This window comes from Caproicibacter fermentans (genome assembly GCF_014303955.1).
Lineage (GTDB): Bacteria > Bacillota > Clostridia > Oscillospirales > Acutalibacteraceae > Caproicibacter > Caproicibacter fermentans.
Map to the genome: position 1 here is coordinate 3,439,981 of NZ_CP060286.1, position 56,445 is coordinate 3,496,425.

At 53.5% G+C, this 56,445-nt stretch carries 57 protein-coding genes and 2 pseudogenes (2 of these 59 cut by a window edge); 30 read left to right on the forward strand and 29 right to left on the reverse strand.

Annotated features, from left to right (window positions below; all coding sequences use genetic code 11):
- Positions 1-230 carry the 3' portion of a response regulator gene (locus HCR03_RS17055; protein ID WP_228725004.1) on the forward strand. The gene continues 238 nt to the left of window position 1, outside the view, so only the last 230 of its 468 coding nucleotides appear in the window; the start codon falls outside the window, past its left edge; it ends in the stop codon at positions 228-230.
- A 46-nt stretch (positions 231-276) separates the two neighbouring features.
- Entirely contained in the window at positions 277-477 is a 201-nt protein-coding gene (locus HCR03_RS19900) for a helix-turn-helix transcriptional regulator (RefSeq protein ID WP_267459249.1), read from the forward strand.
- Between the two features lie 29 nt (positions 478-506).
- Here the strand turns inward: HCR03_RS19900 and HCR03_RS17060 are convergent, their stop codons facing one another.
- On the reverse strand, positions 507-1,547 hold the full coding sequence (locus HCR03_RS17060) for a LacI family DNA-binding transcriptional regulator (RefSeq protein WP_187035577.1): 1,041 nt from the start codon (positions 1,545-1,547) through the stop codon (positions 507-509).
- A gap of 171 nt (positions 1,548-1,718) precedes the next feature.
- On the opposite strand from HCR03_RS17060, the pseudogene HCR03_RS17065 reads away from it, so the two are divergent.
- From HCR03_RS17065 to HCR03_RS17080, 4 genes and pseudogenes are all read left to right on the forward strand, one after another.
- Positions 1,719-2,852 (forward strand): annotated as a pseudogene (locus tag HCR03_RS17065) (class II fructose-bisphosphate aldolase).
- A gap of 16 nt (positions 2,853-2,868) precedes the next feature.
- Positions 2,869-4,029, forward strand: a complete 1,161-nt coding sequence (locus tag HCR03_RS17070) for a diphosphate--fructose-6-phosphate 1-phosphotransferase (RefSeq protein ID WP_187035579.1) — start codon at positions 2,869-2,871, stop codon at positions 4,027-4,029.
- 61 nt (positions 4,030-4,090) lie between these two features.
- Positions 4,091-5,044, forward strand: coding sequence for a triose-phosphate isomerase family protein (locus HCR03_RS17075; protein WP_187035581.1), 954 nt, complete (start codon positions 4,091-4,093; stop codon positions 5,042-5,044).
- Positions 5,041-6,525: a lactate racemase domain-containing protein gene (locus tag HCR03_RS17080; RefSeq protein WP_066645339.1), complete on the forward strand. Its 1,485-nt coding sequence runs from the start codon at positions 5,041-5,043 to the stop codon at positions 6,523-6,525. Before HCR03_RS17075 ends, HCR03_RS17080 begins: the two co-directional genes overlap by 4 nt.
- A gap of 113 nt (positions 6,526-6,638) precedes the next feature.
- On the opposite strand, the gene HCR03_RS17085 is transcribed toward HCR03_RS17080, so the two are convergent.
- The 7 genes and pseudogenes from HCR03_RS17085 to HCR03_RS20675 all read right to left on the reverse strand — a co-directional run bounded on the left by HCR03_RS17085 (position 6,639) and on the right by HCR03_RS20675 (position 12,719).
- Positions 6,639-7,769: an anaerobic sulfatase maturase gene (locus tag HCR03_RS17085; protein ID WP_187035583.1), complete on the reverse strand. Its 1,131-nt coding sequence runs from the start codon at positions 7,767-7,769 to the stop codon at positions 6,639-6,641.
- 6 nt (positions 7,770-7,775) lie between these two features.
- Positions 7,776-8,414: a hypothetical protein gene (locus HCR03_RS17090; protein WP_187035586.1), complete on the reverse strand. Its 639-nt coding sequence runs from the start codon at positions 8,412-8,414 to the stop codon at positions 7,776-7,778.
- An 18-nt stretch (positions 8,415-8,432) separates the two neighbouring features.
- On the reverse strand, positions 8,433-8,855 hold the full coding sequence (locus HCR03_RS17095) for a hypothetical protein (protein WP_187035588.1): 423 nt from the start codon (positions 8,853-8,855) through the stop codon (positions 8,433-8,435).
- 130 nt (positions 8,856-8,985) lie between these two features.
- A complete protein-coding gene (locus HCR03_RS17100; RefSeq protein ID WP_187038157.1) occupies positions 8,986-9,777 on the reverse strand; it encodes an aldose epimerase family protein in 792 nt (263 codons plus the stop codon).
- A 185-nt stretch (positions 9,778-9,962) separates the two neighbouring features.
- A protein-coding gene (locus HCR03_RS17105; protein ID WP_187035590.1) for an IS5 family transposase occupies positions 9,963-10,948 on the reverse strand; the annotation gives its coding sequence in 2 pieces (ribosomal slippage) (positions 9,963-10,066 and positions 10,066-10,948; 987 coding nt in all).
- A gap of 150 nt (positions 10,949-11,098) precedes the next feature.
- Positions 11,099-12,338: pseudogene (locus HCR03_RS17110) on the reverse strand (IS110 family RNA-guided transposase).
- A gap of 195 nt (positions 12,339-12,533) precedes the next feature.
- Positions 12,534-12,719 (reverse strand): hypothetical protein, encoded by a 186-nt coding sequence (locus tag HCR03_RS20675; protein ID WP_066645205.1) that lies wholly within the window; start codon positions 12,717-12,719, stop codon positions 12,534-12,536.
- A gap of 286 nt (positions 12,720-13,005) precedes the next feature.
- Here HCR03_RS20675 and HCR03_RS20680 point away from each other — a divergent pair, with 286 nt between their 5' ends.
- Positions 13,006-13,200, forward strand: coding sequence for a hypothetical protein (locus tag HCR03_RS20680; protein ID WP_407926818.1), 195 nt, complete (start codon positions 13,006-13,008; stop codon positions 13,198-13,200).
- A 130-nt stretch (positions 13,201-13,330) separates the two neighbouring features.
- Here the strand turns inward: HCR03_RS20680 and HCR03_RS20200 are convergent, their stop codons facing one another.
- A complete protein-coding gene (locus HCR03_RS20200) occupies positions 13,331-13,465 on the reverse strand; it encodes a hypothetical protein (protein WP_267459194.1) in 135 nt (44 codons plus the stop codon).
- Between the two features lie 258 nt (positions 13,466-13,723).
- Here HCR03_RS20200 and HCR03_RS17120 point away from each other — a divergent pair, with 258 nt between their 5' ends.
- The 8 genes from HCR03_RS17120 (at position 13,724) to HCR03_RS17155 (ending at position 22,527) form a co-directional block, all read left to right on the forward strand.
- A complete protein-coding gene (locus HCR03_RS17120; protein ID WP_228725005.1) occupies positions 13,724-14,512 on the forward strand; it encodes an IclR family transcriptional regulator in 789 nt (262 codons plus the stop codon).
- A 40-nt stretch (positions 14,513-14,552) separates the two neighbouring features.
- Positions 14,553-16,232: a dihydroxy-acid dehydratase gene (ilvD, locus tag HCR03_RS17125; RefSeq protein ID WP_187035593.1), complete on the forward strand. Its 1,680-nt coding sequence runs from the start codon at positions 14,553-14,555 to the stop codon at positions 16,230-16,232.
- Positions 16,233-16,262: 30 nt separating this feature from the next.
- Positions 16,263-17,162, forward strand: a complete 900-nt coding sequence (locus HCR03_RS17130; protein WP_066645211.1) for a dihydrodipicolinate synthase family protein — start codon at positions 16,263-16,265, stop codon at positions 17,160-17,162.
- 20 nt (positions 17,163-17,182) lie between these two features.
- Entirely contained in the window at positions 17,183-18,223 is a 1,041-nt protein-coding gene (locus HCR03_RS17135) for a mannonate dehydratase (RefSeq protein WP_066645213.1), read from the forward strand.
- 54 nt (positions 18,224-18,277) lie between these two features.
- Complete coding sequence (locus tag HCR03_RS17140; RefSeq protein ID WP_066645214.1) at positions 18,278-19,297, forward strand: tripartite tricarboxylate transporter substrate binding protein; 1,020 nt, start codon at positions 18,278-18,280, stop codon at positions 19,295-19,297.
- Between the two features lie 142 nt (positions 19,298-19,439).
- Positions 19,440-19,904: a tripartite tricarboxylate transporter TctB family protein gene (locus tag HCR03_RS17145; RefSeq protein WP_066645299.1), complete on the forward strand. Its 465-nt coding sequence runs from the start codon at positions 19,440-19,442 to the stop codon at positions 19,902-19,904.
- Positions 19,905-19,987: 83 nt separating this feature from the next.
- A complete protein-coding gene (locus tag HCR03_RS17150) occupies positions 19,988-21,421 on the forward strand; it encodes a tripartite tricarboxylate transporter permease (protein ID WP_267459195.1) in 1,434 nt (477 codons plus the stop codon).
- Positions 21,418-22,527 carry an iron-containing alcohol dehydrogenase gene (locus tag HCR03_RS17155; protein ID WP_066645216.1) on the forward strand — a complete coding sequence of 370 codons (1,110 nt, stop codon included), beginning with the start codon at positions 21,418-21,420 and terminating at the stop codon, positions 22,525-22,527. Before HCR03_RS17150 ends, HCR03_RS17155 begins: the two co-directional genes overlap by 4 nt.
- 207 nt (positions 22,528-22,734) lie before the next feature.
- Here HCR03_RS17155 and gatB read toward each other — a convergent pair whose 3' ends face one another.
- The 7 genes from gatB to pdxR all read right to left on the reverse strand — a co-directional run bounded on the left by gatB (position 22,735) and on the right by pdxR (position 31,097).
- Positions 22,735-24,150, reverse strand: coding sequence for an Asp-tRNA(Asn)/Glu-tRNA(Gln) amidotransferase subunit GatB (gene gatB / locus HCR03_RS17160; protein WP_187035595.1), 1,416 nt, complete (start codon positions 24,148-24,150; stop codon positions 22,735-22,737).
- Positions 24,147-25,613 carry an Asp-tRNA(Asn)/Glu-tRNA(Gln) amidotransferase subunit GatA gene (gatA, locus tag HCR03_RS17165; RefSeq protein WP_187035596.1) on the reverse strand — a complete coding sequence of 489 codons (1,467 nt, stop codon included), beginning with the start codon at positions 25,611-25,613 and terminating at the stop codon, positions 24,147-24,149. The genes gatB and gatA overlap by 4 nt, the downstream gene beginning before the upstream one ends.
- Before the next feature lie 10 nt (positions 25,614-25,623).
- The gene (gene gatC, locus HCR03_RS17170; protein WP_066645221.1) at positions 25,624-25,902 is read right to left on the reverse strand and encodes an Asp-tRNA(Asn)/Glu-tRNA(Gln) amidotransferase subunit GatC; all 279 of its coding nucleotides are present in this window, start codon (positions 25,900-25,902) and stop codon (positions 25,624-25,626) included.
- Between the two features lie 18 nt (positions 25,903-25,920).
- Positions 25,921-27,672, reverse strand: coding sequence for an aspartate--tRNA ligase (aspS, locus tag HCR03_RS17175; protein ID WP_187035597.1), 1,752 nt, complete (start codon positions 27,670-27,672; stop codon positions 25,921-25,923).
- Positions 27,673-27,737: 65 nt separating this feature from the next.
- Positions 27,738-28,256 (reverse strand): peptide deformylase, encoded by a 519-nt coding sequence (locus tag HCR03_RS17180; RefSeq protein WP_187035598.1) that lies wholly within the window; start codon positions 28,254-28,256, stop codon positions 27,738-27,740.
- A 231-nt stretch (positions 28,257-28,487) separates the two neighbouring features.
- The gene (gene pepT / locus HCR03_RS17185; protein WP_187035599.1) at positions 28,488-29,702 is read right to left on the reverse strand and encodes a peptidase T; all 1,215 of its coding nucleotides are present in this window, start codon (positions 29,700-29,702) and stop codon (positions 28,488-28,490) included.
- A gap of 18 nt (positions 29,703-29,720) precedes the next feature.
- The gene (pdxR, locus tag HCR03_RS17190) at positions 29,721-31,097 is read right to left on the reverse strand and encodes a MocR-like pyridoxine biosynthesis transcription factor PdxR (RefSeq protein WP_187035600.1); all 1,377 of its coding nucleotides are present in this window, start codon (positions 31,095-31,097) and stop codon (positions 29,721-29,723) included.
- A 118-nt stretch (positions 31,098-31,215) separates the two neighbouring features.
- Here pdxR and HCR03_RS17195 point away from each other — a divergent pair, with 118 nt between their 5' ends.
- The 3 genes from HCR03_RS17195 (at position 31,216) to HCR03_RS17205 (ending at position 33,740) form a co-directional block, all read left to right on the forward strand.
- Complete coding sequence (locus HCR03_RS17195) at positions 31,216-31,743, forward strand: TIGR04002 family protein (RefSeq protein WP_187035601.1); 528 nt, start codon at positions 31,216-31,218, stop codon at positions 31,741-31,743.
- Between the two features lie 27 nt (positions 31,744-31,770).
- Positions 31,771-32,337: an ECF transporter S component gene (locus HCR03_RS17200; protein WP_187035602.1), complete on the forward strand. Its 567-nt coding sequence runs from the start codon at positions 31,771-31,773 to the stop codon at positions 32,335-32,337.
- 80 nt (positions 32,338-32,417) lie between these two features.
- Positions 32,418-33,740 carry a lipopolysaccharide biosynthesis protein gene (locus tag HCR03_RS17205; protein WP_187035604.1) on the forward strand — a complete coding sequence of 441 codons (1,323 nt, stop codon included), beginning with the start codon at positions 32,418-32,420 and terminating at the stop codon, positions 33,738-33,740.
- A gap of 179 nt (positions 33,741-33,919) precedes the next feature.
- On the opposite strand, the gene HCR03_RS17210 is transcribed toward HCR03_RS17205, so the two are convergent.
- Complete coding sequence (locus HCR03_RS17210) at positions 33,920-34,765, reverse strand: YitT family protein (RefSeq protein ID WP_187035606.1); 846 nt, start codon at positions 34,763-34,765, stop codon at positions 33,920-33,922.
- Positions 34,766-34,932: 167 nt separating this feature from the next.
- Here HCR03_RS17210 and HCR03_RS17215 point away from each other — a divergent pair, with 167 nt between their 5' ends.
- The 3 genes from HCR03_RS17215 to dcd all read left to right on the forward strand — a co-directional run bounded on the left by HCR03_RS17215 (position 34,933) and on the right by dcd (position 36,805).
- Positions 34,933-35,331 carry a Fur family transcriptional regulator gene (locus HCR03_RS17215; protein ID WP_066645243.1) on the forward strand — a complete coding sequence of 133 codons (399 nt, stop codon included), beginning with the start codon at positions 34,933-34,935 and terminating at the stop codon, positions 35,329-35,331.
- A 502-nt stretch (positions 35,332-35,833) separates the two neighbouring features.
- A complete protein-coding gene (locus HCR03_RS17220) occupies positions 35,834-36,112 on the forward strand; it encodes a zinc-ribbon domain containing protein (RefSeq protein WP_066645245.1) in 279 nt (92 codons plus the stop codon).
- A 165-nt stretch (positions 36,113-36,277) separates the two neighbouring features.
- Positions 36,278-36,805, forward strand: a complete 528-nt coding sequence (dcd, locus tag HCR03_RS17225; RefSeq protein ID WP_066645247.1) for a dCTP deaminase — start codon at positions 36,278-36,280, stop codon at positions 36,803-36,805.
- Positions 36,806-36,842: 37 nt separating this feature from the next.
- Here dcd and HCR03_RS17230 read toward each other — a convergent pair whose 3' ends face one another.
- The 6 genes from HCR03_RS17230 to HCR03_RS17255 all read right to left on the reverse strand — a co-directional run bounded on the left by HCR03_RS17230 (position 36,843) and on the right by HCR03_RS17255 (position 42,696).
- Positions 36,843-37,535 carry an anaerobic ribonucleoside-triphosphate reductase activating protein gene (locus tag HCR03_RS17230; RefSeq protein WP_187035608.1) on the reverse strand — a complete coding sequence of 231 codons (693 nt, stop codon included), beginning with the start codon at positions 37,533-37,535 and terminating at the stop codon, positions 36,843-36,845.
- Positions 37,532-39,628, reverse strand: a complete 2,097-nt coding sequence (locus HCR03_RS17235) for a ribonucleoside triphosphate reductase (RefSeq protein WP_187035610.1) — start codon at positions 39,626-39,628, stop codon at positions 37,532-37,534. Before HCR03_RS17235 ends, HCR03_RS17230 begins: the two co-directional genes overlap by 4 nt.
- Before the next feature lie 121 nt (positions 39,629-39,749).
- A complete protein-coding gene (locus HCR03_RS17240) occupies positions 39,750-40,175 on the reverse strand; it encodes a Fur family transcriptional regulator (protein WP_156990028.1) in 426 nt (141 codons plus the stop codon).
- Between the two features lie 29 nt (positions 40,176-40,204).
- Entirely contained in the window at positions 40,205-41,023 is an 819-nt protein-coding gene (locus tag HCR03_RS17245; RefSeq protein WP_187035612.1) for a metal ABC transporter permease, read from the reverse strand.
- Entirely contained in the window at positions 41,024-41,803 is a 780-nt protein-coding gene (locus HCR03_RS17250; RefSeq protein WP_066645259.1) for a metal ABC transporter ATP-binding protein, read from the reverse strand.
- Positions 41,800-42,696 (reverse strand): metal ABC transporter solute-binding protein, Zn/Mn family, encoded by an 897-nt coding sequence (locus tag HCR03_RS17255; protein WP_187035614.1) that lies wholly within the window; start codon positions 42,694-42,696, stop codon positions 41,800-41,802. The genes HCR03_RS17250 and HCR03_RS17255 overlap by 4 nt, the downstream gene beginning before the upstream one ends.
- A gap of 270 nt (positions 42,697-42,966) precedes the next feature.
- Here HCR03_RS17255 and HCR03_RS17260 point away from each other — a divergent pair, with 270 nt between their 5' ends.
- Positions 42,967-43,176, forward strand: a complete 210-nt coding sequence (locus HCR03_RS17260; protein ID WP_066645265.1) for a DUF378 domain-containing protein — start codon at positions 42,967-42,969, stop codon at positions 43,174-43,176.
- A gap of 78 nt (positions 43,177-43,254) precedes the next feature.
- On the opposite strand, the gene HCR03_RS17265 is transcribed toward HCR03_RS17260, so the two are convergent.
- Positions 43,255-44,022 carry a type III pantothenate kinase gene (locus HCR03_RS17265; protein ID WP_066645271.1) on the reverse strand — a complete coding sequence of 256 codons (768 nt, stop codon included), beginning with the start codon at positions 44,020-44,022 and terminating at the stop codon, positions 43,255-43,257.
- Between the two features lie 173 nt (positions 44,023-44,195).
- On the opposite strand from HCR03_RS17265, the gene HCR03_RS17270 reads away from it, so the two are divergent.
- Positions 44,196-45,095 (forward strand): hypothetical protein, encoded by a 900-nt coding sequence (locus HCR03_RS17270; RefSeq protein ID WP_187035616.1) that lies wholly within the window; start codon positions 44,196-44,198, stop codon positions 45,093-45,095.
- Between the two features lie 6 nt (positions 45,096-45,101).
- Here the strand turns inward: HCR03_RS17270 and feoB are convergent, their stop codons facing one another.
- From feoB to HCR03_RS17285, 3 genes are read right to left on the reverse strand one after another with little or no spacing between them, the layout of a single operon-like run.
- Complete coding sequence (gene feoB / locus HCR03_RS17275) at positions 45,102-46,943, reverse strand: ferrous iron transport protein B (RefSeq protein ID WP_187035618.1); 1,842 nt, start codon at positions 46,941-46,943, stop codon at positions 45,102-45,104.
- 1 nt (position 46,944) lies between these two features.
- Entirely contained in the window at positions 46,945-47,466 is a 522-nt protein-coding gene (locus tag HCR03_RS17280; RefSeq protein WP_139104062.1) for a spore maturation protein, read from the reverse strand.
- A complete protein-coding gene (locus HCR03_RS17285; protein ID WP_321173051.1) occupies positions 47,459-48,046 on the reverse strand; it encodes a nucleoside recognition domain-containing protein in 588 nt (195 codons plus the stop codon). The genes HCR03_RS17280 and HCR03_RS17285 overlap by 8 nt, the downstream gene beginning before the upstream one ends.
- Before the next feature lie 173 nt (positions 48,047-48,219).
- On the opposite strand from HCR03_RS17285, the gene HCR03_RS17290 reads away from it, so the two are divergent.
- Together HCR03_RS17290 and HCR03_RS17295 are read left to right on the forward strand one after the other, a co-directional pair.
- A complete protein-coding gene (locus HCR03_RS17290; protein WP_066645282.1) occupies positions 48,220-48,495 on the forward strand; it encodes an AbrB/MazE/SpoVT family DNA-binding domain-containing protein in 276 nt (91 codons plus the stop codon).
- On the forward strand, positions 48,473-49,048 hold the full coding sequence (locus HCR03_RS17295; RefSeq protein WP_228725006.1) for an HD domain-containing protein: 576 nt from the start codon (positions 48,473-48,475) through the stop codon (positions 49,046-49,048). The genes HCR03_RS17290 and HCR03_RS17295 overlap by 23 nt, the downstream gene beginning before the upstream one ends.
- A 78-nt stretch (positions 49,049-49,126) precedes the next feature.
- Here the strand turns inward: HCR03_RS17295 and HCR03_RS17300 are convergent, their stop codons facing one another.
- Positions 49,127-49,660, reverse strand: coding sequence for a cysteine hydrolase family protein (locus HCR03_RS17300; protein WP_187035620.1), 534 nt, complete (start codon positions 49,658-49,660; stop codon positions 49,127-49,129).
- Between the two features lie 47 nt (positions 49,661-49,707).
- Complete coding sequence (locus HCR03_RS17305) at positions 49,708-50,886, reverse strand: DegT/DnrJ/EryC1/StrS family aminotransferase (RefSeq protein WP_066645286.1); 1,179 nt, start codon at positions 50,884-50,886, stop codon at positions 49,708-49,710.
- A 295-nt stretch (positions 50,887-51,181) separates the two neighbouring features.
- Here HCR03_RS17305 and HCR03_RS17310 point away from each other — a divergent pair, with 295 nt between their 5' ends.
- The 5 genes from HCR03_RS17310 to wecB all read left to right on the forward strand — a co-directional run.
- Entirely contained in the window at positions 51,182-51,763 is a 582-nt protein-coding gene (locus tag HCR03_RS17310; RefSeq protein ID WP_228725007.1) for an acyltransferase, read from the forward strand.
- The gene (locus HCR03_RS17315) at positions 51,763-52,890 is read left to right on the forward strand and encodes a DegT/DnrJ/EryC1/StrS family aminotransferase (RefSeq protein ID WP_187035624.1); all 1,128 of its coding nucleotides are present in this window, start codon (positions 51,763-51,765) and stop codon (positions 52,888-52,890) included. Before HCR03_RS17310 ends, HCR03_RS17315 begins: the two co-directional genes overlap by 1 nt.
- A 22-nt stretch (positions 52,891-52,912) precedes the next feature.
- Complete coding sequence (locus tag HCR03_RS17320; RefSeq protein WP_156990021.1) at positions 52,913-54,232, forward strand: nucleotide sugar dehydrogenase; 1,320 nt, start codon at positions 52,913-52,915, stop codon at positions 54,230-54,232.
- Between the two features lie 200 nt (positions 54,233-54,432).
- Entirely contained in the window at positions 54,433-55,533 is a 1,101-nt protein-coding gene (locus tag HCR03_RS17325; RefSeq protein ID WP_187035626.1) for a Gfo/Idh/MocA family protein, read from the forward strand.
- Between the two features lie 12 nt (positions 55,534-55,545).
- A protein-coding gene (wecB, locus tag HCR03_RS17330; protein WP_066645295.1) for a non-hydrolyzing UDP-N-acetylglucosamine 2-epimerase crosses the window boundary here: on the forward strand, positions 55,546-56,445 show its 5' portion. Its footprint extends 192 nt past the window's final position; the window shows 900 of its 1,092 coding nt (coding positions 1-900); it begins with the start codon at positions 55,546-55,548; its stop codon lies off the right edge, out of view.

Sequence of the window (56,445 nt, forward strand, 5' to 3'; positions counted from 1 at the left end):
AGAAAATCATTTACCTGACCGCGCACGACACGGACGACATGATACTGACCGCCATGGGTACCGGAGCCGTCGATTACGTTGTCAAGGGACAGGATTACGAAGAGCTTTTGAGACACGTCCGGGCGGCTTACCGCGGAGAGCCGATCATGGAAGTGAATATCCAGCAAAAAATTATAGGGGGAGTATTCCAGGCTCCGCCGCTCCGAGCGCAGCCTGCTGTTTTTTATTAATAATATCGCACAGCTGACTCCGGCAGAGCGGCAGCTCATTCAACTGCTGCTCAAAGAAAAATCGGTCAGGGAAATCGCGGAGATTCACTGTGTCGAACTGGTTACGGTGAAGACCCAGATCAAAAGTTTGCTGAGAAAGTTCCAATGCAGAAGAACGAAAGAAATCGTCAAGCTCATCAATGAACTGAATATCGGGTATCTTTTCGATTCAGAGCCGGTTCAGGAAAATGGCGGAAAAATTAAGTAAAGACTTGAATGGAGCCTATACGTGGCCCGTCAGTGCAGTGGACTCGCACAGCTTTCGCGGGTAACCAGAGTAAATGGTATTTCAATTTTCATGGGAAGGGAATGTCCGCCCTCCATGCGGTCAATCAGTATTTTTGCTGCGATTTTCCCCAGCTCGTCCTTCGGAATGTGAATGGCAGTGAGCATGGGGGAGGTGAACTGGCAGATCTCGGTGTTATCTATGCTGATAATGGAGATTTCTTTTGGAACCCGGACTCCTTCCTCGTGAAATGCCTTCATAACTCCCATGGCGGTACTGTCGTTTGCGCAGAAGATTGCGGTCGGTCTTGTGGCAACGAATTCGGATGAGCTATGCACGGCTGTCAGAATTCTTTTTCCGCCCAGATATCCGCCCTGCATGGTTTGCTCCGCCTCAACAATGTGCTCCCGCCGCAGCGGAAGACGAAGCTCCTGAATCGCGTCGTAGTATCCGCGGTAGCGGATTTCATCCGACTTTTCCCCCAGATAACCGATGCAGGTATGCCCCAGCGTGTGAAGGTAACGCACGGCGGCCTTTGCCGTTTCGTAGCCGTCGCAGATGATCTGATCGTAAGGGTCGCAGATGGGGTTTAGACCGGTATACACGATGCTTTTTGAGCATCTTTTGATTTGGTTCATCAGGGAACGGGAATACCTGCCCAGCACGACGATCCCATCGTAACGGATATCCGAAAGGCTCTGAACGGTGCTTCTCAGATTCAGGGCGGTGTAGACGCCGGTCATTTCATACCGGTTTTTCATGCACTCATATTCGATTGAACGGAAAATCTGAGAAAAAAAGGGGTCGGATTTTCCATTCGGCGTGCGTGCAAAAATGCAGGCGATATGCCGCCCGGCCTCCGTTTGAGGAGGCCGGTTTCCGAGCTTCAGATTCTGTGCGGACCGGTTTGGAACGTAGCCCGTCTGCCGCGCCAGGTCCCAGATTCTGTCACGGACTTCTTTGCTTGCGACGCTGGAATCGTTCTTGTTGACGACCCGTGAAACGGTGGAGATGGAAACACCGGCAAGCTGAGCAAGATTTTTTAAAGTCACACTTGGCCTCCTTTCATGAAATTTATCATACCATAGTGTTTTCAGTAACGCAAACGTTTTAGTAAAATTAGCGTTTAAAGAGATGAAACGGTGGTAAAATTTAAGTAATCAAAGGACGTTTTCGTCTGAAAAGAAAGGGTGTTTTGTGTGGCACTGGTTCCATTACGGCCCGTGTTGGAGGCAACAAAAAAATATGGGTACGCTCAGGGAGCGTTTAACGTCAATGCGGTTTCACATGCGAAAGCGGCCATCGAGGTGCATGAAATGTTCCGCTCCGCGGCGATTTTGCAGGGAGCCGACCTCGCCAACGGCTTCATGGGAGGTCGCACGGACTTCATGAATGCAACTTTGGAGGATAAAAAGGCCGGAGCGAAACGGATTGCCGACGCGGTGAAAAAATATGGGCAGGATTCCCCGATTCCGGTCGTTCTGCATCTGGACCATGGAAGGGATTTTGACTCCTGCTAGGCCGCGATTGACAACGGCTATACCTCCGTTATGATTGACGGTTCTTCGCTTTCGTTTGAGAAGAACATGGAACTGACGAGGGAGGTTGTCAAATACGCTCATGAAAGAGGCATCACCGTCGAAGGTGAACTCGGCGTTCTCGCCGGCGTGGAAGACCATGTTTTTGCTCAGAATTCCACCTATACCAACCCGATGAAAGTGGTTGAGTTCGTGAAGAAGACCGGTGCTGACTGCCTGGCAATTTCCTACGGAACGATGCACGGCGCTTCCAAGGGTAAAAACGTTAAGCTGCGTAAGGAAATTGCGATTGCGGCGAATGAATGCCTGATGCATGAAAACCTCTTCGCCGTTCTGGTATCCCACGGTTCTTCCACCGTGCCGCAGTACATTGTCAACGAAATTAACGAGCTGGGCGGGAACGTTCAAAACGCTCATGGAATTCCGATTGAGGAGCTGAAAGCGGCCATTCCGTGCGGGATCGGCAAGATTAACGTGGACACCGATATCCGACTTGCGGTTACCCGGAACATGAGAGAGCTGTTTTACAACAGACCGGAGCTTCGCGAAAGTAAATCAATCGGTTCGGTCTGGAAACTTCTGGAAGAGAAGAAAGGCCAGTTCGACCCGCGCGTTTTCTTCCCGCCGGTGATGGACACCGTAATGTTTGGTACGATTCCGGATCAGGATGTCGCCGTGCTGATGGACTGCGTCGAACGCGGAGTCAAGGAAGCTATCGGCACGCTGATCGTTGAGTTCGGCTCCGTGGGCAAAGCTCCGCTGGTCGAGCGTGTGTCGCTGGGTGAAATGGCCGAGCGGTATCGGAAAGGGCAGTGCTGAGAAAGGGAGAGAAGACATGAGTGAAAATTTGCTGATCCTCCACGGCGGCGGCCCGACGGCTGTGATCAATGCGTCCCTGTACGGTTCCGTGATGGAGGCCCTGAAGCACAAAGAGATCGGCACGGTCTACGGCGCGGTTGGTGGAACAGCCGGCCTTCTGGCGAAACGCTTTGTCGATTTTTCCAAAGTGCCGGCGTCCCAGCTGGAATTGCTGAAGCAGACGCCCGCGAGCGCGATCGGAACCTCGCGAACCCACCTTCAGGAGGATGATTATCTGAAGATGGTTTCTATTCTCAAAAAGCACCATATCCGCTATGTGCTGCTCAACGGCGGAAACGGAACCATGGATACCTGCGGAAAGCTTTATCGCGCGGCGCGCAGCGAAGATATCCGCGTGATCGGTATTCCCAAAACGGTGGATAACGACATCGCTATCACGGACCACTGCCCGGGTTACGGCAGCGCCGCGCGCTTTTTAGCGCAGACTACGGCGGAGATCGTGCAGGACGTGCGTTCCATGCCGATCCATGTTTGCATTATTGAGGCTATGGGCCGCAACGCGGGCTGGATTACCGCCGCTTCCGCCCTGGCAAGACAAAAAGGGCAAAAAGGACCGGATCGGATCTATCTACCGGAATTCTCTTTCGACGAAGAGGCGTTTCTTGCGGATACTCAAAATCTGTTTACAAAGCACGGCTGTGCCGTTATCGTGGCAAGCGAGGGACTCAAAAAGGCGGACGGCTCCCCGATTGTTCCCCCAATTTTGCAAAGAGGCAGGGACACCTACTTCGGCGACGTTGGCGCTTACCTCGCGGAGCTGGTGATTAAAAAGCTTGGCATCAAGGCGAGAAGTGAAAAGCCCGGCATTCTCGGCAGAGCCTCGGTGCTGTGCCAGTCCCCGGTTGACCGCGACGAGGCGGTTCTGGCGGGCAAAATGGCGTGCAAAGCGGCTCTGGAGGGCAGGACGGGAATCATGATTGGATTTGAACGGCTCGAAACCTCGCCCTATTCCATCCGAGTCATCGAAATCCCGGTGGAGGAAGTCATGATGCATGAGCGCCCCATGCCGAAAGAGTTTATCTCCGAAGAGGGGCTTGGCGTTACCGATCGGTTTATTGAGTGGTGCCGGCCGCTGATCGGCGGGGACCTGCTGGATTTTGCCTGGTTCGGCGACTGATACCGCGGCGAAGGTTGTGCTTAGGCCCGCTTCACGTGGCGATACTGGAAGGAGACAAAGAATGAGAGATATTTTCATTAACCTGAAACGGTTTGACGTCCCCAGAGAAAAGGGCGGCGTTTGCCCCTCGGAACAGCCGGGGAAATGGATCGAAGGAGTCATGAAAGACAGCGTGGAACTCGGAATCGGCTCTTTCCCGGACGTAAACGTCGTTTATTTCGTGCCGGAGGCGTTAATCCTGCCGGCTCAGGAGGCGCTCGGCTGCTTCCCGGCGGAACGGCGGGGCCGGCTCTCGGTCGGCTGCCAGAGCGTGTTCCGCGACAATATCAAAAAGGGTAAGAATTTTGGCGCTTTCACGACGAATCTTCCGGCGGCCAGCGCCTATCAGATGGGATGCCGCTGGTCGATCATCGGGCACTCCGAAGAGCGGCGAGACAAGCAGGAGATCATCGGGGCTTTTCAGCCGGATTGGAATCAAAACGAATCTTCCCGCGAAAAATGCGCGGCGGCGGTGGATGGACTGATCAACCGGGAGGTCCTTTCCGCAATGGAGCAGGGGATGGACGTACTGCTCTGCATGGGAGAAACGGCCGAAGAGCGCGGCGGCGGCAGCATGGAGGAACAGCAGGACCGGGTCCGCGCGGTTTTATCCGCCCAGTTCACGCGCGGCTTGAAAGGCGTTGCGGATTATCTGCCGAAGCGGAAGGTCGCAATCGGTTATGAGCCGATCTGGGCAATCGGGCCGGGAAAGACGCCTCCTGGGGAAGAATATATCTCGTATGTATCGTCAATGATTAAAAGAATCGTGCGGGAACAGTTCGGCTTTGAGATTCCCGTGGTGTACGGCGGCGGTCTGAAGGAAGAAAACGCTGAGATGCTCGGCGGAATCGAAAGCGTCGACGGCGGACTGGTGGCTTTGACCCGTTTTTCCGGTGAAATCGGATTTTTCACCGAGGATTTGAAAAAAATCGTGGAAAAATATCTTTCTGGCAACAGGAAAGGAGAAACAGCATGAAACTTGATTTTGAATATGGACAGGGGCTTATGTCCGCGAATTTACCGGATGATACGGACGTGTTCATTCCCGGCGTGACGGTGCCCGACCCGCCGTATATCCCGGAGGACAAGCTGGTTGAGGCGACAAGGGAATCCATCCTTCACCCGATCGGCATGGAGCCACTTTCAGAGCTGGCCCATAAGGGCTCCAAAGTGACCATCGTGTTCCCAGACCGCGTCAAGGGAGGCGAGCAGCCGACCGCGCACCGCAAGGTCTGCATTCCAATCATTCTGGACGAGCTTTACAAAGCGGGCGTGGAGAAGAAGGATGTCCTCCTGATCTGCTCAAACGGACTGCACCGCAAAAATACGCAGCAGGAAATTTACAACGTGCTGGGGCCGGAAATTTTCCACCAGTTCTGGTATACCCACCAGATCATCAACCATGACAGCGAGGATTACGACCATCTGGTTGACCTGGGCACCACAGACCGCGGCGATCCCGTTTTAATGAACAAATATGTCTATGACTCCGACGTTGCGATTCTGATCGGCCATACGCAGGGTAACCCGTACGGCGGCTATTCCGGGGGTTATAAGCACTGTGCGACCGGCATTACCCACTGGCGCAGCATCGCTTCCCACCATGTGCCGGAAGTCATGCACCGCGCGGATTTCACCCCGGTGAGCGGTCATTCGCTGATGCGCACCAAGTTTAACGAAATCGGCATGTATATGGAAAAATGCATGGGCAAAAAGTTCTTCTGCTGCGACGCGGTGCTGGATTCCAAATCCCGCCAGATCGAAATCAACAGCGGCTATGCGAGGGAAATGCAGCCCATTTCCTGGAAGACGGCGGACAAGCGCACTTATGTTAACTGGGCGGAGAAAAAGTACGATGTGCTGGTGTTCGGCATGCCCCAGTTTTTCCACTACGGCGACGGCATGGGTACGAATCCAATCATGCTGATGCAGGCGCTGTCGGCTCAGGTGATCCGCTTCAAGCGTATCATGAGCGACCACTGTGTTATCATCTGCTCCTCCATCTGCAACGGATATTTCCACGAGGAACTCTGGCCGTACCTGCCGGAACTTTATAAAATGTTCCAGCACGACCATATGAACACGCTGGCCGACATGAACCGCTACGGCGATTATTTTGCGACCAATGAGGAATATATCCGCAAGTATCGCTTCTGCAACGCTTTCCATCCGTTCCACGGCTTCTCGATGATGAGCTGCGGGGACATCGCGGAGCAGAACACTTCCGCCATCTACCTTGTGGGGGCGCAGGAGCCGGGCATCGCAAGGGGAATGGGGCTAAAAACCCGCGCTACCTTCGAGGAAGCCCTTGCCGACGCTGAGAAGAAGTACGTCGGCGGCCATCCGAATATTCTGGCGCTCCCGCAGACGTTCAAGATTGCTTCCGTCCATCTCTGCATGAAGGATGAACCCTATGATGGGACCAATGGACATGCGGACTGCGGATTTAAGCTCTAAGAACTGATTCGGGCAAATTAAAGTTTCTTTTCAAAGAGGACTGCCTCCCGCGTCAAACGGGAGGCAGTCCTCTTTACGGTCTATTAACGGGCTGACCCTTTAAAGGTCGTGCCTTAAATTCCGCCGCGGTAACTTGCTTCCGTATGGGCTATTTCCGATAGCCGTGGGGCGGCATACTCGAAGAAGCGGCGTAAACCCTTGCAGTAGTAATTTTCCAGACGACCGTCGACTGTCTGCCAGTCCCGTTTGCATCCGCCGAAACAGATTGGAAGCCATTTGCATTCTGCGCAGGCGTCCGGCTTTTTTCGTCCGTCGCTCTGAAACTGCTCTGCAAGAGCGCACTGACCGGCGTCGGTCAAAGAGTTGTCGGCCAATTTTCCAAGCCTCCACTCGTCCAGGACATAAAAGTCACACGGGTACAGGCTGCCGTCGCTTTCCACTACAAAGTAGCTGCCGCAGGAGCCGGAGGTGGCGCAGGAGCCGGAAGGCAGCCCCATCATCAGATGGACGTAGTCGTCGAAAAGCCGGATGCTGACATACTGCCCGTTTTTCCAATCCAGGTACCAGGCGTCGAACAGGCCGCAGAGAAATTTGCCATAGGCTTCCGGCAGGAGCGAATAGGGAGCTTTTCCCCTCTCCTTTTTTAACGGATCGAGGCACGGAATGAATTGAAGATAATTTACTCCAAGTTTTTTCAGCGTATGGTAGACTTTTTGCGGACTGCGGGCACACTGCCCCGTCACAACGCAGAGAAGATTGACCTCCACCTGATTTTTTTGCAGGAGATGCAGAACCTTTGTAACCCGGTTCCAGGTCCCTTCACTTTCACGGTCTTTCCGGTACAGGTCGTGAATCTCTTTGATTCCGTCCACGGAAAGGCCGACCAGAAATTGATGTTCCCGAAGAAAAGCCGCCCACTCCTCATCAAAGACCATGCCGTTGGTCTGGATCGCGTGACTGACCCGGATGCCGGGCCGCGCGTAATTCTTTTCGGCAGCCACAAATTTTTGAAAAAAGTTCAGGCCTGCCAAAGTAGGTTCTCCGCCCTGAAAGGCGAAGGAAATTGCTCCGCCCGGTCCCACGGCCTCGAAGGCGGATTGGATCAGGCGCTCCGCCGTTGCCTCGGACATGAGCCCCATGCTTTTGACGGAACGGTTCCCGGAGACGTCGTCGTAAAAGCAGTAGCGGCAGCACAGGTTGCACAGGCTGGAGGCGGGCTTGATAAGCAAACTGACGTTTTTCAAAGCGAATTACCCCTTTGCGTTTTGAACCAGTGATTGAATTTCAGAAATGTTTTCCATGCTTGGAATGGTAAGGATCAGATTTTGGTTCAAGTAGATTGCCGCGCCGCCGGGGATTCTGCGGACGGCCTTCATATCGGAAAGCGGGAAGGAGATGCAGTAAACCGAACCAACCGCGACCATTTGCTCTTTGGCTTTATCTAAGTACATTTTGATTTTTCCATCCGGGAAATACGGACGAAGCTCGCGTACGTCCCTTCGAATACGCCGACCGATCAAAGGGGAGAAAATCCGAATGTAGTGAAAGTTTAACAGGACAGCCGCCGCCACGGCCGTCAGAATGGAAAGGACACGTCCGCTTGATATGGCGTAAGCGAGAAGGAAACAGGAGGCGGCGAGCAACAGGATGGTCAGCGGCGTCCATGCCAGCTTCGTCGTGAACATCCGCCGGAATGCGCTTTGCTGGTCTTTTAGGTAGGGGTCTTCGTCATAGTAAAATTCCGCAAGGACCCCGCGTCGGGGGGGGAATTGAATCGCGCACGGCTTCGCTGCCGCGCAGACTGACTTGAATCGCCGCTTGGCGGAGCCTGTCCGCAAACCCTGCGCGCTGCGGTTCGCTTCCGAACGCAGAATAGGGGATAATATCAAAAACCGACTGATTTTTGCCTAGGATAGAAGATACGCGTTGGTCTTGTTGTCAGTTACCCTGATCTGTGTGATTTCGCAGGAATTTGAATAGGAACCGAATTGTATGGAGATGGTTTCATCTTCTAGCTTCAGGGTGTGGAGCTTCCAGAATTCCTCCGAAATCCTTCCTTTGGAACGAAGCATGGAAAGGTATTTTTTGGCGCGGGGACGCGTGCTGAAAAAATTAAGCAGGGAGAGCCCTGTCAGGGAAACGGACAAGACCAGCAGACCGGCAATACCTGCCGCGGAAGGTGTGGAGGACAGAAGCAGATAGATGACGAACAACGTTTGTCCAGCCGTGCTGAACAAAAACAGAAACAGGGGAACGGGCCTTTTCCGTTTTTGCTTTAGCTGTTGTTCCAGAACGGTAATATATTCTTCTTCAGAGACTTTATAGTTCATCAGAGCCTGTTATCCAACAATTAAAAAAATTGCCGTATTCCCCGTTTTCATTCGGAATACGGCGTTTATCTATTTCTATTATATAGAAAAGCTTTCCCGAGCGCAAGATGTGAGACTGCACCGGGATTTTTTAGAAAACAGGGAACAGGATTCTCTGTGTACGCTGAAGAGCTTCCCGTGAGGGAAGAAGGAGAGCTCCCGGCCTTTTGGCCGGATCATGCTCCGGACCGGAGCAGCCGGTCCAGGGTTCGATGCACAGAAATCCCGGAATTCCGGGTTTGCTCCACAGAAGGAGATAGGGCGAGTCCTTTGTCTCTATGCGGATGAAATGCCCTGTCTTTAAATCCTCAAGCTGGACCCACTCGGATTTCAAAGGGTGGAAAAGGGCATTGCCGTTTTCAAACGTATGCTCCGCGAGGCGAAAAAGAGAGCCGCCGCCCGGCAGTTCAGGTTGCTGGAAGCGGACCGCATAATCCTCTGTCCTTTCTCCGGGAGAGAAAGGGCAGCGAAATCCGGTGTGGAATCCGAGCTGAACGGGCATGGGGCGCTCACTCAGGTTTACGGCTTTACAGATGACGGTTACGGCGTTTTCTTCCAGTAAATAACGAGTCTCAAAAGAGAATCCCCAGGGCCATCGCTTTTCATCTTCCCGCCAGCTTAGTCGGAACGTAAGAGACCTTTCACTTTGGTCAACCAGCTCATATTCCAGATCCCGCACAAAGCCGTGCTGATCCGCTTGGTATCGCCTGCCCCTGTCCTCAAACCCCCCGCCTTCGATTTTTCCGCACCAGGGAAAGCAAATCGGCGAGCGCCGGGGCCAGATTTCCGGCGCTCCGTCCCAGAGGTAATTGCTTTTGGAATCCGAAGGGCTTCGAAGCGACCAGAGTTCTGCGCCGAGGGAGTTTACCGAAAGCCTGCAAATAAAAAGTCAAGCCCTATTTGAGAAAAAAGCTAAAGCTAAGGAACCTCTGAGCAAATGGCGTAAACAGAGATTTAAGCCAAGTGAGAGCAAGGGAACGCTGCAGACCGGTTGTTAGTGCCGGATTTTGATGCCCGCATTACTGGATTCATCCCCACTTTTGTGGAAATGGGCGCACTTCTCCCTTGTCAGGTCTCACTGAAACTTCGACCTGCCATTGCCAGCATATAGAGATTTGCGCACGCAAACATGGCATACAGCCGGTTCTCGTTTTTCATTAAGCCTCTGTACGGGTTTTCGTGTAGCCAAATTGGCATTTGATGATGCGAAAAACGTGCTCCACTTTGCATCGCACAGAGGATTTGCGATGTTCGATGAGACGCTCCCAATCAATGGAATTGTCGGAAACCCTGGGCAGACTGTGCGGACGGCGGTTGATACGGTAGTCGATCTTGGATAAATGCGCATCATTCCGAACCTCCGGGCGCTTTTGAATACCAAGATAACCGGAATCACCATAGACCACCTCGTCATCCTTACGGATGAGTTTCGCCGCTGCGGTCACATCATGTTCGTTGGCGGCAGTTACCTCTATCGTGTGAACCAGCCCGCTGCCGGCGTCAACGCCGGCGTGACACTTCATGCCGAAACGCCATTCATTGCCCTTTTTTGTTTGATGCATCTCCGGGTCGCGTGCTTTCTCCGCATTTTTTGTAGAGCTGGGTGCGTTGATGATGGTAGCGTCTACAATTGTGCCGCCTTTCATCATGTGGCCGGTAGCTACCATGACGCGGTTAATGGCGTCAAAAAACAGCTTGTTTAGCCCGTCTTTTTCCAGCAGGTGCCGAAACTTGCAAAGCGTCGTCTCATCCGGAACATTCTCCGTCATGAAATCAATGCCGGTAAACTTACGCATGGCATAGCTGTCATAGATTGCGTCCTCGGTGGCCGGATCGGAGAGATTGAACCAGATCTGCAGCAGATACATCCGCAGCATCCGCTCAATGCCCATGGGCGGACGGCCCCGTTTGCCGCGGGGATAATACGGCGCAATGATACCGACCCACTCATCCCACGGGATAATCTCGTCCATGGTTTCCAGAAACTCTTCCCGCCGTGTTTTCTTCTTTCTGCAGCTATATTCAATATCCGTAAAAGTTTGTTGCTTTTTCATTTTTCCGCACCGCCTGTGTCTTGATAGTTCTATTTTACCAGAGTTCTCCTCTCTTCGGTAGAGGGGCGGATTAAATCAGAGGTTCCCTAAATGTAGGTAAGGCAAAAAGGCCACCGCCAAAGCGCCGACCTGAAATAAGTAAAATATAGGTTATCGGGATAAACCGGTCGAATCCATATCGACAGGCTCATTGGCAGCAGTGAGATATTCTTTCACCTTGCCATAGTAGATGCGTAGGAACTTGTTGCAGCCTGCGGTCATGTAGACGTGGTATGGTTTCCCCTCAGCACGTTTCTTGTCCAAGAATTGAAATACGGGGTCATCTGGCGGCGCATTCTGAAGAAGTACCGTCATTAGCACAAAGAGCGTTTTTCGCAGTTCCGGGGAACCACGTTTGGAAGAACGCGTACTTTTCGCTTCATAGGTTCCAGACTGGTTGGCACCTGGGTCAACTCCCGCAAACGCCGTCAAAGAGCCCTTGTGGGCGAAGCGCCGCACATCACCAATCTCTGCCATGAGCTGTGGGCCAAGGGAATTGCCAACGCCGTACAGCCCCATTACAACGCGATATTCCGGCAGCTGCGCAGCAAGCTGATTCATTTCAGTGCGAAACACCTCAACCGTTTTGGAAATTGTGTTGAGTTGCGTGACTGCCTCTTGTACCATCACCTTGGACAGCGAATTTTTAGGCAGCATCGCAATCAATTCCTTCGCTTCTGTGTGAATTTCAATAGCTTTGGCGGCGCTAAAATTATATCCATGCCGCTTGCACCACTTGTGGTAACGTTCGATAAAGGCAGTCTGGCTTACGTTGCGCACGCAGTCCACATGCCAAAAGGACGCAGCAAAATCCACCCATTTTTGGCTCCCATCCGCACGGGCAGGACTGTCAAAGAGGGTGTTTGCACCCGGATAGGTCTGGTCAAGCAAGGCAATAAGGTTGTTTTTGAAAGCAGTTTTGTTCTTGCTATACAGGCCATACTGTCGGTTCATGCTTTTGAGTTGGTAACGAATCGTATCCATAGAATTATGTTCTCGCAGATCTACCCAATTGTCAAGACCGTATCGGGCAATTTTCAGCGAATCTGCTTTATCGGTTTTGACTTTGCGCAGAGAGTTGTTTCCGTATTCCTTGATCAGCAGCGGATTAACTGCACTGACAAAAATTCCGGCATCGTGGAACGTTTGCGCCACAGGTTCATAATACCGTCCAGTATGCTCCAAGACCACACGCGTTTCCCCCTCCGGATTTTGCAGCAAATTTGCCAACTTGCTGAGTTCGCTGGAGGTGTGGCGCACCTCGTAGGGGCTTTACCACCAACTCTCCAAAGGGGCGAATCACTGACACCATGCTTTTCCCTTTTGATACGTCAATTCCGACTGCGTTCATAATCCACGCTCCTATTACAGATTTACAATTGGCAAACCATCTTTTTCTCACTGCCGATTCTATCTGTTTGTTGACACGAACGCGCTGAACGGCGGCTCTACCTGCACAAATCGAACGCTGCGAATGAGAGGATGGCTGACTGACTTTCGGGCGGACGCGAGGTCCTTGGAGAATTTCGTCAGACCCATTGTCTTCTCATTCTAACAGCTTAGGCAACAAGATGGAAAAAGACGTGGCTGGATGCCATGTCTTCCACCAAATATATAGTAACAGGAGGGAAATGCCCTGCAGCCCTTCCGGCTTTGGAACCCCGGCCAGCTCGCACAGAGTCGGGTACAGGTCCAGGTGGGAAACGAGGCAGTCCAGCACGCGGCCGGCCATTTGATTTCCCTGATATTTCAGAATCAGGGAAACTCCGATGCCGGTGTCGTAAAGGGCATTTCATTCCGGAAACGCGATGCCGTGATCGGTTGTAAACAGGACCAGAGTATCCTTCCCGTCCGCTTTCGCGCAGAGCGTCCAGCACAATGCCGGCAGCCTCATCAGCAATTTTCAGGCTTTCAATAAAGGCTACCATTTCCATCCGATTTTCCGGCGTGTCGCAAATCGGAGGCGGAACCTGTACATACTGTGCTGCTTTCGGGTCGGGCACTTCGGGAAATACCCGGTGGGTGTTGAACAGCCCCATGGAAAGGAAAAACGGCTTGTCATGCGTGCCTTTCAGATAATCCGCCGCAGCGTGTGCGTTGCCGAGATCGAAGGCCTTCCAGTCCCGCTTGCACTTTCCCATGGAATAGTTTGCGTCACCCAGAATTTTCTGGTAGCCAAAGGCACGGGGATCCTCTCCCTCGTGCTGGATTAATATTCATTTATAATATCCTTTCGAAGGTATCCTTACTATTCGGTTAAAGTGAACGCCGCCGCTTTCAAAAGTGCGGCGGCGTTGATTAATCGCGATTTGTTTCTCTAAGGCTTTGTCGTGTTCCGGATGGTTAGTCCCCGAAAACAAATTCGCGGTAAGCAGGCAAACCGGGATCCTTTGTTTCCTCCATGGATTCCAGAAGGTCCGCACGGAATTTCCCAATCTGCTCCCGATATACCGGATCGTTAATCAAATTATACAGCACATCCGTATCCTTTGTAAAGTCATAGAATGGTGCTTTTTTGATGTGCTGTTATTGGCGGATTTGCGTGAATTCACTTCGTGCCGAATTATTTTCCTTGTAAACGTAATCCGACAGAAATTCAACAGTCTAATTTCACAAATTTTGAAAATAGATTGGTCAAAATAGTCCAATTGACAACCATAAAAACGTGTGATATAGTAATTTCAACATAAATTTTATATATAGAGTATAAATTTTATATATGGAATAGAGGTGCACATGATGCTGTCAAAACAACAACAGGAACTTCAAAATAAACTTTCTTCTTACAGCTCGATGAAAGTTTTACAAATTTTACTTGCGCTTTCCGCCACCAATAAATATATGGGGATCAGCGAGATAACGGAAATTACCGGCCTCAGCGGAAGCACGCTGCACAGAATTCTTCAGGAGCTTTTAGAGTGTGGCTTTGTGACAAAAGACGAACAGCAGAAAAAGTACCGGATAGGCTTTGAATCCATGGCTTTAGCGGAGCATATGAAAGCTGCAAACTATCTGCTGGAGGCGGCCAAAGATGAAATGCACCGTCTGAATGAGATAACAAAGGAGACGGTTAATCTAATTGTCCGGGACGGCTACCAGGCGGCTTATATTGGAAAAATGGAAGCAAAAAACCAGATTGCTATGCGTTCTAAAATCGGGTGGAAAATCCCGCTGTACTGTACGAGCGGCGGGAAGCTCCTGCTGGCTTATCAGGATGAAAAGTGGCTGGAAAATTATTTGAACTCCACTCCGCTGGAGAAGCATACCGACTATACGATTGTGGACAAAGCAGCCTTAATGCAGGAACTTGTCAATATCCGGAAGGAAAACTTTGCGATTGATAATCAGGAGCACAACCCAGACGTGATCTGTATTGCTGCTCCGATTTTTTCCGATAACCATGAAATTCTCGCCACCATTGGCGTCGCGGCACCGAATTACCGGTTTTCTCTCGAAAAAGCCCTTTCTTATAAAGAGGCGGTCATTAACGCAGGGAATGCGGTTTCTGAGAAGATAGCAAAATAATGCTTCCCATATTTGAAATTTACACATGGAGGAAAGAACGATGGATTTAACTTACAAAGATTCCAAATACCGCAGCGCGCATGTCGTCAACGGTATCAGCATGGCGGGGCCGCGGGCACATCTGCGCGGAATGGGACTACTGAACGAAGAACTGGCCCGGCCGTTTATCGGAGTTATCAATACTTACAATGAAATGCATCCGGGCCATGTGCATCTCAACCGGATCGGTGAGTTTGTAAAAGCGGGAGTACGTTCCGCTGGAGGAGTTCCGTTCGAAGTCAATACCATCTCGATCTGCGACGGGTTTGCACAGGGTCATGTCGGGATGTGCAGCGTTCTTCCAAGCAGAGAAGTCATTGCAGACTCCATTGAGGTTTATACAAACGCACACCAGTTGGATGGTCTGGTGCTGATCGGCGGTTGTGACAAAATTGTTCCCGCTATGCTGATGGCTGCTCTCCGAGTTAATATTCCGGCAATTATTGTAACTGGCGGACCGATGCTTCCCGCCGAATACAAGGGGAAAAGCTACGCCACTTATGAGTTGAAAGAAATGGCAGGGCAACTGATGCGCGGTGAGATTTCCAAGGAAGAGTACGAATACATGGAAGGACTGATGTCGCCGGGCCCCGGTTCCTGCGCCATGATGGGGACCGCGAACAGCATGTCGATCGTCGCGGAAGCGCTGGGCCTTACCATGCCTGGCTGCGCCTGTGCCCATGCGGTTATGGGGAAAAAGAACCGGATTGCAAAACAGAGCGGGTATGAGATTGTGCGGCTAATTAAAAACAATATCCGCCCGAGAGACATCGTTACGCAAAAAATGATGGATTTAGCCGTAACGGTCGCAATGAGCGCAGGCGGATCAACCAACCTGAGCCTTCATATGCCGGCAATCGCACGGGAAGCGCATCTGCATATGACGCTCGATGATATCGAACGGATTTCCTCTTCCACTCCGTATCTTGCTAAAATAAAACCTTCCGGCAGCTATACAATGCTGGATCTGGAACGTGCAGGCGGAGTCGGCGGCATGATGAGGGAACTGGAACCGCTGCTGGATTTGGAGCAGATGACGGTAAACGGCAAAACACACCGTGAAAATGTTGCACAGGTCATGGAACGTGACAACAACGTGATACATACGATTGAAAACGCTTACAGCATACAAAGCTCGCTGGCTGTTCTGCATGGAAACCTCGCTCCGGATGGATGTGTGGTCAAACAGACCGCGGTGAGCCCCAAAATGCGCCAGCATACCGGGCCGGCGCGCTGCTTTGAATCGGAGGAAGACGCCGTCAAGGCAATTTATGGGCAAACGGTTCAGCACGGCGACGTGATCATCCTCCGCAACGAAGGTCCGCAGGGAGGACCCGGAATGCGGGAGATGCTGACCGCAACGGCCGCTCTGGTGGGTATGGGTTATGCCGAGTCGGTCGCACTCGTAACGGATGGACGTTTCTCCGGCGCAACGCGCGGGCCATGCATCGGGCACGTTTCTCCGGAAGCCTCCCGCAGGGGGCCGATCGCTGCTGTGAGGGACGGCGATATCGTCGAAATTGATATCGCAGCCCGGACGATTAACGTCAGGCTGAGCAAAGAAGAGATTGCGCAAAGGCTGGCTCAGCTTCCGCCATACACGCCGAAAATCACCGAGGGGTATCTCGCACGCTATTCGCGAGAAGTCTCATCCGCTAACGAGGGAGCAATTTTAAAATAGTTTGCTTGATTAATATAAGGGGGAAATGCATTGGCAAAATCCGTGACTATGCGTGGAATAAGCGCACCGGTTCTGACTCCGTTTTACAAAGACGGCACCGTAAACTGTGAAGAGTATAAGAGGTTGATCCGCTATATTACTACGAACGGCGTCGATGGGGTTTTCATTTGCGGCACTACGGGAGAATTCGTGAACCTTACGATCCGCGAGCGCAAGCAGCTGCTGACCGCCGCGATGGAAAGCGTTAAACCGGAGACACATGTTCTGTTCAATACTACGGCGATGAACCTGGAGGAAACGAAGGAACTGCTCGATTGGTCGGCAAAATGCGGAGCGGACGCGGTTTCGTTTACAGCTCCCTACTATCATAAATATGATCAGAAAGCTTTGATTTCATATTTTCAGAAAGCCACGCGGCTTGCGGGGGAACTGCCCGTTTATTTATATAATATGGCTGGAATGACGCATAACCCGATTACTCCGGCCGTGCTTAAAGCTGTTGCGGAAAGCTGCCCGAATCTTCGTGGCATTAAGGACAGCAGCATGGATTTTATGGTCCTGCTCAATTATCAGTGTGCGATTGAAGACAGTTCCTTTGAAATTATTACCGGAAACGACGCGCAGGTGCTGACCGCGCTTCAAGCCGGCGCTGCCGGCGGCGTAATTGCCGTGGCGAGCGTGTTCCCCGCGCTTTGCGCCGAGATTTGGGACGAGTTCCAGAAAGGCGACTTGGAAGGCGCGCGCCGGGCGCAAACGAAAGTGCTGAAGCTGAGGGAGCTTTTCCGGGCCGTCATGCCGGTCATGTCCCATAAAAAAGCACTGGAGATGCAGGGGTTCCAGATGGGGCCCGCCCGTTTCCCGTTCCGTGATCTGACGGAAGAGGAAAGCAAGCGGGTTGAACAAACCATACATAACTTGGGTCTGGTGTAAGCTTCAAGGGGGAGGCCACAATGCAGTTTACATTTCGTTGGTATGGCCGGGACGACCCGGTTAAACCGAAGGATATTCGGCAGATTCCCGGAGTATCGTCCGTGGTCAGTGCTTGTTATGACGCCCATCCCGGAGATGTCTGGAATGCAAAAAGTATCGAGACAATCCGAAGCGATGCGTTGGATTACGGCCTTGAATTTGAAGTCGTGGAAGGGCTGCCGGTTCATGAGAGCATCAAACTGGGGGATTCTTGCAAGGATCGGTACATTGAAAACTATATTAAAAATTTACGCATGCTTTCGGAGCATGGCATCCGGGTGATTTGCTACAACTTCATGCCGGTATTCGGGTGGATTCGGACTTGCCTGGACAGACGTCTCCCGGATGGTTCGCAGACGCTGTCTTTTTCAGAAACTGAACTGAAGACGATTGATCCGGCTCAAAAAGAGCTGAGCCTTCCCGGATGGAGCTTTTCCTCGCAAAAAGAAGAAATGGCTTCCCTGATGGAACGTTACCGCACGTTGGGGGTACAGGGGATGTGGACAAACCTCCGGTATTTTCTTGAGGCGGTTGTTCCAGAGGCAGAAAAGTGCGGAATTGCTCTGGCAATTCATCCGGACGATCCCCCATTGCCGGTTTTCGGTCTTCCGAGAATTGTCTCTTCGGAGGAAGATATTGAGCGCCTTACGTCTTTGGTCGACAGTCCCTGTAATGGCATTACTCTTTGCACGGGTTCTCTGGGCAGCGGGCGTCAAAACGACGTTGTGAAAATAGCGTACCGCTTTGCTTCGGAAGGCAAAATCAAGTTCGTCCATGCGCGCAACGTCCTTTTTGAAAACCAGATCGATTTTGTGGAAGCAGGGCATCAGACGAGAAGCGGCAGTTTGAATATGGCTGAGATTCTCACCGCTTTGCACCGAGGCGGCTTTGACGGCTATTTGCGTTCGGATCATGGAAGAATGGTTTGGGACGAGCAGGGCCGACCGGGTTATGGGCTTTACGACAGGGCGATGGGAATCACTTATTTGGAAGGACTTTGGGAAGGCATCTCCACTCAATAGCTTTTATGCCGTTAAACGGCATAATATAAAAACTTTAGGAGGAAGAGTTATCTTATGAAAAAACTGTTATCACTTCTGTTATGCGCAGGCCTTTTGCTTACAACAGCCGCGTGTTCCAATTCGACCTCGTCCAGTTCGGCATCGTCGGAATCTTCTGCCCAGGCGGGATCCTCCGCAGGAACCGCTCCGGGCCAGAAACCGGCAAATTTCCCTAAAAAGCCGATTACTTTTATTGTTCCATGGGCGGCGGGCGGCACTTCCGACGGACAGGTACGCGCGATCGCAAGTCTGGGACAGAAGTATTTCGGCGTTTCCTGCTCAGTTGTAAATCGTGACGGGGCGGGCGGAACGATTGCCACGACCGAATTTGCCAACACAAAGGCTGATGGTTACATGGTTTGTCTGGAAGCCTGCGGCGTATTCACCACCCAACCCTTTATCAAAAACAATATCAAGTACAGCATGGACGACTTCAAGCCCATAATCGGCACGACCATCGAGCCCATCGTTATGGTGGCCAGCAAAGTCTCCGGAATCAAGTCCCTTGACGACCTGAAGAAAAGGAGCGGCACCGTTAGCTATGGATTTTCCGGAGCGGGCAGCCTGCCTCAGCTTTCTCAGCAGAAATTCTTTGAGATGTCCGGGATCAAGTCCAGTCCGGTTCCTTTTGGCGGCAGCGCCCCGACAATCACGGCACTGCTCGGAAGCCATGTTGATGTCGCGGCGGCACATCCGGGTGAAATTGCGCAGTATGTCAAATCCGGCGATATGATCCCGCTCGGCATTTTCTCACCGGAGCGCGACTCCAGAGAAAGTCTGAAAAATATCCCGACGTTTAAAGAGCAGGGCTATGATATCGACATGAGCGTCTGGAAATTCCTGATGGTTCCGAAAGATACCCCGGACGATATTGCAAATTATCTGACGGATACCCTTACCAAAATAGAAAAGGATCCCGAGTTTACAAAGTACTGCGAAAACAATACGCTCGCGATTTCCGGATACCAGCCGGATGAGATCGTCAAAAAAATTAAGGATGAGGCAGCCGTCAATAAGGAACTGCTGAAAAAGTAGGGAAGATGGGACAGAACCGCTTCCCACAAGACGGGATGCGGTTCCAATTGCCTGAGTGAGCCGGATTGAAAACGGCGAAACGGATCATAATGAAAGGAGTAATGGCCGGTGCGGTTTTGTTGCGCGGTCATACACAGTCCCAATGAGCGATTATAAAAAAAATTTGGTTTCTTCTCTGATTTTTTTGGTTCTGGGGATCGCCCTGATAATTTTTATCCCAATTACGATTCCCCTCAGCGAGGCCACTGTGATCGGACCCAGAGCATTTCCGTATTTCATTTCGACTGCGATGATCCTGCTGAGTGCGGTTCTTCTGATCTCCACTTTGCTCCAGCGAGGAAAGCAAGGGTTTCGGGAGGAAAAAACCGAAGAAAAAGAGCCGCGTTACCTACAGAACGAACTGAGGGCTCTGGCTCTGATCGGGATTACACTTTTATATATTATCTTGTTCGATAAAATCGGATACTTTTTTTCCACCTTGCTTGTTTCCACACTGATGCTGCTGCTTTTCCGGGTAAAGAAGATCTGGTATTATCTGATCGTTTACGCCGTGGGCGCCGGAGTTTATTTTGCGTTCACCAAACTGCTGTTCGTCACGTTACCCTAGCTGGGTTCAGAGGGAGGAATAAGTAGATTACTATGGTTTTAACTGTACTGGCCAGCTTATTTACTTGGGAAAACATTCTTTTTTTGAACATTGGACTTGCCGCAGGCATCATTGTGGGAGCCCTGCCCGGCCTTACGGGGACGATGTGCATTGCGCTTTTGCTGCCGATGACCTACGGACTCAATTCCCTCACAGGGATGATTTTGCTTCTGGGCGTTTACTGCGGAGGCATTTACGGCGGTTCCGTTACCGCGATTCTGATCAATACCCCTGGAACGCCGGCATCCGCTGCAACAGTGCTGGATGGTTATCCGATGGCGAAAAAGGGTCAGGCGGGCCGCGCGCTGGGTCTGGCGCTTTCCGCTTCGGAAATTGGCGGCTTGTTCAGCGTTGCCGTTTTAATCGTAGCTGCTCCGCAGATTGCGAGAGTCGCGCTGGATTTTGGACCCGCTGAGTATTTTGCGCTTGCGCTGTTTGGGCTTACCATTATTGCCAGTGTGGGCGGTTCTTTACTCAAGGGGCTGATCATGGGCCTTGTCGGTTTGTTTGTCGCCACGATCGGTATGGACCCGGTCGGGGGAACGGACCGGTTTACATTCAATATTACCGAGTTGTCCAGCGGGGTAAATATTATTCCCGCCCTGATCGGTCTGTTTGCAATCACGGAGATCATGTACAAGGCAAGGGATATATACAAGCCTGCCGGCGATGTCATAGAGGTTAAAAGCAATGAAAAGATCTCATTCAGGGACGTTCTGCAATATAAAGCCACTCTATTAAAATCATCCATTATTGGCACGTTTATCGGCGTTGTACCCGGGACCGGCGCGGCAATTGCCTCATTTTTAAGTTACAATGAGGCCAAGCGAGCCAGCAAGCACCCGGAATTGTTCGGAACGGGTGATGGAGAGGGAATCGTCGCCTCCGAAGCGGCAAACAATGCCGTTACCGGCGGTACGCTGGTTCCGCTGCTGACGTTGGGTCTCCCCGGTGACACCAACACGGCGGTTCTGCTCGGCGCACTGACCATGCAGGGAATTATTCCCGGTCCGCAGCTTTTCGTGCAGCAGAGGCAGTGGGTTTACAGCATTATGTTCGCACTAATTATCGTCAATATTTTCATGTACATTCAGGGCCGGTTTTTTATCAAGTTCTTTGTAAACGTAACAAAGGTGCCCACGCAGGTACTCGTTCCGATTCTGATTACCCTGTGCATTATTGGCGCTTACGCGGTAAACAACACGACGTTCGACGCGTTGCTGATGGCTTTAATCGGGTTGTTCGGTTACTATATGAAAAAGCTGGATTTCCCGTTGACCCCAATGGTAATCGCGATTGTTTTAGGGCCTCTCGCGGAGTCGAATATGCGGCGCGCGCTGATTATTTCGCAGGGAAGCGCTCTGATTTTCTTCCAGAAGCCCATCAGCTGCTTCTTTATTCTTCTTGCAGTCTTTATGCTGTTCTTTCCCATGGTCAAAAAGCATCTGGAGAAAAAGAAAGGTGCGGCAGCGGCATGACGGAAAACAAGGCGGTACAAATCAGCAGCGGACGCTATTACCAAGGTCGAGGCGCGCTGGCTGTCTTTCCAGAAGAGGTGCAAGCGCACGGGGAATCCGTCTTGATCATAACGGACCGTACGGTGTACCCGAAGGTGAGGGACCGCGTGGAACCCGCGCTCCGGAAGGTGGGAATCCGGTTTGAGATTTTTTGGTTCGACGGCTTTTGCGCTGCCGGAAACTACGAAGCGGCCGCACAGGCGGCAAGGCGGATGAAAGCGGCGGTGGTCGCCGGAATCGGCGGCGGCCGCATCATGGATGCCGCAAAAATCGCGTCCGATCTGTGCCGGGTCCGGTCCATCACGGTTCCCACTTCGGCCGCGACCTGCGCCGCCACCGCTCTGCTGGCGGTTTACTATACCGACGACGGACATTTTCTGGGGAACTACTGGCCCGCTTATGTCCCGTCGACCACGATCGCGGATCTGGATGTCATTGTGTCGGACTGTCCCGTGCGCTACAATGCTGCGGGAATCATCGACGCGATGGCAAAAATGCCGGAAATTACCTATAACAGGCGCTATACCAAATTCTGGAGTGGAAATCTCTACTCCGGCCTTGCCTGCGCGGGGGCGGGTGAGACCTACCGTTTCTTGTTGGAAAACGGGCCGCAGGTGCTGGAAAAAATGCGGTCGAAGATTTGCGACCAGCAGGTGGAGAACTCGGTCTGCGCGGCCCTTTCCGCCACCGGTTTAATCTCCTGTCTGGCAAGCGGCGGGAAACAGGCTGCAATTTCACACTGTCTTTACAGCTTTTTCTGTGACTGCCATCCGGAGTTAACACATGATTTTTTACATGGTGAGCTTGTTGGGGCCTCTCTGACCTGGCAGATCATGGTAAACGGAGAAGAAGAAAGGCAAGCGAAGGAGCTTTCCGGATTTCTTAGAAAAATGGATCTGCCCGCCTGCCTGGATGACCTCGGTTTTCGGCCCGATTCTGCGGAGCTGAGGGAACTGTATCACTATCTTCAAATGAAAATGCCGATTGAGGACGATTCGGCTCTGCAGCGGTTAAGAGCTTTTGAAGAGGTGCTGCTGCATGGATTCGCTCCTCAGGGGGAGAGTTAAGATACTCCGCATGTAAAAAGGCGTCTCTTTCTGTCGCTGATTCCGGCGCTTGCCAGTCCATCGGAACAGGAAGACGGCATGATTTAATTAGAGCGGGGACCTCCGGTTTTGCCGGTGATCCCCGATTTGTTATAGTACGAAAAAATGAGAGACTGTCATGAAGGCAGTCTCTCATTTTGTATCTTGAAGCGTTCGGTGAAATCTTTATCAACGCCGAATAATGTCCGCCAGCAGCTTTTCCGCTTCCTGCGGGTTGGCCCTTCCGCGCGTCGCCTTCATGACGGAGCCGAGAATCGCCTTGAGCGCTTTTTCTTTCCCGGCGAGGTAGTCCGCGGCGGCGGCTTCGTTTTCCGCAACCGCTTTTTCGCAGACGGCCTTCAAATCGTCCGCGCTCATCCCGGCAAGATCCTGTTCGCTGAGAAATTCCTTTGCCGGCTTGCCGGTGTCCAGCATCTTTTCGAGCGTGGATTTCACCAGATTCATGCGGATTTTTCCGGAATCCAGAAGCAGGATCAGCTCGTGAAGCTGTTCGGGCGAAACAGCGACTTCGAATTGTTCCTTTTCCGCTTCCGTGCCAAGACGGGCAAACATCTGCCCTAAGATGCAGTTGGCAACGGCGCGGGGGTTTTTGGCGCCTTTTGCGGCAGTTTCAAAGTAATCGGCGATGCGGCGGTGTTCAATCAAAAGACGGGCGTCCGCTTCCGGAAGATCGAAATCCGAGACAAAACGCGTCAGGCGCTTTTGCGGGTCTTCCGGCATTTGCTTTTGAATCGATTTTCGCATCTCGTCGGAAACAAGAATGGCGACAAGGTCCGGCTCCCGGAAATAGCGGTAGTCGTCCGCGTCCTCTTTGCCGCGCATCCCTTCCGTACAGCCGGAGCCTTCGTCGAACCGGCGGGTTTCCTGAACCACTTCCTCACCGCTTTGGATCAGATCGACCTGACGGTCGAATTCGTATGCGATGGCCTTTGCCATGTACGCAAGAGAGTTCATATTTTTAATTTCGGCGCGGGTTCCGAATTCTTCCTGCCCAACGGGGCGCACGGAGACGTTGACGTCGCAGCGGAGGGAGCCCTCCTGCATTTTGCAGTCGGAAACGCCGATATAACGCAGAATCATCTGGAGCTTTTCCACATATTCCTGCACTTCCTCAATGCTCCGCAAATCCGGTTCCGTTACAATCTCGATCAGCGGAACGCCGCCGCGGTTGTAATCGACAAAGATGTTTCCTCGGTCGTGCACCAGCTTGCCCGCGTCCTCTTCGATATGAATGCGGTTCAGCCGGATGCGGCGGCCGTTTGAAAGCCCGACCCAGCCGCTTTTGCACAGCGGCATGTCGTACTGGGAAATCTGGTAGGCTTTCGGCAAATCGGGGTAGACGTAGTTTTTTCGGTCCATTTTGGAAACCGGGCTGATTTCGCAGTTTGTCGCGAGACCGGCCATGACGGCGTACTCCACGACGGCCTTGTTCAGTTTGGGCAGCGTGCCCGGCAGGCCGATGCAGATCGGGCAGCAGTGCGTGTTCGGCTCTCCGCCGAACTCCGTCGAGCAGGAGCAGAAAATCTTCGTCTTTGTGGAAAGCTCCACATGAGTTTCAAGTCCGCAGATCAGCTCGTAATTCATAGCACAACCCCCGTTTCAACAGCACGGAATACGTCGCTCCGCGCCGCCTGTTCATACTGGAACGCGGCGTTTAAGAGGGCCGGCTCTGAAAAACGGGCACCGATGAGCTGCAGCCCGACCGGCATCGAGTCGCCGCCGAAGCCGCAGGGAACGCTGATCCCCGGCAGGCCGGCGATGTTCACCGGTACCGTGCAGATATCGGTCAGATATGTTTCCACCGCGTCCCGAGCGGTAAAATTGAGCGGAAACGCCGTCATTGGGACGGTCGGGGCGGCAATCACGTCGCAGTTTGCAAACGCGTCTTCGAATGCCCTGACCAGCGTGCCGCGCAGATTCTGCGCTTTTTTATAAAACGCATCGTAATACCCGGCGCTTAAAACATAGGTGCCGAGCAGGATACGGCGTTTTACCTCCGCGCCGAAGCCTTCGCTGCGCGTCTTGCAGATCATTTCGTCGCGGTCTGCGTAATGCTCCGTGCGCGCGCCGTAGCGGATGCCGTCGTAGCGCCCCAGATTGGAGGAAGCCTCCGCGCAGGCGAGAATATAGTAAACGGGAAGGCTGTATTGGATGGACGGCATCGAAAAATCCACGATTTCCGCCCCAAGGGATTCATAAACCTTCAAAGCGTTTTGCAGAGCGGCTTTCACGTCTTCGCGCACGCCGTCAAAGTATTCTTTTGGAACACCGATTTTCATACCCTTGATGTCTTTTCCCAGAGAAGAGAACGCGGGCTGTGCTTTTTCGCTGCTGGTGGAGTCCATCGGGTCGTATTTTGCGATCGCGTCATACACCAGCGCGGCGTCCTCAACACTCCGGGTGATCGGGCCAATTTGATCGAAGCTGGAGGCGTACGCGATCAGCCCGTAGCGCGAAACCGCGCCGTAGGTGGGCTTCAGGCCGACAATGCCGCAGAAGCTGGCAGGCTGGCGAATCGAGCCGCCGGTGTCGGAGCCAAGCCCGAACGCGGCGAGGTTGCCCGCCACGGCCGAAGCGACGCCGCCGCTGCTGCCGCCCGCGACGCGCTCCGTATTATGCGGGTTTCTTGCTCCGCCGAAGCAGGAGGTCTCACAGGAAGAACCCATCGCGAACTCGTCCATATTTGCCTTGCCGATGAGTACGGCGTCCTGCCTTTTTAAAATATCCCAGACGGTCGCGTCGTAAATCGGGGTGTAGCCCCGCAGAATTTTTGAGCAGCAGGTCGTTTCAATTCCGTTTGTGGAAATGTTGTCTTTCAGCGTCATCGGAATGCCGGCGAGCGGAGAGAGCTCTTCTCCCGCCGCGAGCTTGCGGTCCACTTCCGCGGCGGTTTTCAGCGCGGCTTCCGGCGTCAGCTTCACATAGGCGTTCAGGCGCTTGTTTTCCGTTTCGGCGGAGTGCAGATATTGTTTCGTCAGCTCCGTGCAGCTGATTTCCTTTGAGCGCAGGAGCTTTCCGATTTTAGGGATGATTCCGTATGGTTCCATCGGGCCCCTCCTACATGCGGCGGCGAACCAGGAAATATCCGTCTTCCTGATTCGGCGCGTTTTTCAGAATTTCCTCCCTGTCATAGGAGGGAACAACCTTATCCTCGCGGAATACGTTCGAAAGGCTGTTACTATTGTCAAAATCGGAGTCCTCTGCGGCAACCGAATTGACGGCGTCGGCGAATTCGATGATGCTGTTCATGTCTTTGGTCAGGCTGTCAAGCTCCTCCGGCGCGACGGAAAGCTTCGCCAGACGCGCGATTTTCAGGATTTCTTCGTGGGTGACCATGTTCTAGCTCCTTCCGGATTATTTTCTCAGCCGGATATGCACTTCCCGCAGCTGCTGCTCCGTGACTTCGTTCGGCGCTCCCATCATCACGTCCTGCGCGTTGGAATTCATCGGGAACGCGATGACCTCGCGGATATTGTCCTCGCCGGTCAGCAGCATCAGCATGCGGTCGACGCCGGGCGCCATGCCCGCGTGCGGCGGCGCGCCGAACTGAAACGCGTGGTAAAGGGAGGTGAATTTGGTTTCCAGCTCTTCTTCGGTGTAGCCCGCGATTTCAAACGCCTTTTTCATAATATCGACGCGGTGGTTCCGCACCGCTCCGGAAGAAAGCTCCACACCGTTGCAGACAATGTCATACTGGTAGGCGAGCACGTCTTCCGGCTTCTTCGTAAGCAGTGCTTCCATCCCGCCCTGGGGCATGGAGAACGGGTTGTGCGTAAAGACCGTTTCGCCGGTTTCGGGGTCGAGCTCGAACATCGGGAAATCGACGATAAAGCAAAGGTCGAAGCGGCTTTCGTCGATGAGGCCCAGCCTGCGGCCCAGCTCCATGCGAATCTGTCCTGCAAGCCCCGCGACCGCGTCGGCTTCGTCGGCGATGAAGAACACAACGGTGCCGGGTTTCAGTTCCGCGCGCCGGGTCAGCTCATTGCGTTTCTCGTCCGGAAGATATTTGTTGATCGGCCCCTGATAAGCGCCGTCTTCCGCCACTTTGATATAGCCAAGGCCCTTCATGCCGATGCTTTCGGCAAATTTCAGCATGCCTTCAAAAAAGCTCTTCGGCTGTTTTCCGCAGTCCTGCACGCTGATGGCCCGTACAATTTTATTTTGAAACGGCTTGAAGGCTGTTCCCTCAAACAAATCGGTAATATCCTGAATCAAAAGCGGATTGCGCAGGTCCGGCTTGTCGGAACCGTATTTCAGCATGGATTCCGCATAGGGAATGCGCGGGAACGGGGCCTTTGTCACGGTTTTATCCGAAAATTCGGAGAACGTTTCCCCAATTACTTCTTCGGCGACCTTGAACACTTCCTCCTGGGAGGCGAACGCAAGCTCGAAATCCAGCTGGTAAAATTCACCCGGCGAGCGGTCGGCGCGTGCGTCTTCGTCCCGGAAGCATGGCGCGATCTGGAAATAACGGTCAAAGCCGGAGACCATCAGAAGCTGTTTAAACAGCTGGGGAGCCTGCGGCAACGCGTAAAACTTGCCGGGGTGCCGACGGCTGGGAATCAGATAGTCCCGCGCGCCTTCCGGAGAAGAAGCGGAAAGGATCGGCGTCTGAATTTCCAGAAAACCGAGGTCGGTCATTTTCCTCCGCAGAAACGAGATAACCTTTGACCGCAGCACGATATTCTCGTGGACCTTCGGGTTGCGCAGGTCGAGAAAACGATATTTCAGGCGGACGTCCTCCTTGGTTTCCCGGGAGAGGGGAACCTCGAACGGAAGGCTTTCCAGAACCTTGCCGAGCACGGTGAGTTCGCTCACCTTTACCTCGACCGTTCCGGTCGGAATTTTGGGATTGACGGTTTCCTCGTCGCGCAGAACGACAGTGCCGGACGCGGTCAGGCTGCATTCGCGGCTGACTTCATTTAAGAGGGCGTCATCGTAAACGACGATCTGGACCACGCCGGAATGATCCCTGATATCCAGGAATTTGATTCCGCCGTGGTCCCGGATATTTTCGACCCATCCCGCAACGCGGACTTCTTTTCCGATTTCCTGTTCGCTGACTTCGCCGCAAAAATGCGTGCGGTACTGGTTGACTAGGTTCATTTTCCGTTTATCCCCTTTAACTGCATTCTTTTAAACATCAATTATATCATGAAACAAAAAGTGATTCAATGAACGGCCTTGTCACGGCACAGCAGAGCCTTTTCCGGGTTGATTCGGAAGGAATGGCTGTCCAGCGCCCGCTGAACGGCCAGAATCCCGTCCAGATGGTCGTATTCGTGCTGAATAAGCTCCGAAAGATCTCCTTCACAGACAAGAGTGTGAGGCCGAAACTGCGCGTCCAGAAAATTAACGGTACACCGTTTGTAACGGAGCAGGCGAACTTCCAGCCCGGGAAAGCTCATGCAGTCGTCCCAAAGCTCAAATGTTTCCCCTGAAAAATCAAGCTCCGGATTGATGAAAGTCAGGTCATGCCCGCCGAAATTCATGCAGATGACGCGAAACGGCTCGCCGATCTGCGGGGCGGCGACGGCACGTCCGTAACCGTACCGCCGCTGAAAGTCGTCCAGAGTATCCCGCAGATCGCGGATGACCTGCGCCGCTTTTTCGGCTTCGTCCGGAGAGACCTTCCGACAGGTGGTGTACAGGGCCTTGTTTCCCAACAGAAGAATCTCACGAACCGCCATAGCAACCATCCTTTGTTCATTTCGATGTTTTGGTGTTTTATTGATTTATCATATCATATTTTTGCATTAATTACGATAGAAAATTTCAAAAAATGCCCTGGCTTTCTCAGTCTAATCCAGTAAACGCCGAAACATAAATAATCCCGTTTCCCTCAGGGGTCCGGCGCGGCCGGAGCCGGAGAAAGCATTTTAAGGCACAGCCTTACCGGCGCGCCGAGGGATGGATCAAAATTATGAATCCGTTTTTACAAGATGGACCAGAATTTCAACGATTTTATCCATCGCCTGAATCGGGATGAACTCAAATCTGCCGTGAAAATTCTGCCCGCCGGTCGGCAGGTTCGGGCAGGGCAGCCCCATGAACGACAGCCGGGCTCCATCCGTGCCTCCGCGGATCGGAACGGCACGTGGCGTTACGCCGGCTTCTTTCATCGCCCGTTCGGCCCGTTCGATGATTTCGGGATGCTTCTCGATTTCCTGCTTCATATTATAGTAAGAATCGGAAAGCGACAGCTCAAACGTTCCGGCACCGTATTTGTCATTCAGATAATCCGCGATTCTGCGCACGGTTTCCTTTCTCGACTCGAATTGATTGCGGTCATGGTCGCGGATAATATAGCGCAGTTCTGCCTCTTCCGCGCCGCCGGAAATCCGCGTCAGATGGTAAAAGCCCTCGTACCCTTCGGTATGCTCCGGGGTTTCCGCCGCCGGAAGCATGGAGTGGAATTCCATGGCAAACTGCGCGGCGCTGCGCATCCGGTTTTTCGCGTCGCCCGGGTGAACGCTGACTCCGTGAACGGTCACGACGGCTCCGGCCGCGTTGAAGTTTTCGTACTCCAGCTCGCCCAGCGTACCGCCGTCCACCGTATAGGCAAAGTCGGCGCCGAAGCCCTTGACGTCGAAGCGGTCCGCGCCGCGTCCGATTTCCTCATCCGGGGTAAAGGCGACGGCAATTTTTCCGTGCGGCGTATGATGCTTGTTCAGCTCTTCCACAGCAGTCAGAATTTCCGCTACGCCGGCCTTGTCGTCCGCGCCGAGCAGGGTGGTGCCGTCGGTTACGATCAGGTCGTCCCCGACGTAATCCGAGAGGCTCCGATAATCCTTCGCGCGCATCACGATGCTTTTCTCCTGGTTCAGAACAATGTCGCCGCCGCCGTAGTTTTTCACGATTCTCGGCTTGATTCCCGCGCCCGGCGCGGCTTCGGAGGTGTCCATGTGGGCGATCAGGCCGATGACCGGCGCGGCCGTCTCACAGTTTGCGGGCAGTGTGCCGTAGACATAACCGGAATCATCCCGGCGGACGTCCGAGAAGCCGAGCGACTTCATTTCTTCCGCCAGCGCGTCCGCAAGAACGAGCTGCCCCGGCGTGCTGGGGCAGCTTTCGCTGTCCTCGCTGGACATGGTGTCAAACGACGTGTAGTGAATCAGTCTTTCAAAAGCTTTCATGTTGTTTTCGTCTCCTTTTTATGATAAAACGTCTTTCCAGGCTGTTTTCAGGCATTGGACGGCGTTTTTGATCTGTTCCGACGGAATCCCGGCGAATCCGAGCAGGACTTTTTCGCCCCCAGAGGTGGTTCCGATGCGCACCCCTTGCCGGAGAGCCAAATCGCGCAGGGTTTCCGCGTCGGCGTTTGCGTGTACGGTCAGGATCATGCTCAGCGGCGTCTCCTGAAGCAGAATTTCCACACGGCTGCCGAACGCTGATTTCAGTTCGTGCGACAGAAGGTCGCATTTGGAACCGTAGAGCTTGCGCAGCCGCCGAAGGTGGCGCTCCATCTGTCCGCTTTTCATATAGTTGGCGAGCGCGAGCTGTTCGATTTTGGAAGCCGTCTGATTGTAGTTTCCGGCTCTCCGGCGGTAACGCTCCAGCAAATCCGGCGTCAGCGCCATGTACCCGATGCGGACCGACGGCAGAAGCAGTTTGGAAAACGAACCGATGTAAACGACGCTTCGTCCGGCGCCCATTCCCTGAAGGGCGGGAATCGGCCGCGCGCGGTAGCGGAGTTCGCCGTTGTGGTCGTCCTCGATAATAATTCCGCCGTTTTCCCACGCCCACCGAAGCAGCTCCATCCGGCGGCTGATCGGCAGGCTTGTTCCGGTGCGCACCCGGTTCGACGGGCTGACAAACAGGAGTTTTGCCCCGCTTGCCGCAAGCGTGTCCATCCTTGGCCCGTCCTCGTCCCCGGGCAGCTTCAAGACAGAGAACCCGCAGTCGGAGAAAATCTGTTCCGCCTGCCGAAAGCCGGGTTCTTCCATGGCGACGGTTGTTTCGCCGCCGTTTAAAAGGCCGCATAGAATAGATAACAGCGGCTGCGTTCCGGCGCCGATGACAATCTGGTCCGGGGAGGCAAGCACGCCGCGCGCGCCGTAGCTGTAGGAGGACAGCGCTTCACGCAGCGCGTATTCCCCCTGATGATCGCCGTAAGAGGCGATAAGCTCCTGCCGATTCAGTACGTCCCGAATCTGCCTCCGCCAAAGCTTCAAATCCATATTTTCGCTGTCCACGCAGTCGCTGCCGAAGTTGTAGACGGCCTGCGGCGCGGCCGGGCGGGGCGCCGGGGATGGCGGAACGGCCCGGACCGGTTCCGGCCGGCGGGCGTCCAGCACAAAGTATCCGCGCTGGGGGCGCGCGCGGATGTAGCCCTCCACGCAGAGCTGCTGATAGGCGCTTTCCACCGTTGTGCAGCTGACGTTCAGTCCTTCCGCCAGCGCGCGGATGGAGGGAAGGCGCTCCCCGGCTTTCAGGTGGCCCGATTCCACCGCGCGGCAGATTGCTGAATAGAGCTGCTGATACAGCGGAACGGAGGATTCGCCGTTCAGCTGCAGAAAATCATATGTCATAAGCTCCCTCAACTGTACTGAAAGAATTTTTTTAAACTGTATATTTCAATAGAAACAGTTATTCGCTATTATTATACCAACGTAATTTTTGCAAATCAATCCTATTGGAGGTAAAAGCATGAAAAAAACAGCATCGACGGGCCTGATTGTCTTCACGGCGCTGTTCGCCGCGCTGATATTTGTCGTTACCGCGTACCTGTTCCATATTCCGACCCCGGTCACCGGAGGATATATCCATCTGGGGGACGCGTTCCTATACCTGGCGGCAAGCATTCTGCCTCTTCCTTACGCGGTGGCCGCGGGCGGCATCGGGGAGGCGCTGTCGGACGGCCTGACCGGCAGCGCCGTCTACGTGCTGCCCACGCTTTTGATTAAATCGGCGATGGTTCTGTGCTTTGCGTCGGCGGCAAAATCGATTGTCACCAAGCGGAACCTGATCGCCTGCGCGGCGGCGGGAGGAATCTGCGTCGCGGGGTATTATCTGACCGAAGTGGTTCTGCTCGGCAGCTTTGCGGCTCCTGTGGCGGAAATTCCGGGAAACCTGATTCAGGCGGCGGCAAGCGCGGTTATTTACATTCTGGTTGGCCGCGCGTTCGACCGGATGAAGCTGAAAAGCCGCTTGGCCGTGATGGTAAAGCAGCATTAGCTTGGGAAAAGCAGGAGGGAATGCGATATGAGAAGTAAAAATAAAACCGTCAATCTCGCGCTGGCGGGGCTGATGGGCGCGCTTGTCTTTGTCGCGACGGTATTTTTTAAGGTTCAGATTCCCGTCGGCGGAGACAAAACGATGATCGGGCTTGCCAACGTGTTCTGTATTCTTTCCGGGCTGCTGCTCGGCCCGGTTTACGGAGGACTGGCCGCGGGGGTAGGTTCCTTTCTGTTTGACATTACGAACGGGTGGGCGTCCAGCGCGCCGGTCACGCTTGTGACCAAATTCGCGATGGCCTGGATCTGCGGCCTGATCGCCTGGGGCGGGGACGGCCGCGGCGAAAAGCTTTCCCGCGTCATTGTCGGGGCTGTGGCCGGCTCGGTTTCTTACAGCGTCCTGTATCTGGCCTACTCGGCGGTGAAAGAGTTGGTTTTGGGCGACGCGGCGCAGACGGTTCAGATGGTCCTGCTGTCAAAACTGGGAGCGACCGCCACCAATGCGGTGTTTGCGGACATCATCGCGGTGCCCCTGTACTTTGCCGTTCGCAGAGCCTTGGCGCGCAGTTTTCCGGAAGCGCGCGGCAGCCGGTGAAAATTCGGTTGTGATTCTGCTGAGATAATGCTATAATGACTCCGTTCCAAAAAACTGGCAGGACGGAGTCGTTATTTGCGATGAAACAAAAAAGAGAAAAAAAGATACAAAGCGCAGTGGTGCGCGATTCGGTAAACACATTCGGGACCAATTTGTTCGGTTCCGTCATAACCTTGTTCTCGCAGCTCATCGTCCTGAACCGCGTCAAACCCGAAATCAGGGGATATTTTACACAGATGCAGCAGTGGGGCGAAGGGTTCTTCACAATCCTCGGCCTCAGCGTCACGTCCGCCGTTATCTATTACGTCGCCCGAAACTCGATCCGAAACACCCGGCATGCGATCGGGCGGCTGAGCATAAGCATTACGGCGGCAATTATCGTACTTGGCGCCGCAACCCTGTTTTTTCTGCGCGGCAGCTCTTTCTTTGCTTCGACGCCGGGGCAGTTTTTGGTCGCGATCGTTATTTACAGTGTCCTCTCTTTTCTGTTTAACATCTGCACGTCAATCCTTCGCGGTGAAAACAAGTTTAAATCATTTAATTTGGTCAACCTTGTCCAGCGAATCCTGATGGCTGCGCTGGCAGTCGCGGTCTTTCTGCGCCCGAATGTGTTTTTCTGGGTTTGGGGCGCGATAGCAGTTTCACTTGTGACTCTGCTTCTTGCTCTCTGGGGGGTCGTGCGCTGGAACGGCCCGATGCAGGAACCCGCGCCGGAAAATGACCTGCCCGTCGGTGTCGGGAGCATGATTGGGTACAGCCTCAAATCTCACGTGAGCAACGTGATGACTTACCTGAATTCATATCTGGGCGGATATATCGTCCAATGGGTTTCCAGTATTGCCAATTTCAGCATCTATAATTTGGCGGTCACGATGATGCGGCAGGTCTGGATTTTGCCGGATGCCGTCAGTCAGGTTATCCTGAGCAGAATCTCGGGAATGACGCAGATGAAAGACAAAGTCCGTCTTACTTTGCTTTCCTCCAAGGTGGTTACCTATATCACGACGCTTGGTGCCGTTGCGCTTTATTGGGTCGCGCGTTTTCTGGTGCCGATTGTGTTTCCGATGTATGTGGGGACGCTGGGCCCGCTGCCCTATCTGATGATCGGTTCCGTTTTTTACTCCTATTCCAAGGTCCTTGGAAACTCCATTGCGGGTTATGGGCATCCGGAGCTGAATATTATCCCTACCGCGCTTGGAATTATTATAAATATTATTTCCAGCCTGATTCTTCTTCCGCTGATGGGCACGAACGGCATCGCGCTGGCCACGTCGATTTCGATGACGGCGCAGTCCGTTTCCTGCATCGTAATTTTCTGCCGGTTTTCCCACACGCAGTTTTATCGACTGCTGGTTCCGGACCGCGAAGAGATCGCGATGGTTGCGAGAGTTTTCCACAAATAAGCGGCGTTTTGTTGAAAAAAAGGGGCTGTTGCAAAATAGCCTCGCTGAAAAATAATGCACGAAAAGATGCGCCATGAATAGGCTTTTCAGCCCGCTTCAAGGCGCATCTTCTTGTTTTGGGGCTGTTTGTTTGTGCAATTTGCTATCGCAAATTCATTTTGCAACAGCCCCCATTGTTTTTATTCGCTGTGAAAGCCTCTGCCGATGATTTCACTGGTATTGCAGATGAGGAGGAACGCCTCCGGCTCCACCGAGCGGATAAACCTGCGAAGCTGGGCCGCCTGAGAGCGGTTCATCACCGTGAAGATGATATATTTGTGATGGTGGGAGTAGGCGCCGACCGCGTCGCATACCGTCGCGCTGCGGTTCAGCTTTTTGACGATATACTCAAGGATCGGCTCCGGTTCGGAGCAGATCACATTAAAATATTTATTCAGGTTGATGTTCTCAATCACACTGTCGACAATCAGCGATTTTGCAAGAAGCCCCAGAAAAGAGAACAGTGCCGTTTTGATGCTGAAAACAAGGAAAGAAGAAAGGGTAATCAAAAGGTCGCTGAAAAACAGCGCCCGGCCGATATCGACACTCGTGTATTTTTTCAGGATCATCGCGACGATGTCCGTGCCGCCGGAGGAAGCGCCGGAGTGAAACAGCAGGGCGGAACCGAAGGCGGGCAAAAGCACCGCGAAAACAAGCTCCAGCATCGGGTCGTCGGTCAGCGGCCGTTTCATCGGAACCAGCCGCTCCAGTACCCAGACGGTACCGGAAAGCAAAAAGCTTGCGTAAACCGTTTTGACTCCGAAGCTCCGTCCCAGAAAAATGAACCCGCAGACAACCAGCAGGGCGTTCAAAACAAAGTTGACACTCGCGGGCGAAAGCGGGGTCACATATCCCAAAACCACGGAAAGACCCGACACACCGCCGAATGTAAAATTATTCGGAAATTTAAAAAAGTAGATGCCAGCCGATATGACGAGTGTGCTCAGCGTAATCAGGGCAAATTCCCTTGCGGAGTCCTTCTTCATAACAAGTCCTTTCTTATGCTTCATTTCGCACATAATTATACCATTATTTTGATTTGACTGAAAGATCGATTAAAAAATTTTGAGAAACCCTTTACAAACGATGTGAGAAGTGCTAAACTAAAAACAGTAGGAATTATTGTTTTTGTCAATTATATCAGAGGTGACCTATGGAGAAACGACGAAACTACAGTCGGAAACGGGAGGCGATTTTGAACGCCGTACGTTCCACGACAAGCCATCCCACAGCGGACTGGGTTTACGAAAAGCTGAAACCGGAATATCCCGATTTGAGCCTCGGCACGGTTTACCGGAATCTGGCGCAGTTTAAACAGGACGGCACTATTATCAGCGTCGGTGTGGTCAACGGTCAGGAGAGATATGACGGGAACGTGAAACCACACACCCATTTTGTCTGCTCAAAATGCGGGTCCGTGATTGATATACCGGACGACTATATCGGCGCGGACCGGATTGAACAGGCGGAACGAAAATACCGTCTGCGAATTGATTCGACGGATATTCTGCTTCGGGGCGTTTGTCCCGATTGCCTGAAAAAAGCAGAGTAAAAAAAGCAAAAGCGGAATATCTGCTGCGGTTCAAAAACCAACTTATGACACGTTTCCCGATACCGGAGATGACCAAGCATGCGAGTCACGGTTACGGATTCCGCGCCTTTAAAGTCGTTATTTTTACAAGTGATTTTTACAGCGGTCAGAATATGCCGGACCGGCGGAATTTTCCGCCGGTCTCTTTTTCCTTTTTTGTCAAACGCGGGCATGGTCCTTTTACTCCCGGAAAGAATCGTGTTTCTCTCTTAATCGTCAATATATCTGAAAAAAAACGGATATTTCATGACTAACTAGAAAGTATTTTAAATATTTTTCACTTATTCAAAAATAACGCTTGACAATTTTATCATTCTGGTATAATCTATGTTGCGTAGAGGTGAGAAATCACACTCGTTATAGATGCCCCAGTAGCTTAACGCAAGAGCATTTGGTAAATTCCAAAGGTTGTCGGTTCAACTCCGTCCCAGGGCAAAAAATTATCACAAGTGAGGTAAAAAATATGTTTGAGGACAAAACGTTAGTCTGTCAGGAGTGCGGGAAGGAGTTTGTCTGGACTGCCGGCGAGCAGGAATTTTACTCTGCGAAAGGGTTTACCAATGAACCGAAAAGGTGCCCTGAATGCCGGAAAGCCCGCAGGATGAGCCAGAAACCGCAGAGAGAGATGTTCGACGCTGTTTGCGCAGCGTGCGGAGCTCCGTGCAAGGTTCCGTTCCAGCCGACGGAGGGTCGTCCGGTTTACTGCAGCGAATGCTTTGCGAAGATGAAAGAAGAAGCCTGAACCTGAGAATACATGAAGGCCGGAGCCGATGCGCCGGTACTGTTTCTTGTAATTCGGTCGGAAAGTGAATTATGTACGATAAATGCGGGCGACCGCATTTATCGTATTTTTGTATCAGGGTCCGGTCATGAAGATTTGTCCTTTATATGGGAAAGGAAGCAAGCTATGATCCTGTCGGGCAGGGAAATTCTCCGCCGCATGGGCGGCGATATCGTCATTGAGCCCTTTGATGAGAAAAAAATCAATCCGAACAGCTATAATCTGTCTTTGTACAATGAACTGCTCGTTTATGAGAAAACCGTTCTGGATATGAAAAAGCCGAATCCGGTTCGGAAAATTCTGATTTCCGAGTCCGGCCTCCGGCTGGAGCCCGGGCGGCTGTATCTGGGAAGAACGGCGGAATATACGCGCACCGAGCGCCTGGTGCCTATGCTGGAAGGGCGTTCCTCCGTCGGGCGGCTGGGTTTGTTTATCCATATCACCGCGGGATTCGGCGACGTGGGCTTTTCCGGATACTGGACGCTTGAGATGTTCTGTACGCAGCCGATCGTGATCTATCCGGGGGTTGAAATCTGCCAGATTTATTACCACACGATCGAGGGGGACTACGACCCGTACCAAAGCGGCAAATACCAGAACAACAGCGGGATTCAGCCAAGCCTGCTGTACCGGGAATTTGAACCGGAAGAATAAAGCGAACCGCCTTTTCCGGCCGGAAAAGGCGGTTCGCTTATTTTGACAGATCCATGTTCGGCTGCGCGGAAGCCATTTTGCGGGCAAAGCCGGCGATCTGTTCCTGCGTCCACGGCGCGGTGCAAATCCGTTCCTCGTCGCAGGGCTTGTACGGCGACGGCTTTCGGTAGCGGTTCAGCGTCCACCGGGGAACGGCGGGAAGCTCCGCGGCCATTTGCAGCAGGTCGGATTTCTGAAGCTGGGGAATAACGGTTGTACGAACCTCGAACGGCGCCCCGCTGTCCAGGAGAAGCTCCACGGTTTCCCGCACGGCGGCGGCGTCGGCTCCGGTGCCGCAAATTTCCTCATAGCGTGCGGACGGCGCCTTGTAATCCACCGCAAAATAGCTGCACGCGCCGCTTTTCAGCACTTCCGAGACCGCTGCGGGATTCGAGCCGTTCGTATCCAGCTTGACCCGGTAGCCGAGGGACTTAAATTCCAGCAAAGTATCGGTCAGCTCGGGCTGCAGGGTCGGTTCCCCTCCGGTTACGACCACGGCGTCGAGCAGGCCCGCGCGCTTTTTCAAAAACGTAAGAACGGCGTTCGGGTCAAGAATTTCATGCGGGCCGGCGAGCAGCGAACGGTTGTGGCAGTAAAAACAGTCGTAATTACAGCCGGGAACGAACAGCACGCAGGAAACAAGCCCCGGATAGTCGACAAGCGAGCTCTTCTGAATCCCCGCGAAAATCATATGGCCTGTTCCTTGATCACATATTTTTTGCGTTCGCGGTATTCTTCCTGCTTGCCGCGGTTAAAGTTCTGAACCGGGCGCAGATACCCGACGACACGGCTCCAGACTTCGGCGGGCTTTCCGCAGTGGGGGCAGGTGAAATGTTCGCCGGCGAGATAGCCGTGGTCGCTGCAGATGGAGAAGGTCGGGGTCAGGGAAATATAGGGGAGCTTGTAGTTGGTGAAAATCTTACGGATCAGGCGCTTGGCGGCCTCGGTGTCGTGAATTTCCTCACCCAGATAGAAATGCAGAACCGTTCCGCCGGTATAAAGAGACTGCAGCTCATCCTGAAGATCAAGCGTTTCAAAAATATCGTCCGTGTACCCGACGGGCAGCTGGGTCGAATTCGTGTAGTAAGGCTCCTGTTCCCCCGCGGTGATGATGTCGGGATAGCGGGCCTTATCCAGCCGGGCAAGGCTGTAGCTGGCGCCTTCCGCGGGCGTCGCTTCCAGATTGTAATAGTGGCCGGTCTCTTCCTGAAGGTTCAGTATGAAGTCGCGCATGTAGTTGAGCGTGTCGACTGCAAACTTCTGCCCTGCTTCCGTTGTCAGGTCACAGTCTTTGCCGTACAAGTTCATGCAGGCTTCGTTCATTCCGATCAGGCCGATCGTGTTGAAATGATTGTACCAGTAATCCCCGGTCTTTGCCTTGACGTCTTTGAGATAATTGCGGGAGTACGGGTACAGTCCGCGCTCGGTCTGCTCCTCAATGACCTTTCTCTTGATTTCGAGACTTTCCTTGGCGATGGTCATTTCTTTCCAAAGGCGCATGCGGAATTCGGATTCCGTTTTGGAAACATAGGCGATGCGCGGCAGATTGACGGTTACAACGCCGATGGACCCGGTCAGAGGATTGGAACCGAACAGGCCGCCCCCGCGCTTGCGCAGCTCGCTTTTGTCGATCCTCAGGCGGCAGCACATGGAAAGCGCGTCTTCGGGGGAGAGGTCGGAGTTGATATAGTTGGAGAAGTAGGGAATTCCGTATTTGCAGGTGATTTCCATAAAACGGTTGACGACGGGGCTGTCCCACTGAAAATCCTTTGTGACGTTGATGGTCGGAATCGGGAAGGTGAACACGCGTCCCTTGCTGTCGCCCTCCATCATCACGTCGCAGAACGCGAGGTTGATGATGTCCATTTCTTTCTGAAAATCACCGTATTTTTCCGGCATCACGGCTCCGCCGACCGTTACGTTCTGGTCGCGCAGCGTGCGGGGGACGACAATATCGAACGTCAGATTTGAAAACGGGCACTGAAAACCGACGCGGGTCGGTACGTTCAGATTGAATATGAACTCCTGAAGCGCTTGCTTGACCGCTTGATAATCCATGTGATCGTAACGGACGAACGGCGCGCAGTAGGTGTCGAACGACGACCAGGCCTGTGCTCCGGCGGTCTCGCCCTGGGTCGTGAACGTGGAATTGACAATTTGCCCCAGAAAAGAACGCAGGTGCTTCGGCGGTTTGGATTCCACCTTGCCGGACACGCCGCCGAATCCGCCCTGAAGAATCTGCCGCAGGTCCCAGCCCGCGCAGTACGGGCCGAAGAATCCGAGGTCGTGAATGTGAATGTCTCCCGACAGATGCGCGTCGCGGATTTCCTGCGGATAAATCTCATGCAGCCAGTAGTTTTTGGTAAACGCTTCGCGGACATAATTGTTCAGTCCGTTGATTGATTTCTGCGTGTTGGCGTTCTCGTTGATTTTCCAGTCGCTGTCGTTCAGATATTCGCCGAACATATTGATCGTCGCGCCGATCAGCGCGTTGGATTCGCGCGCGGAGCGTCTTTTCTCGCGGTACAGAATATAAGCCTTGGCTGTTTTTGCGTGTCCGTTTTCAATCAGGACCTTTTCGACGATGTCCTGAATTCCCTCAACGTCTGCTACGCCCTCCGGGTATTTTTGCGAAGCGATGGAAACAACCTGATCCGCCAGATGTTCCGAAGTGGCGAAATCGTCTCCCCCGACCGCGGTCGCGGCCTTAAAAATCGCCCACACGATTTTTTCCTTTTTAAACAGCGCTTTGGTCCTGTCCCTTTTGATAATATGTGTCAGCATGAACATTCCTCCCGCATTCCCCTTCAGACAGGGCAATATATAGTTTATTGCTTTACTGCGAATACTATATATACTAATATCTATACGGGGATTTGTCAATAGAACGGGAGGGAAAAGAGTTTCAGCCTTTCCGTTTGCCGCGGCAGTCCCGGCAGTAGCCGTAAATTTCAAGGCTGTGTCCGGTCACGTCAAAACCGGTTTTGTCGGTCAGTTCCTTTTCGTAGGATTTCAGCGGGCAGTCGTCCAGCGGGAACATCCTGTGGCAGCCAAGGCAGACCAGATAGTGGCGGTGCTTGTCGTCCAGCTCAAACAGGGCGCCGCACTCTTCCACCGTGCTCAGCCGGCGAACGGCTTTTTTTTCAATCAGAAGCTCCAGAACGCGGTAGACGGTGGAAAGACTGACGGTTTCCCCCTGCTCCCGCAGCCCGAAAAAAATACCTTCTGCCGAAACAGGCCGGCCGCTTTGCTCCAGAATCCCGATGATCTCCCGGCGCTGCCGGGTGTTTTTCAGTCCGCAGCTTTTCAGGCGGCCCTTGCTGTCTTCCATGATGTTTCTTCCTCCCGGGTTCAGAATTTTTAGGAAACACGGCCCTGTTCCCGGCCCCGCAGACCGTACACAATCAGATAGCTCACGGCGGAAAGGATTACAATGCAGGCCCCCGAAGCGATATTCAGCGTATAGGAGAGCCAGAGCCCCGCGAGGCAGAAAACCGCACCGAAGAAGATGGAGTAGCAGATCCGTCTGCCGAAGCTGTTCGTCAGCAGGCCCGCGACAGCCGCGGGCGCGGTCAGAAGCGCCAGCACAAGAATGATCCCGACCACCCGGATCAAAACCACGACGGTCATCGCGACCAGGATCAGCAGGAGATAATTGAGGCGCGCGGTATCGACTCCCATCACGGCCGCGAATTCCTCGTCGAACAGGTAGGCCTTCCAGGTGTCGTAAAAAACGGCCACGGCGGCAAGAACCAGAACCGTGAGGCATGCCATCAGAAGAAGATCGCCGCGCGTCACGGAGAGAATGTTTCCAAACAGATACGAGGTCATGTCGGGCGGGTAACCCGGAGTCAGCGCGACGAAAAGGATTCCCAGCGCCATGCCGAACGACCAGAACAGGCCGATGACAACGTCGGAATGCGTTGTTTTCCTCCGGCTGATTTTTCCGATGGCGAGCGCGCCGCCGACCGCAAACAGAAAAGCGCCGAGAATGGGCTCGAATCCCAGCAGGTACCCAAGCCCCACGCCTCCGTAAGAGGTGTGCGCGATCCCGCCGCTGAGCATGACAAGCTTTTTTTCGATGACGATGACGCCGATGATGCCGCAGACAATGCTGGAAAGCAGACCCGCGGCCAGCGCGTTCTGAAGAAATTGATATTGAAACAAAGCGGAAATCATTTATCGGTCCTCCCCGTGCGTTTTTAAAACCCGATGCGGCACGCCGTGCGCGATCAGGTCGACCGGGCAGCCGTAAAGGGCGTCGACCGTGTTGCGGTCGAGTTCCGGCTCGCCGTGGTAAACCAGACCGCCGTTGAGACAGGCCAGCCGGTGGACCCGGGAGGACACCGCCATCATGTCGTGCGTGACAAGCAGAATCGTCATTTTACGGTTTAGCTCCCCCAGCAGGTCGTAAATCTGTCTGCGCGATTTTGCGTCGACACTTGCGGTCGGCTCGTCCAGCAGAAGAATTTTCGGGTTTTCCGCAAGGGCGCGGGCGACCAGCATCCGCTGGAATTCTCCGCCGGACAGGCCGGAAATCTGCCGGGAGGCGAGCTCTCCGATGCCGACTTCTTGAAGCGCGGCGTCGGCAGCCGCGCGGTCGGCTCCGGAATACCGGTGAAAGGGAAGGCGGCTTCGTGTCAGCCGTCCGGTCAGGACGACTTCGCGCACCGTAACCGGGAAGCTGCGGTCAATATTCGCAAACTGCGGAACGTATCCGACCAGCATGCCGGTTTTGCCCGGGGCTTTTCCGCAGATCGAAATGCTTCCTGCCGAGATCGGCACAAGGCCCAGAATGGAGCGGAGCAGGGTGGTTTTTCCGCCCCCGTTCGGCCCAATGATCCCCAGATATTCCCCCTGAGTGACGTCAAGGCTGACATCATGCAGGGCGGTGAATGCCCCGTACCGGACGGTTACGTGACTGATTTCTACGACTTTTTGACCGGGCTCTGCCGTCATTTCATAGCCTCCACCATGGTATTTGCCATTTTTTTCAGATTTTCCACATAATCGGGCGCAAGCGGGGAAAGTTCCACGGTTTTTCCGCCGATTTCCTCCGCGAAGGCCTTTGACTGCTTGCTGTCGATTTCCTCCTGATAGAAAATTGCGCGGATCTTTTGCTTTTTTGCCAGATCAACCATTTCCTGCAGATGCTGCGGAGTCGCTTCCTTGCCCTCCTCCTCGAGCGAATACATGGTCAGGCCGTAGTCTTCGGCCAGGTAACCGAACGCAGGGTGAAAGACAAGAAAGCTTTTATTTTGCATGTTGGAAAAGATGTTTTTCAAATCGGAATCCAGCGAATCAAGCTGCTTTGCATAGTTCTCAGCATTCTGCCCGTACTGCGCTTTGTGCTGCGGATCCACCGTTTCACATTCCCGAGCAATGGTTTCCACCATCACCTTTGCGCGCTTGGGGGAAAGCCAGATGTGCGGGTCGCGTTCCCCTGACGGGAACGTGCGGTCTGGGTATTCCTTTGAAACGGCATCCTGAAGGCGGATGACTTTTATGGTATCCAAATCGGCTATAGCCGGGAGAATAGAAGATTCCTCAACGGGTACACCCACCGCAAAATAAAGGGCCGCACGGCTGAGTTCCTCTTTTTCTTTGGGCGTCGGCTCATAGGTTTCCGGGCTGTATCCGGAAGGGACGGCGGTCATTACCTCCATATAGTCGCCGCAGACAGCTTGGGCGAAGGTTGCCTCCGGCACGACGGTTACGGCAATAACAGGTTTCTGATCCGATTTTTCCGGCACGGACGAAGATGCCTGCTGTACGCCGGACGACGAGGCGCATCCTGTCAGAACCATCGTAAAGGAGATCAGCATTCCAATGTAAAAGTTAAATCGTTTCATTAGTTCACTCCATTCCAAATGCGAATAATTTGCATTTGCATTATGCATTCTATCATAGAAGAATGGATTTGTAAATGTTTTATTTTATGGAGAAAGGGATAGAATATTTTCTGACCGAGCCATAAGTCGCGCAAACGAAAAAACACGATCATATTGCGTGCGGCGTTGGCCGCACCTGTAAATCCCGCCGCATAAAAATATAAAAATATGATTCTTTGATGAATAATATGAATTTCCTCGGTAAAAATACTTTTTGAAAGGGGTAATATCATGCTTGATAAAATTGCTTTGATTCTGGTCATTATCGGCGGACTGAATTGGGGGTCCATCGGACTTTTCGGGTTTGACATTGTCGCTTGGATCTTTGGCGGGCAGCTCACGGCCGGCAGCCGCATCGTATTCGTCGTGGTAGCCATTTCCGCGCTGTGGTGCCTGAGATTTCTGTTTCGTGACGACGAAGAACCTGTTCACAACGCGTAGACTTTTTTTAACCTTAAAATAGCCGTCGTTCCAAACTTAGGGAACGGCGGCTTTTTCGTGATTAATCAGGTACTTTGTTTACGGTTTGTTTTTCTCATAAAGAATCCGCAGGCCCTCCAGAAGAAGCGTGTCGCAATAGACGATATCGCGTTCACATTGTTGAATAACTTCCTTGGATAAACCGCCTGTGGCCACAATGCGGCATTTTTTGCCGAGTTCCTTTTCCATGTGGGCGCACATGCCGTCGATCATGCAGGCGGTTCCGTTAATCAGGCCGGAGCGCATACATTCGGCGGTGCTCCCGCCGATAAAGTGCTTGGGAGCCTCCAGGCTGACGGAGGGAAGCTGGGCGGTGCGGTTCGTCAGCGCGTCCAGCGAAATTCCGACCCCGGGGGCAATCGCCCCGCCAAGCATCCGACGGTTTTCGTCCAGAACGACAAATGTCGTGGCCGTTCCCATGTCAAGAATAATGCAGGGGCCTTGAAACAGCTCCGCGGCTGCCACGCAGCCGACGATCAGGTCCGCGCCCACAGCTTCGGAGTTATTGAGGTCGATGAATATGTCTGTTTTGGTTTCAGGCCCCACGCAGAACGGCTCCGTTCCGGTCAGGCGGCGAATCGCCCGTTTCAGGTAAAGATTGACGGACGGAACGACCGAGCTGATTGCCGTCCCCTCAATCTGCCGGAAGGAAACGCCGTGGATATCCAGAATTTCTTTCAGTTCGATTGCGTACTGATCTTCCATCCTCATGCGGTCCGTCGCCATGCGCGAAACAAAAAGCAGCTTTGTGCCCTCGTAAACACCCAAAGTGATATTTGTGTTGCCGATGTCCAGAACCAGAATCATTCGAAATCCGCTCCCGCCGTGGAAACAGGAATTTCCCCGCTTCCGTTTTATCAAATACAGTTATTATAGCAAAGAGAGTTTTAGAATTCAATGCACAAAATAAAAAGAAATTAATTGGTTTTTTTTCATATCCTGATTTATAATACAAAAAGGATGCAGTGAGGAGGGATACGATGGAGAACACAGTTTACCCCGGGCGAAAGCGTATGCGCGGCGACCGCCATGACTCGTTCCGAATCCGGAAGGACGACCCTTTTTTCTCGGTGGTTCCCCATTTGATGCGGAACAGAACGGGAAGCATGGTCTTTTTTGAAGAAAAAATCGAGATCACCCATTTGGAGCAGTTCGTCAGGCGGATGCGCAGGGAAACCGGCATGACGGACCTGAGCACTCTTCATGTCGTCATGGCGGCGGCGGTGCGCCTGATCGCTCTTCATCCGGGTCTGAACCGTTATGTTTCCGGCAGAAAACTCTATGCCAGAAACCATATCGCCCTCTCCATCGCGGTGAAAAATACGATGAGTGAAACCGGTCAGGACACAACGCTGAAAACGTTGTTTTCTCCGACTGATTCACTGGAGGATATCTGGAAAAAGCTCCACGACGGGATCGCGGCGGTCAAGAATTCCGCGCAGAACAACGGCGCATACCGAACTGCGGGAATTTTAAGGCGCCTGCCCGTGTGTTTGCTGCGCTTTGTTGTGTTTGTGCTTTGGCATATGGATGAGGCCGGCCTGATGCCGGAAGCGATTCACCGCGTTTCTCCTTTCCACACAAGCGCCTTTGTTGTGGATATCGGTTCCACCGGAATCGGTTCCGTCTATCACCATCTCTATGATTTCGGGACCTGCCCGATTTTTATCTCCGTCGGAAAAAAGGAAACCACGTTCCGAATGAGCCGCCATGGCATAGCGAGACCCGTCAAAACGATTAATTTCCGCTTTGTCGTGGACGAGCGTATCTGCGACGGTTACTATTATGCCAGAGCAATGCGCCACTTCCGACGGATTCTGAAAAACCCGGACGTGTTGCTGACGTCACTTCCGTCGGCGGTGCCGGACCCCTGGCTTTAGCAGACGCTACGAAAACAGCCTTTGAAACAGCAGGGAGAGCTGATAGAACAGCGCGGAAACATACCACGCCGTGGCAAACTGATAGACGGCGCTGAACAGCGCGAACCGAAGTCCCGTTTCCCGGCGGATCGCGGCGAGCGCGGCGGAGCAGGGGGTATACAGAAGAATGAAGATCAGGTAGGAGCAGGCGCTGACCGGGCTGAACAGTTCCCGCAGGCCGGCGGCGGGGTTTCCAGTGCAAAGGACGCCGTAGGCCCCCACGATCGCTTCCTTTGCGACGAGTCCGGTCAGGAGCGCGACGGTTTGACGCCATCCCCCGAATCCGCACAGAGTAAAAATCGGGGCCACTGCCTGCCCCGCCGCCGACAGAAGGCTGCGGGAGCTGTCGGCGGTCATATGGAACTCCGTCGAGAGGGACTGAAGCAGCCAGATCAGCACGGTCGCAAAAAAGACAGTCGTTCCCGCGCGCTGAAGAAAATCCCGAACCCGTCTGCCGACATGTTTCCGGATGTTGTCCAGGGTTGGCAGGCGGTAATCCGGCAGTTCCATTAAAAATGGGGCCGGTTCCCCGCGCAGCACGGTGCTTTTGAGAAAGACCGCTGAAAAGAGCCCCATCAGCACGCCGAGCAGATAGATCAGAAACATGGCGAGCGGCTGGCGCTGTGCGAAGAAGACCCCCAGGAACAGGGTGTAAACCGGCATTTTCGCGCTGCATGATAGAAAGGGGGTAATCAGGACGGTCAGACGCCTGTCCTTTTCGCTTTCCAGAATCCGCGTTCCCATGACGGCCGGAACCGTGCATCCGAAGCCCATCAGAAGCGGCACGAAAGAGCGGCCGGAGAGGCCGATTTTTCTCATGGGGGCGTCCATGATGAACGCGGCGCGCGCCATGTAGCCGCTGTCCTCCAGGAAAGAAAGCAGAAGGAACAGAAGAACAATCTGCGGCAGGAATTTCAGCACCGCGCCGACGCCCGCGAGGACTCCGTCCAGTATCAGGCTCTTGATCCAGACGGACGCGCCGCGGGCTGAAAGAAAAGCGTTCAGCGCGCATGCCGCGGAATGAATCAGAAGCTCCATTGCGGAGATCATCGCGTTGCCGACGGAACCGAAGGTCAGCGCAAAAATTGCGAGAACAATCAAAAGAAACAGCGGAATGGAACAGTACCGGTTTGTGGCGATCCGGTCAATTCGTTCTGTTACCGTATGCGTGCTTTCCCCGCCCGTAACGGCTCTGGAGGCGATGGTATGAATATAGCGATAACGCGCCTGTGCCGCGTCCAGATCCGGATCGCCGCCGCCTGCCGCGTCATCTGCGAGCCGGAGCGGCGTTCGCGGCTCGCCCAGGGCCGCGAACGCCGTTTCAAGCAGGGTGTCGATCCCGATTCCATGCGTCGCGCAGACCGGGACGACCGGAATTCCCAGAAGAACGGAAAGCAGGCGGCAGTTTACTTTCCCTCCGCGCCGGTTGAGCGCGTCCGTCATGCTGAGGACCGCTACGACGGGAATTCCCAGCTCCAGCAGCTGGGTGGTCAGGTAGAGACCCCGTTCCAGACAGGTAGCGTCTATCACATTCAGAATCAGGTCCGGTTTTTCACGGTGTAAAAAATCGCCCGCAAGGGCCTCTTCCGGCGTATAGGGAATCAGCGAATAAACGCCGGGAAGATCGACAATGCGGGCCTTGCCGCCGTTCCAGCGGGCAAATCCGCTTTTCTTTTCAACCGTTACCCCCGGCCAGTTGCCGACGGTCGCGCTCGACCCGGTCAGCCGGTTAAACAGCGTCGTTTTTCCGCAGTTGGGGTTTCCCGCAAGGGCATAAACCGGGACGGTTTTCCAAATCTGTTGTTTCATATTAAGTAAAAAACAGCCGCACCGCCAAAGCCGAAACAATACAGACGGTCAGGTCGGCCGTCAGCGCGGCGGGTATGGTGTGGCGGGTCTTCTTGATTCCGACAGCCCCGAAATAAACGGCGATCGCGTAAAACGTCGTTTCGGTTGAGCCGGACATCACGGAAGCGACACGACCGACGAAGCTGTCTGGCCCGCAGTCGTAAAAAATCTGAGTCAGGACGGCGGTGGAACCGCTGCCGGAAACCGGACGGATCAGCGCGAGCGGCATCGCCTGCTTCGGCAGGCCGATCAGACTGGCGACAGGGGCCAAAAAGGAAGAAAGAAGGTCCAGAGCGCCGGACGCGCTGAGCATGGAGACGGCCATAATCAGGCCGATCAGCGACGGGAGAATCGAGACCGTGGAGCGCAGGCCCTCTTTGGCGCCGGCGACAAACGTATCGAAAACCGGAACCTTGCGAAGAAATCCGAACAGGACAATGCAAAGAACAACGGCCGGCATGACGAAAACTCCAAGCTTATCCACGGAGAAGGCCCTCCATCAGTTTCGCCGCGGTCAGGCCGACGATGACGGAGCAGACGGAAGTTACCCAAACCGCGGGCAGAATCTCGAACGGAGCGGCGGAACCGTACTGAGCCCTTAAAATTCCAAGAGTTGTGGGAATCAGCTGAATGGAGGCCGTGTTCAGAACAACAAAGGTTACCATGGAATTGTCCGCGGTCTGCGTCGGGTTGTTTTTTTTCAGTTCCTGCATGGCGGCGATGCCGAGGGGAGTGGCGGCGTTGCCTAAACCGAGCAGATTTGCGGTGATGTTCATGCACATCGCCTTCACGGCGGGACCGCCCGGCTTGCATTCCGGGAACAGGCGGCGCATCAGCGGATTCAGCGCTTTGGCAAGAAGCAGCGTCAGTCCGCCTTCGTCTGCGATTTTCATCAGCCCGGTCCAGGCGCACATCATTCCGGTCATCGACAAAACCAACGTCACCGCGCCGGAAGCGCCGCTTAACACAGCGTTTGAAAGCGGCTCCATCCTGCCGGTGACGGCGGCGCAGAAAACGCTGAACAGGATCATTCCCGCCCAAATGTAATTTAACAGTTTGTTCATCCCCTTTTTGGAAATTAACTGTATAATTACTATTCGTGACTAAAATTCAATATTATTGATTATGTTAAAAGTTTTTCACATTTTAAGTGTAACCGATTGACAAATATGGAAAATTATACTATAATCGATCCGATCAGAAAAAAGAGCCTTTTTGGTGAAAGGAAGTACTTTTATTGAAATCAACAGGAATTGTAAGAAAAGTTGATGAACTTGGTCGCATTGTATTGCCGAAGGAGTTGAGAGTGACCCTAAATATAAATGAAAAGGATCCTCTCGAAATATTCGTTGATGAAGACAATCGGATTGTTCTTCAAAAATACGAACCGGCATGCGTCTTCTGCAATGGAATGAACGGCATCATCAATTTCGGGGGCCACAATATCTGTCGCGACTGCCTTGAAAAGCTGGCGGAAAAAGCGGCGGAAAATGCGAAGGAAGAGAGAAAATAAGCCGATCTTGCCCGCCGGCGCCGTTGCCGGCAATTTTTATTGCCTGCTCTTACATAAAGAAGAGGCGAAGCAGAATATGCGGCTAACCCAAAATGAAAAAATTTATTTCAGCGAATGCGTGTCCGATTTGATGGATTCGGACCAGGTGCGGCGGATGAACCGATTTATCCAGCACGCGGACGTTTCCTGTCTGGAACACTGCATTTCCGTTGCCCGCACAAGCCTTTGGCTGAGCAGGCTGCTGGGAATTTCCGTTGACCGCAGGAGCATGATCCGCGGCGCTTTACTGCACGATTTTTTTCTGTACGACTGGCATGAAAAGAGCGACAGAAAAGGTCTGCACGGCTTTACGCATCCCAGAACGGCTCTGGAGAATGCACAGCGTGAGTTTGTGCTGAACGACCGGGAAAAGGATATTATTCTTCGGCACATGTGGCCGCTGACTCCGGTTCCGCCAAGGTACCGGGAAGGCTTTATTGTAAGCTTTTCCGATAAATATTGCTCCGTACTGGAAACGCTTCGATTTTACAAATCTGGCCGGACGTTGGATTAGCAAGACAGCAAAAAGGGTTTTCCCGCCGGGAAAACCCTTTTTTATGTAATCCAGGCTTGGTCTGCCGGGAAGAAAAGCTCAGGCTGAGATCAATTTTGCCAGATCTTTGAAAGGAATAACGGATGCAAAACGTCGGTCCCAAATCCGGCCGGAATAAAATTCGCACAGCTCGGCGGCGCGCATCGGTCCGTTGTCAAAGGTGGTGAAGGTTCCTTCCGGAATCAAAACACGGAATCCGAGTTCAAACGCCGTCTTGCAGGTGGAATCAATGCAGTATTCGGTCTGCATCCCCACAAGAATGATCTCCCGGATTCCTTTTTGGGTCAGATAATCCTTTAAACCTGTCTTGAGGAATGCGCTGTTATATGTTTTTGTAAAGATCTTTTCATCACTTTGGGGAGAAATCCGCGCGCAGATTTCAAATCCTCCCGTACCCGGTTCCAACTCGCTGCCTTTTCCGCCGTCGTGCCGAATGTAGATAACCTCCACGTCATTCTCTCTGCAAACGGGAATGAGAGCTTCTATGTTTTTCAAAACCTGTTCTCCCTGATAAGGGCCTTCATCCATCAGCCCATTCTGAACATCCACCACAAGCAAAGCCGTGTTTTTCATGTGACGCCTCCGTATTAAAAATCGGAGCGGTTTCCCGCTCCGATTTCCTATTTATGATAAGTCTCCACAATATTGCGAACGGCTTCAACCACGTAATCGGACTGCTCGTCTGAGAGCGTCGGGTACAGCGGCAGTGAAATGATGCGTTCGAAGTGCTTTTCGGTATTCGGAAAATCTCCCTTTTGGAACCCAAACCGCCCGGTGTAGGCACTCATGTTGGTAACTGGGATAAAATGGACGCTGGTGCCCACGTTGCGTTCGTTCAGCTCGACAATGAAGCGGTCCCGGTCAATGGTGAGCTTGTCCGGAACGATCCGCAGGACATACAGATGCCAGGAGTGCGTTGCATAATCCGGGACAAGCGGCGGCTCCACCGCGTCGATTTTTGAAAATTCACGTTGGTATTTTTCCGCGATCGCGATGCGCTTCGCCTGCATTTCCTGAATGCGGGAAAGCTGAATCAGGCCAAGCGCGGCCTGAATATCAAACATATTGTATTTGAATCCGGGCTCGCAGATGTCGTACTGCCACGTGCCGCCTTTCGCGTAACGGTTCCAGGCGTTGCGGCTCATGCCCTGCCCGGCCCAGATGCGCGCTTTCGCGTCGATTTCGTCGTCATCCGTCACGAGCATGCCGCCCTCGCCGGTCGTCAGGTTCTTCGTCGCGTAGAAGCTGTAGGAAGCAGCTCCTTTCAAGCCGTTTCCGATCAGCCGGCCCTTGTAGCGGCTTTCAAACGCGTGCGCGGCGTCCTCCGAAACGAACAGGCCGTATTTATCCGCAATCTCATAAATGCGGTCCAGGTCGCACACCTGTCCGCTGTAATGGACCGGCACGACGGCTTTCGTCTTTTTCGTTACTTTCTTTTCAATTTCGTCCGGGTCGATGCAGCCGGTGCTGTAATCAATATCCGCGAAAACCGGCGTTGCGCCGCAGTGGATAATGGTGTTCGCGGTGGATGCGAACGTCATCGGAGTCGTAATGACTTCGTCGCCCGGTCCGATTCCCGCGGAAAGCAGCGCCACGTGGAGCGCCGCCGTGCAGGAATTCATGGCGATCGCGTGCTTTGCGCCCAGATAGCCGGCGAATTCCTGCTCGAACTTTACGGTGCGCGGGCCTTTTGCAACCCACAGGGATTTGAGGGTTTCTTCCACTTCCCTGATTTCCGCTTCGGTCAGATCGGGAAGGTTATATGGGATAAATGTTTCTCGTTTTTGAAAATTCTTCATACTGTGTCCTTTCATTTTCCCTGTTATTTTTTCTCGGAAATTGGTTTATCATGCCGGGAAACTCAAAAGATATAAATAAATATAGTACCATTAACCGATAAAGTCAATCAAAAACAGATTCCCGGTCTGCGGTGATTGACTACGGGGCCGCTTGGGGCTATAATATACGGGTTAAGGCGGCATGCCGCCGCCGACACGCCCCGCCGGACGCAACAAACGAACCGAAAACAGGTTTTGGCGGGGAAGAAAGAGAAAATTCCCGGCTGTATTTAATAATAGAAACGGTGGCTTTTCTGTGAAAGAATCTGACAACTATTTCGCTCACCCGAGTGCTTGTGTGGATGAGGGGGCCGAAATCGGAGAGGGGACAAAAATCTGGCATTTCTGCCACATCAGCGCGGGCTGTTCTGTCGGCAGCGGATGTACGATCGGTCAAAATGTGTTTGTCGCCCCGGGCGTCAAAATCGGAGACAACTGCAAAATCCAGAACAACGTGTCCGTATATGAGGGCGTGGAGCTTGGAGATTACGTTTTCTGCGGGCCGTCCATGGTGTTTACCAACGTGCAGCGGCCGCGCTGCCGCTATCCGCAGCGGGGAGCGCAGTTTTACGCGAAAACCCCCGTGGGGGACGGCGCCAGCATCGGAGCGAACGCGACGATTGTCTGCGGGCACCGGATCGGCAGAAATTCTTTTATTGCCGCGGGAAGCGTCGTGACAAAGGACGTGCCGGACCACGCGATCATGATGGGATGTCCTGCCCGCCGGAGCGGATGGGCCTGCGAGTGCGGCGAAAAGCTGAACGAAGAGCTTGTGTGCCCCAAATGCGGCAGAAAATATGTGCAGGGCGAAAACGGCCTGAAGGAGGTACAAAAATAATGCAGAAGCTTGCGTTTAACGACCTTGGCGCTCAGTATCGCCAGTTAAAGGAAGAGATCGATGCCGGGATTGCCGGAGTCATTGAAAGCTCCCATTTCATTTCCGGCCCGCAGGTGGAGCAGCTGGAACAGGAGCTTGCCGCCTATGTCGGCAGGAAATACTGCGTTTCGGTCGGCAGCGGCACGGATGCCCTTTTGATGCCGCTGATGGCGGAAAAAATCGGTTCCGGCGACGCGGTGTTTGTTCCGGCGTTTACCTTTTTTGCAACGGCGGAGGTTGTCAGTCTGTGCGGCGCAACTCCCGTGTTCTGCGATTCCGACCCGGATACGTTTAATCTGAGCCCCGAATCGCTGGAAACTCAGATCGAAAAAACGCTTGCCGCCGGAAAGCTGAAGCCGAAAGCTGTCATTGCGGTCGACTTGTTCGGACAGCCGGCGGATTTTCCTGCGCTTCAGAAAATCTGCGACCGGTACGGCCTGAACCTGATGGAAGACGCCGCGCAGGGCTTTGGCGGCGCAATCGGTGAAAAAAAGGCCTGTTCGTTTGGAAAATACGCGGGAACCAGCTTCTTCCCCGCGAAGGCCCTGGGCTGCTACGGAGACGGCGGAGCGATCTTTACAGACGACGAACAGGACTACCGGCTTCTTTTATCCCTGCGCGTGCACGGAAAGGGAAGCTTTAAATATGAGAACGTGCGCCTGGGGCTGAATGCCAGACTCGACACCCTTCAGGCCGCGATTCTTTTGCCGAAGCTGCACGCGTTCGACGAGGAAAACGCACACCGCAGACGCGCGGCGGCCCGATACGCCGAACTCCTTGGCGACCGGTTCCGCGTTCCCGTTGTCAAAGAGGGATTCTCTTCCGGTTTTGGATATTATACGCTGAAGGCGGAAAACCTGAAAGAAAGAACGAAAATTCTCGACAGCCTGAAAGCGGCGGGAATCCCGGCGATGGTCTACTATCCAAAGCCGCTCCATCTGCAAAAGGTGTACGAGCCGCTGGGGTACCGGCCGGGCGATCTGCCGAACGCGGAACATCTCTGCGATACGGTTTTCAGCCTGCCGATGCACGGATATATCACGGAGGAAGAGATTGCCATGGTTTGCACGGCGCTCAAAAATCTTTAAATGCTGAAGCGAGGAAAGTAAAATGTCGAATTTAAAAATGGGACTGCTGGATAAAATAGAAAAGAAAACGGCCGTAGTCGGCATTGTCGGCCTCGGTTACGTCGGGCTGCCGCTTGCTGTGGAATTTGCAAAAGCGGGTTACCGGACGATAGGCTTCGACGTTCAGGCTAAAAAGGTGGAATCCGTGAACGCCGGGCATAATTATATCGGCGATATTGTAGGAGATACGCTGAAAGAGATGGTGGAAAACGGCAGGCTTTCCGCGACCTCCGACTTTTCGTTCATTCAGGGAGTGGACGCCGTCGCGATCTGCGTGCCGACCCCGCTCGATAAATATCAGCAGCCGGATATCAGCTATGTAAAGGGGTCCGCCGAATCCGTCGCGAAATTTGCGCACAGCGGCATGGTGGTCATTCTGGAGTCCACCACATATCCGGGAACAACGGAAGAGCTTTTAAAGCCGATTTTTGAAGAAAACGGGCTCACCTGCGGCGAGGATTTCTACCTTGCGTTTTCGCCCGAACGAGTCGATCCCGGCAACAAGCAGTATAAGACAAAAAATACGCCGAAAGTGGTCGGCGGTGTAGGCTCCGATTCCACAACGGTCGCGGCCGCGCTGTACCGCAGCGTTCTTGCCGGCGGCGTTTATGAAGTTTCCTGCCCGGCGGTCGCAGAAATGGAAAAGCTGCTGGAAAACACCTACCGCAACATCAACATCGGTCTGGTCAACGAAATGGCAATTATCTGTCACCGCATGGGAATCAACGTCTGGGAAGTGATTGAAGCCGCGAAGACAAAGCCCTACGGTTTTCAGGCGTTTTATCCGGGCCCCGGCCTTGGCGGGCACTGTATCCCGCTCGATCCGTTTTACCTGACCTGGAAAGCCCGCGAGTTCGATTATCACACCCGGCTGATTGAAACCTCCGGCGAAATCAACACGGGCATGCCGGAATATGTGGTTCAGCGCGCAATGGAAGTTCTGAACCGCGACGAAAAGGCGATGAACGGCGCGAAGGTGCTGGTTCTGGGCGTTGCCTATAAATCCGACATCGACGATTACCGTGAGAGCCCGGCGCTCAACGTGATTGACCTTCTGATTGCGAAAGGGGCCGACGTAACATTTTTCGACCCGTATATACCGCAGTACCGCCACAAGGGGAAAGTGCACGACGGTGCGAAAGAATTGACGGACGATATGCTTCGCGGAGCAGACTTGGTGCTTCTGTGCACGGCCCACTCGTGTTTTGACTATCAAAAGATTCAGGCGCTTTCCAAAGAAGTGTTCGATACCCGCAACGCGATGAAGGACATTGAGGACCGCTCAAACATCGAACTGCTGTAACTCCAATCCCCCCCGTTTTCCGGCGAAAGCGGGGGATTTTTCGGGCAGGCAGAGCCTGCTTCGGCCCGCCGGCCGGAATGCGAAAAAAATCAGCCGCGCCGGGCGGGACGGTACGGGGGCCCCGCTGGCGAAGCCTGTTTTTGCCGGACCGGTGACTGAAGTAACACAGGATATCAATGAAAAGAACAGGTGGATGAATCATGAAAAAATACCGTTTTATGCTGATCGGCTGCGGCCGAATCTCCAAAAATCATATTGCCGCGGCGGCGGCCAACCGGGACATCATGGAGCTTGTCGCCGTCTGCGACCCGATGACCGAAAAGGCGGAGCAGAAGGCGGACGACTGCAGAAACGCGGCGGGATATCGCCCCAAAGTATATGGGGATTACCAGAAAGCTTTAGCCGAACTGGAAATCGACTGCTGCTCCGTTGCGACCGAAAGCGGTTATCACGCGGAGATCGCGCTTGACTGCATCCGCGCGGGCAAGAACGTGCTGGTGGAAAAACCGATGGCTCTTTCCACAAAAGACGCTGAGCAAATGCTCAGCGAAGCGAAGGCGCATGGGGTGACGGTCGGTGTCTGTCACCAGAACCGTTTTAACGCTCCTGTTCAGGAACTGCACAGGGCGCTGAACGACGGCCGATTCGGCAAGCTCGTCAGTGGAACGGCGCGGATTCTGTGGAACCGCTCGATGCCTTATTATGAGCAGGCGCCGTGGCGCGGAACCTGGGCGCAGGACGGCGGCACCCTGATGAATCAGTGCATTCACGGCATCGACCTGCTTCAGTGGAACCTGGGTGGCGAACCGGATACCATTATGGCGATGACCGGGAATTATCTGCGTGACATTCAGGCGGAGGATTTCGGCGCAATTCTGATCCGCTTTAAAAACGGCGCGGTCGGCATTGTGGAAGGAACCGCCTGCGTCTATCCGAAGAATCTGGAAGAGACGCTTTCCGTATTCGGCGAGACCGGCGCCGCCGTGATCGGCGGCCTCGCGGTCAACCGCATCCAGACCTGGAATTTTTCTTCTCCCGCCGCGCAGGATTCCGAAGTGGAAAAACTGGCGGGAACCGACCCGAAGGATGTTTACGGAAGCGGCCATAACGCGCTTTATCAAAACTATATTGAAGCGATTGACAGCCACACCGAACCGCTTGTCAGCGGAGCGGAGGGCATCAAGGGAATGAAAATTATTCTGGCAGCTTACAAATCGCAGAAAACAGGCCTGCCAGTCAAATTTGATGACCTTGAATTTTCCACGCTCGACATGACGCATGAAGACGTCCGCGTCAATTAAGGGGAGCCGATCATGAAACTGATAACCGTAGTCGGCGCGAGGCCGCAGTTTATCAAAGCCTCGGTTGTGTCAATGGCCCTTGCCCATGTCTGCGACGAGGTGATCGTGCATACCGGGCAGCACTACGACCGCAATATGTCCGACGTCTTTTTTGAAGAACTGAAGATTCCGAAGCCGGCCTATCATCTCGGCGTCGGAAGCGGCACGCACGGAAAGCAGACCGGCGAAATGCTGATCAAAATCGAAGAGGTGCTGCAGAAGGAAACGCCGGATGCTCTGCTGGTTTACGGGGATACCAACTCCACCCTGGCGGGCGCGCTGGCCGCGGCAAAGCTGCACATTCCCGTCCTGCACGTGGAAGCGGGCCTGCGTTCCTTTAACCGCCGGATGCCCGAAGAGCTCAACCGTGTTTTAACGGATCATATCTCCGATTTGCTGTTTTGCCCGACGCAGACCGCCGTGCAAAACCTGAAAAACGAAGGGATCACGGCGGGCGTGCAAAACAGCGGCGACGTCATGCTGGATTCCGTTCTTCACTTTTCCAAACTCGCGGGTGAAAATCCGGAGAAAACGGCAATTTTTCAAAAGCTCGGCATTCAGCCGAAGCAATACCGTCTGGCTACGCTGCACCGCGCGGAAACCACGGACGGCGGACTTCCGGCGGTCGAACGCATTTTCCGCGCGTTTGAACGCCTTCCGCAGAAGGTTGTCATCCCGATTCATCCGCGCACCCGCAGCCTGGCGGAGAGCGCGATCGCGCAGTGCGGATTCCGGAATATCCAGCTGATCGACCCGGTCGGCTACCTCGAAATGCTTTTGCTGACTTCAAATGCCTGCCAGGTTTTAACCGATTCCGGCGGACTTCAAAAGGAAGCCTGGTTTCTCGAAATTCCCTGCGTCACCTTGCGCAGC

What these genes read in the sequence shown, in the direction of transcription:
- HCR03_RS17070 (WP_187035579.1), top strand. Translation starts at nt 2,869, where the DNA reads ATGAGTGAAAATTTGCTGATCCTCCACGGCGGCGGCCCGACGGCTGTG.
- HCR03_RS17075 (WP_187035581.1), top strand. Translation starts at nt 4,091, where the DNA reads ATGAGAGATATTTTCATTAACCTGAAACGGTTTGACGTCCCCAGAGAA.
- HCR03_RS17080 (WP_066645339.1), top strand. Translation starts at nt 5,041, where the DNA reads ATGAAACTTGATTTTGAATATGGACAGGGGCTTATGTCCGCGAATTTA.
- HCR03_RS17095 (WP_187035588.1), bottom strand. Translation starts at nt 8,855, where the DNA reads ATGAACTATAAAGTCTCTGAAGAAGAATATATTACCGTTCTGGAACAA.
- HCR03_RS20675 (WP_066645205.1), bottom strand. Translation starts at nt 12,719, where the DNA reads ATGGCCGGCCGCGTGCTGGACTGCCTCGTTTCCCACCTGGACCTGTAC.
- HCR03_RS17120 (WP_228725005.1), top strand. Translation starts at nt 13,724, where the DNA reads ATGATGCTGTCAAAACAACAACAGGAACTTCAAAATAAACTTTCTTCT.
- ilvD (WP_187035593.1), top strand. Translation starts at nt 14,553, where the DNA reads ATGGATTTAACTTACAAAGATTCCAAATACCGCAGCGCGCATGTCGTC.
- HCR03_RS17135 (WP_066645213.1), top strand. Translation starts at nt 17,183, where the DNA reads ATGCAGTTTACATTTCGTTGGTATGGCCGGGACGACCCGGTTAAACCG.
- HCR03_RS17140 (WP_066645214.1), top strand. Translation starts at nt 18,278, where the DNA reads ATGAAAAAACTGTTATCACTTCTGTTATGCGCAGGCCTTTTGCTTACA.
- HCR03_RS17145 (WP_066645299.1), top strand. Translation starts at nt 19,440, where the DNA reads ATGAGCGATTATAAAAAAAATTTGGTTTCTTCTCTGATTTTTTTGGTT.
- HCR03_RS17155 (WP_066645216.1), top strand. Translation starts at nt 21,418, where the DNA reads ATGACGGAAAACAAGGCGGTACAAATCAGCAGCGGACGCTATTACCAA.
- gatB (WP_187035595.1), bottom strand. Translation starts at nt 24,150, where the DNA reads ATGAATTACGAGCTGATCTGCGGACTTGAAACTCATGTGGAGCTTTCC.
- gatA (WP_187035596.1), bottom strand. Translation starts at nt 25,613, where the DNA reads ATGGAACCATACGGAATCATCCCTAAAATCGGAAAGCTCCTGCGCTCA.
- gatC (WP_066645221.1), bottom strand. Translation starts at nt 25,902, where the DNA reads ATGGTCACCCACGAAGAAATCCTGAAAATCGCGCGTCTGGCGAAGCTT.
- aspS (WP_187035597.1), bottom strand. Translation starts at nt 27,672, where the DNA reads ATGAACCTAGTCAACCAGTACCGCACGCATTTTTGCGGCGAAGTCAGC.
- HCR03_RS17180 (WP_187035598.1), bottom strand. Translation starts at nt 28,256, where the DNA reads ATGGCGGTTCGTGAGATTCTTCTGTTGGGAAACAAGGCCCTGTACACC.
- pepT (WP_187035599.1), bottom strand. Translation starts at nt 29,702, where the DNA reads ATGAAAGCTTTTGAAAGACTGATTCACTACACGTCGTTTGACACCATG.
- pdxR (WP_187035600.1), bottom strand. Translation starts at nt 31,097, where the DNA reads ATGACATATGATTTTCTGCAGCTGAACGGCGAATCCTCCGTTCCGCTG.
- HCR03_RS17195 (WP_187035601.1), top strand. Translation starts at nt 31,216, where the DNA reads ATGAAAAAAACAGCATCGACGGGCCTGATTGTCTTCACGGCGCTGTTC.
- HCR03_RS17200 (WP_187035602.1), top strand. Translation starts at nt 31,771, where the DNA reads ATGAGAAGTAAAAATAAAACCGTCAATCTCGCGCTGGCGGGGCTGATG.
- HCR03_RS17205 (WP_187035604.1), top strand. Translation starts at nt 32,418, where the DNA reads ATGAAACAAAAAAGAGAAAAAAAGATACAAAGCGCAGTGGTGCGCGAT.
- HCR03_RS17210 (WP_187035606.1), bottom strand. Translation starts at nt 34,765, where the DNA reads ATGAAGAAGGACTCCGCAAGGGAATTTGCCCTGATTACGCTGAGCACA.
- HCR03_RS17215 (WP_066645243.1), top strand. Translation starts at nt 34,933, where the DNA reads ATGGAGAAACGACGAAACTACAGTCGGAAACGGGAGGCGATTTTGAAC.
- HCR03_RS17220 (WP_066645245.1), top strand. Translation starts at nt 35,834, where the DNA reads ATGTTTGAGGACAAAACGTTAGTCTGTCAGGAGTGCGGGAAGGAGTTT.
- dcd (WP_066645247.1), top strand. Translation starts at nt 36,278, where the DNA reads ATGATCCTGTCGGGCAGGGAAATTCTCCGCCGCATGGGCGGCGATATC.
- HCR03_RS17230 (WP_187035608.1), bottom strand. Translation starts at nt 37,535, where the DNA reads ATGATTTTCGCGGGGATTCAGAAGAGCTCGCTTGTCGACTATCCGGGG.
- HCR03_RS17235 (WP_187035610.1), bottom strand. Translation starts at nt 39,628, where the DNA reads ATGCTGACACATATTATCAAAAGGGACAGGACCAAAGCGCTGTTTAAA.
- HCR03_RS17240 (WP_156990028.1), bottom strand. Translation starts at nt 40,175, where the DNA reads ATGGAAGACAGCAAGGGCCGCCTGAAAAGCTGCGGACTGAAAAACACC.
- HCR03_RS17245 (WP_187035612.1), bottom strand. Translation starts at nt 41,023, where the DNA reads ATGATTTCCGCTTTGTTTCAATATCAATTTCTTCAGAACGCGCTGGCC.
- HCR03_RS17250 (WP_066645259.1), bottom strand. Translation starts at nt 41,803, where the DNA reads ATGACGGCAGAGCCCGGTCAAAAAGTCGTAGAAATCAGTCACGTAACC.
- HCR03_RS17255 (WP_187035614.1), bottom strand. Translation starts at nt 42,696, where the DNA reads ATGAAACGATTTAACTTTTACATTGGAATGCTGATCTCCTTTACGATG.
- HCR03_RS17260 (WP_066645265.1), top strand. Translation starts at nt 42,967, where the DNA reads ATGCTTGATAAAATTGCTTTGATTCTGGTCATTATCGGCGGACTGAAT.
- HCR03_RS17265 (WP_066645271.1), bottom strand. Translation starts at nt 44,022, where the DNA reads ATGATTCTGGTTCTGGACATCGGCAACACAAATATCACTTTGGGTGTT.
- HCR03_RS17270 (WP_187035616.1), top strand. Translation starts at nt 44,196, where the DNA reads ATGGAGAACACAGTTTACCCCGGGCGAAAGCGTATGCGCGGCGACCGC.
- feoB (WP_187035618.1), bottom strand. Translation starts at nt 46,943, where the DNA reads ATGAAACAACAGATTTGGAAAACCGTCCCGGTTTATGCCCTTGCGGGA.
- HCR03_RS17285 (WP_321173051.1), bottom strand. Translation starts at nt 48,046, where the DNA reads ATGAACAAACTGTTAAATTACATTTGGGCGGGAATGATCCTGTTCAGC.
- HCR03_RS17295 (WP_228725006.1), top strand. Translation starts at nt 48,473, where the DNA reads ATGCGAAGGAAGAGAGAAAATAAGCCGATCTTGCCCGCCGGCGCCGTT.
- HCR03_RS17300 (WP_187035620.1), bottom strand. Translation starts at nt 49,660, where the DNA reads ATGAAAAACACGGCTTTGCTTGTGGTGGATGTTCAGAATGGGCTGATG.
- HCR03_RS17305 (WP_066645286.1), bottom strand. Translation starts at nt 50,886, where the DNA reads ATGAAGAATTTTCAAAAACGAGAAACATTTATCCCATATAACCTTCCC.
- HCR03_RS17315 (WP_187035624.1), top strand. Translation starts at nt 51,763, where the DNA reads ATGCAGAAGCTTGCGTTTAACGACCTTGGCGCTCAGTATCGCCAGTTA.
- HCR03_RS17320 (WP_156990021.1), top strand. Translation starts at nt 52,913, where the DNA reads ATGTCGAATTTAAAAATGGGACTGCTGGATAAAATAGAAAAGAAAACG.
- HCR03_RS17325 (WP_187035626.1), top strand. Translation starts at nt 54,433, where the DNA reads ATGAAAAAATACCGTTTTATGCTGATCGGCTGCGGCCGAATCTCCAAA.